The organism is Burkholderia sp. Bp8986, assembly GCF_003854225.1.
Taxonomy (GTDB): Bacteria; Pseudomonadota; Gammaproteobacteria; order Burkholderiales; family Burkholderiaceae; genus Burkholderia.
Genome location: NZ_QTQM01000014.1, coordinates 113,264 through 155,492, shown reverse-complemented (window position 1 = coordinate 155,492; position 42,229 = coordinate 113,264). Strand labels below are relative to the sequence as shown.

The following is a 42,229-nucleotide window of genomic DNA, read 5'->3' as shown; positions in this document are numbered from 1 at the left end:
CAATCTCGAAGAAGTTCATCATCCGATCGACCATGCGCGACTTGGCAAAGGCCGGATCGAGTCGGGGTGGAACGGCAGCTTCGACGCGTATGCCGGCGAGTTCGCGCCAATCTTTCTGGCTATCGGATTTCACGGTGTAGAAGTATTTCACGTTGCTGAAGTAACGAGCGCGTAGAAGCAGGATGAATTTGTCGATGTACTTGGCATAGAAGCCGTCGAACGTTTCCTCGCCTTCGTTGCCATATGCGATCCCCGCTACCGATTGCAGGGTGGTAAAGGACTTCGGATCGGTGCGGACCATGTCATCGTTTTTGTTCGGTGTCGCAAGCCCTTGCGTCCACAACGATTGCCATTCGGTCGGGTAATCCATACGTTGCAATGGATTCAACCAGACCAGGCCGACAACCTGAGCGACGAATGGCTTCGCCGATTCTGCGGATCCGACTGCTGTACCTTCCTTCGGATCCCCGATAGGTGCGCCTTGTGCTGGACGCAGCATGGCCGTAGTGAACGCAAAAACCATAGCCGCAGTCAGTGCGGGCACGACAAAAAAGCGTTTCATCCAATCTCCGATTTCCAAATGCGCAGGGTCAGGTTGTTCTACGTGCGCCATCAGCCAGGCCATGAGAGCAGTGGTGATCAGCCAGACACAAATAGCGACAGCGATACGTCGCGGCCATGTAGCGATCAGCATCTTCATACGGCCCCCCCAACCTTTAAGTAAAACTGACCTTCACGCTCATTCGAGATTGCGGCCGGCATCTCGCCTTCGCTTTTCTCTGCGTGTACCCATTCCTGGAGAGGCGTTCTAGCGAAAGAGCCAGACGCAAAATAGTCGGCATACTTCTTGTTCGGGGTGTCTTTGGGTATCCCATCGCCCATCCGCCAATCAGCCTCAATGCGCAGCGATTTGAGTTGTTTTTCCGTCAAGTAGCACAGGCCCACGGCCACGTCATACGCAAGCGCCTTTTCGGCATGCTCGGGGTTGGTCATCGTCGTTGAGTGATTCGTCGGGCTGTTGGTCGCGCCGCGATCGAGCCAATCGACAATCTGTTTGTCGCGCCATTCCTTGTAGCCTTCGGGCATCGCGCTTTTGCCGTCCTCGCCGATCACGTGGCCGTCGCCATCGAGCCATTCCCTGTTCAGCGTTCGTCGCGCTTCCATCCGCATCAACGCGCGGTCCTCATAACGCTGCCCGGCCTCCGTGCCTGCCGTACCCTGCGCGACGTTATCCGTGTTCTTCGGCTGGTACTGGTCGTACGGATCATCGGCCCGCTTGTCTGCGTCGCTCTTGTTCGCGTCGCGCCAAGCAGCCGGCGGATCGTTGCCTTCGTTGAAGTCGCTTGTCGCATCGCCGTCCTTCGTCTCGACGGGTTTACCGAATCGCATCGCCTTCGGCGGGAACGGCTCGTCGAGTTCCGGCGCATCCGCCACCACCGTCCAACCCTTCGGCGGGTCAGCGTTCACGCGGAGCATGTTCAACGCCGAACTGATGCCAGTCACGACGAACATGAGCGGCGCGGTCGCCAGCGTCGCGGCTATCCCCAGAACGCTTTCGTTTCCTTTGAGCGCACCGATCAGATTGAATTTGGCCGGCGGTGACGGCGGATACCAGAATCCCGGCTTCGTTCCCTTCTTGTCATATCGCCAATCGTCTTCCCAGTACCGGTAGGGTTTGAACGCCGACCGGAAAGCCGGATGCGAATACACGCTGAGTCAGGATGCCAGCGGCACCGATATCGTCGAGTTCGTGCTTGCTCATGCCGCGCCAGCCGATGCCTTGAACCGTCACCGCCGAAATCACCTGATCGTGCGGACAGCAATACGCGGTGACGCGGCCGTATGTCGATTGATTCAGGCCATGCCGATCGCGGTCCTGTTGCGCCGCATAAGATCGATTACTCGTCGGCGATACACGTTCGTTCGCCATGTCTTCATCGATCTTGTCTGCGGGCTGTTCACAGGCTTTGCGAGCACCGATGATCGATAGAAACTTGCCGAACGTTTTCGTGCGTGCCGCATAGGTCTGTCGTCCGCGCTGGCCGCTGGAGTTTTTCGTCGCGCGCTGCGACCATGTATCCATGAATGTGTCGGACTTGTTCGGACCGTCGGCATTGGCGAGACTGTACGGCGCGTTCGCCAGCACGTAGGCGTCCGCCACGCAGTGGCCCGTGCGCCCCCACGGATCTTCGACATCGGGAAACGCGTCGCCGAAGAACGCTGCCGTGAGACCGACGATGTTGCCCTGGCTGTGACACACGACGGTAATCGGCACGTCGGCCTGCATGCGGCGGATCGACTCGATCAGTCTGGCCAGTCGCAGCGCCGCGAGCACGCCATACGCACGCGGCGGCGCGCGATACAGCGGGCGGTTGGTCGGATTGATGCCTTGCACGGTCATCCAGCCCATCGTTCGATCGTCCAGACCGCCGTGCCAAAGATCGGGCAGACTTGAACAGCCGTTCGTGAACGGGCCGCCGCCCCAATAGTCCTTCTCGTTCAAAAAGATCTTGTCGCCGTACTCTTTCAATTCCGCTGCGGTCGCGCGATAGCCCCAGCGGAAATGAATGACGGGTGAGAACGACGGATCGGGCTTGATGTAGTTGCCGGACCAGAGCTTCGGGTTCAGAAACCCATCCGGCGTCACGCTCTCGGTGTACTTCGCGGGCGTCAACTGTCCGGCATCGATGCCGTGATACATCATCTGATCGTCCAGACGTCCGAGCCTGCGATTCAGGCCTTTGCACAGCCCTTCCTCCGACGCCTCGAACCATTCGCCCTCCGAGTTCACCCCATGAACGAAGATCACGATACCGGGCAAGGGCATCTGCTTGAGACAGATGAGCGGCGTGTTCTTCGCAAACATCGTCACGCCTTCGACGCGGCCGACGACGATCGGCGGCGGTGCCGGCCGAGATGCGGGCGCGTCCGGCGCAGCCGCGTGCGAGACGGGTTCGTCATTGCGCGTCTTCGCTTTCGATCGAGGATCGAAAATTGAATCGGTCATCCAGACTCCTCAACATGCGTGATGCGTTCCACCGCCATCGGACCGACACGGAATGAAAAGATAAGTGTCCGAAGCAAGAGGGAAACGTGATCAGGCGGCGAGCATACTGAATCGGCGCGCATGAAAGACGCGGCCGCCCGAAAACTCCGCACGGAGCCCGTGATAACGGACACGGATTGTCAGAATGTGTTTCAGGCCCGAATCGGTCGCATGGCTTCGCTGCTGACGTAGAGCGTGGCCTTGCAATTCGCTGTCGTCCGACAGGCGACCATCCGGCGAATCGGCCTCATGACGCAATTGCGCGCGAGATCGTGTCCGTACTTGGAAGCGCTCGAATCGCTATCGTCCGTATGTACGTGGCGATGCTGGCGAATTTGTATCGCACTGTATCTATCGAGGCTCCGGAAACATCGGATTGCACTGAAGGCGAGTTTTGGAAACATCCCGGATACGTGAGCGGGTTCTACTGTCGACATGCAGAAAACGTTCGGTGCCAAGCGTTCGCACCGGATGCCGAGTGATCGATACCCCACCTTCTTTCCAGGAGAAATCTCATGAAAGCCGCTCGAATCCTCGCAGTTGCCGTACTCGCTTCGATCCCCGTCTTGTCGTTCGCCGATGCCGGCCACGGCCTCACGCGCGCCGATGTGCGCGCCGACCTCGTCCGGCTCGAGCAGGCCGGCTACAACCCGGCCGGCAGCGACGCGCGTTACCCGGACGATATCGCCGCCGCACAGAACGTCATCGCAGCGCAGCAGGTCGCGCGCTCCGATCAGAACGGCCCATCGAAGTCGCAGGACGACAACGTGGCTGCCGCGTCGGCGCCGGCCTCCCGCTACGCCGCGGCCGACCAGCGCGCCGCACGGAACGCGCGCACGGACGCGGACGATCTGTACGCGCACTCGTGATCCGCGGCCGCGCCCGGGAGACGAGCGGCGCGGCCGCATCGGAAACACTTCAGATGCACAACACGATGAAAAGGAGCATGACGATGGTCTGTTTGACGAAACGGGTTCTGGTGTCCGCGGCGGTGCTCGGCGGGCTGTTCGGTGCGGTCTCGGCGCAGGCAGCGCCCAAGGAAGACCTGAAGGGCACGAACGTCGTGCTGGTGCACGGCGCGTTCGCCGACGGGTCGAGCTGGAACCGCGTGATTCCGCTGCTCGAAGCGCGCGGCCTGCATGTCGTATCGGTGCAGAACCCGCTGAGCTCGCTCGCCGCCGACGCCGCCGCGACGAAGCGCGCGATCGACGAGCAGAAGGGGCCCGTCGTGCTGGTCGGCCATTCGTGGGCCGGTGTCGTGATCAGCGATGCGGGCAACGACGACAAGGTGAAGTCGCTCGTCTACGTCGCCGCGTTCGCGCCGGACAACGGCCAGTCGATCGCCGACGTCACGCAGGGGCTGCCGGCACCGTCGTGGGCCGGCGAGTTGCGCAACGATGCGGGCGGTTTCGCGACGCTGTCGGACAAGGCGATCGCACAGGATTTCGCGCCGGACCTGCCGCCCGCGCAGCAACGCGTCGTCGCGGCGACGCAGGGGCCGTGGTACGGTGGCTGCATTTCGGAGAAGGTCGCGCAGGCCGCGTGGCATGCGAAGCCGTCGTCGTTCGTCGTCGCGACGCAGGACCGGATGATCGATCCGAAGCTGCAGGAGGCGATGGCGAAGCGGATCGGCGCGACGGTCACGCGTGTGAACGGCAGCCACGTCGCGATGCTGAGCCAGCCGAAAGCCGTGGCCGCCGCGATCATCGCGGCCGCGGAACGTGCGAAGCAGGATGCGCAGTGAGTGAACCCGGCGATCAACGCGGTGGTCGAGCATCGCCCCGACGACGTGCGCCGGCAGGCCGACGAGGTGGATCGCGCGATTGCCCGCGGCGACGATCCGGGCCGCTGATGCGGTGACGGGCGTGGTGCGTCGGCGATGCACCGCGCCGGCCGCCTGCCGTTCGCCGATTCATCGAAGCATGCGCCGTTCGACCCGGCGCACGATTCCATTGCGGATTCCATCACGACGTGCGGCGCGCGTCGCATGCGGCATCGTTCCCGGCTTCGCCGCCGCCGATCCTTTCAAAAAACCTTCGATGCGCGACATCGAACGGCCATCGCTCCCCGTCCTCCGCACGAATCCGCCCCAATTGCGCGCGTCTGCTATTGCATTTCACGCGCTGCTGATTAGGAAATGAATTTTTATTGGTTCTGCTTCCCCGAGCGCGCTCGCATAGTGGGGCTGACGGCTATAGACAGCACGCAAGCTGCACCGGCCGCATTCCCGGCATGTTTGATCATACGAATCTGCGAGAACAAGGAAGCGTGATGACGTTTGCATTGGAAGAACGAACCGCCGCCCAGCAGGCGCTCGAAGACGCCCGCGCGGCGGCCGCAGCGGCGGGCACGCCGTACGCGGGCGGCGTGGCGCCGGAAGCCGCGTGGGCGCTCTTTTCCGCCGGCGACGCGTTGCTGGTCGACGTGCGCACCGCGGAAGAACGGAAATTCGTCGGCCACGTGCCGGAGTCGCTGCACGTGCCGTGGGCGACCGGCACGAGCCTGACGCGCAACCCGCGCTTCGTGCGCGAACTGGAAGCGAAGACCGGCAAGGACGCGGTCGTGCTGTTGCTCTGCCGCAGCGGCAACCGCTCCGCGCAGGCAGCCGAGGCCGCGGCCAAAGGCGGCTTCACGCAGGTATTCAACGTGCTCGAAGGGTTCGAGGGCGACCTCGATGAACAGCAGCATCGCGGCGGCAGCAACGGCTGGCGCCATCGCGGCCTGCCGTGGGCGCAGGACTGAGTCACGGCCGTTACGGGGAGAAGTCAGCATGGCCGCATTCGATATCGACGACATCGTTCAGTCGCTCCAGACCGTGCGCCGCGCGTGGCGCGAGAAGCAGCGGCGCTCGCTCGAACCGGGCGGGCGCGACCTGCCGGCGCGCGAGGCGCTCGCACAGATCATCGGCGCGCTCAAGGGCGTGCTGTTCCCGATGCGGCTCGGGCCGCCCGACCTGCGGCAGGAGAGCGAGAACTTCTATGTGGCCCACGCGCTCGACGCGGCGCTGAACGCGCTGCTTGCGCAGGTGACGCTCGAGCTGCGCTACGCGGCGCGGCAACGCAACGCCGACGCGCAGATCGACGAAGCGGCCGCCACCGCCGTGCAGGCCTTCGCGGCACGCCTGCCCGACATCCGCCGGCTGCTCGACAGCGACGTGCTGGCCGCGTTCCACGGCGATCCGGCGGCGGGCAGCGTCGACGAAGTGCTGCTGTGCTATCCCGGCATTCTCGCGATGATCCACCACCGGCTCGCGCACGAGCTGTACCGGCTCGGGCTGCCGCTGCTCGCGCGGATCATCGCCGAGCAGGCGCATGCGGAAACCGGCATCGACATTCACCCGGGCGCGCGGATCGGCGGCGGCTTCTTCATCGACCACGGCACGGGTGTCGTGATCGGCGAGACCGCGATCATCGGCGAGCGCGTGCGCGTGTACCAGGCCGTCACGCTCGGCGCGAAGCGCTTCCCGCGCGATGCGGCCGGTCATCTGGAGAAGGGGCTCGCGCGCCACCCGATCGTCGAGGACGACGTGGTGATCTATGCGGGCGCAACGATCCTCGGGCGCGTGACGATCGGCCGCGGCGCGGTGATCGGCGGCAACGTGTGGCTCACGCAGGACGTGCCGGCGGGCGCGAACATCACGCAGGCCGTGCTGCGCAGCGAGGCGAATGCCGCGCCGCGCGCGCGGAGCGAGCCGGCCGAGCCGGTGCCCGACGCACAGGTGACGACATGAGCGACCTGATCCAGCACTTCGGCGCCAACGTGCGCAGGCTGCGCGAGGCGCGCACGTGGTCGCAGGAGCAGCTCGCCGAACACGCGGGGCTGAACCGTTCGTACGTCGGCGAGATCGAGCGCGGCGAGGCGATTGCCTCGATCGTCACCGCCGACAAGATCGCGCGCGCGTTCGACGTGTCGATCTCGACGCTGTTGCCCGGCGTGTCCGTCGCCTGACGCATTCCGCTTCCTTTCCCGTTCGGTGGTGCCGCGTGACGGCTATAGCATGTTGAGCCGGCAGGTGCGTGCTTCCGATAATCACCCAGCGTCATAAGCAATCCCGTTTTTCATCTTAAGAACCCGGAGCCACACATGTCGACCGTTGCAAGCGGCACGGCCGCGCTGAGCGATCACGCCGCCCGCCAACTAGCGAACGCTACCAAGACCGTCCCGCAGCTTTCCACGATTACGCCGCGCTGGCTGACCCATCTGCTGCAGTGGGTGCCGGTCGAGGCCGGCATCTACCGCCTGAACCAGGTGAAGAACCCGGAAGCCGTGCGCGCCGCGTGCACGCAGCTCGAGGACGAAAGCGTGCTGCCGCAGACCTTCGTGCCGTACGAGGAACAGCCGCGCGAGTATTTCCTGAACGCGGTGAGCACGGTGCTCGACGTGCATACGCGGATCTCCGATCTCTACAGCAGTCCCCATGACCAGATCAAGGAACAGCTGCGCCTGACGATCGAGACGATCAAGGAGCTGCAGGAAAGCCAGCTGATCAACAACCCGGACTACGGGCTGCTCGCGAACGTGACCGACGAACAGCGGATTTTCCCGCTGACGGGCGCGCCGACGCCGGACGACCTCGACGAACTGCTGACCAAGGTATGGAAGGAACCGGCGTTCTTCCTCACGCACCCGCTCGCGATTGCCGCGTTCGGCCGCGAATGCACGCGGCGCGGCGTGCCGCCGCCGACGGTCAGCCTGTTCGGCTCGCAGTTCCTCACGTGGCGCGGCATTCCGCTGATCCCGTCGGACAAGGTGCCGGTCGCGGACGGCAAGACCAAGATCCTGCTGCTGCGCGTCGGCGACAAGCGCCAGGGCGTGGTCGGCCTCTATCAGCCGGGCGTCGCGGGCGAGCAGGGGCCGGGCCTGTCGGTGCGCTTCATGGGGATCAACAACCAGGCGATCGCGTCGTACCTGATCTCGCTGTACTGCTCGCTCGCGGTCCATTCGCCGGATGCGCTGGCTGTCCTCGATGACGTCGAAATCGCCAAGTACCATGACTATCCCGACACCTACCGTTAATCCCGGCTCGGCCGGCAGCGACGCGCTCGCGTTGCCGCACGCGCCGCTGCCGGCCGGCCTGCCCGATCCGGCGGCGCTCGCGCGGCTCGCGTCCGAGTTCTTCGCGACGCCGCCCGGGCAGGCCACCGCGCCCGGGCTGTCGGCGGGCAGCGGGGCGGTCGGCGGCGTGCCGTCGGCGCTGCCGGCTGCCGCGCCGATCCTCGCGTCGGTGAGCAATCCGGCGCCGGGCGGCTCGCCGCTCGCGGGGCCGGGCGGCACGGGCACCGGCGTGCCGGGCCTCGCGCTGCCGCAAGGCAAGGCGCCCGGCACGAACCTCGCGCCGTCCGCGCCGACGCACGTGCTGTCGCTCGGCAATCGCGTGCCCGCGCTCGCGCCGCACGCGGCCGCGCAAAACGGGCTGCCCGACAACGCGGTGTCGATCGCGCCCGCGTTCGAGCCGCGCGTCGGCGGCGCGGCGCTCGGCGTGCCGCAGGCGCAGGCGGCGGTGTCGGAGGGCGCGGTGCAGGCCGCGCCGGCCGCGTCGCCGTTTTACTTCACCGACGGCTCGCGGCAGGGCTGGCAGGCGACGCCGCAGGACATCGTCGTGCCGTCGAACGGCCTCGCGTCGCCGGAAGCGTTCGGGCTGCCGGGGGACGATGCGCTGCGCGAACTGCTCGCCGTGCAGCGCGACGTGCCGGTGTCGCGCGCATCGGGCGGCGAGGTGCCGCGTTACTTCATCGACGATACGCGTGCGGCCGAGCCGCAAGGCCAGTTGTATCGCGGCGCACACCCGCCGTTCGACGTGAACGCGATCCGCCGCGACTTCCCGATCCTGCAGGAGCGCGTGAACGGCAAGCAGCTCGTCTGGTTCGACAACGCGGCGACGACGCACAAGCCGCAGGCCGTGATCGACCGACTCGCGTATTTCTATGCGCACGAGAACTCGAACATTCACCGCGCGGCACATGCATTGGCCGGCCGTGCGACGGATGCGTACGAGCATGCCCGGGAAACGGTGCAGCGCTTCATCGGAGCGTCGTCGCCGGACGAGATCGTGTTCGTGCGCGGCACCACCGAGGCGATCAACCTGATCGCGAAGTCGTGGGGCGTGCAGAACGTCGGCGAAGGCGACGAGATCATCGTGTCGAACCTCGAGCATCACGCGAACATCGTGCCGTGGCAGCAGCTTGCCGCGCTCAAGGGCGCGAAGCTGCGCGTGATTCCGGTCGACGATTCGGGGCAGGTGCTGCTCGACGAATACCGGAAGCTGCTCAACGACCGCACGAAGATCGTGTCCGTCACGCAGGTGTCGAATGCGCTCGGTACGGTCGTGCCGGTGAAGGAGATCGTCGATCTCGCGCATCGCGCGGGCGCGAAGGCGCTGGTCGACGGCGCGCAGTCGATCTCGCACATGCGCGTCGACGTGCAGGCGCTCGATGCGGACTTCTTCGTGTTCTCCGGGCACAAGATCTACGGGCCGACCGGCATCGGCGTCGTGTACGGCAAGCGCGCGATCCTCGACGACATGCCGCCCTGGCAGGGCGGCGGCAACATGATCGCGGACGTGACGTTCGAGCGCACGGTGTTCCAGCCGCCGCCGAACCGCTTCGAGGCCGGCACCGGCAACATCGCGGATGCGGTGGGGCTCGGCGCGGCGCTCGACTACGTGAGCCGCGTCGGCATCGAGAACATCGCGCGTTACGAGCACGACCTGCTCGCGTATGCGACGAGCGTGCTCGCGCCGGTGCCGGGCGTGCGGCTCGTCGGCACCGCGCGCGACAAGGCGAGCGTGCTGTCGTTCGTGCTGAAGGGCTATGAGACCGAGGAAGTCGGGCAGGCGCTGAACGAAGAGGGCATCGCGGTGCGCTCGGGGCATCACTGCGCGCAGCCGATCCTGCGGCGCTTCGGGCTCGAGGCGACGGTGCGGCCGTCGCTGGCGTTCTACAACACGTGCGATGAGGTCGATGCGCTCGTGAGCGTCGTGAGAAGGCTGGCGGCACGGCGCTGAGGCGCGCGGCATGCGGAAAGGCCGCTTGCGACTCCCGGCAACGGGGCGTCGCAAGCGGCCTTTTTTTCGTGGCGATGCCGGAGCGCGACGGCGCTCAGCGCCCGGCCAGCATGCGCCCGCCGAGCCCCATCAGCAGCAGCCCGGCCGTCGTGTCGAGCACGGCCTTGCGCCGGATCAGCAGCCGGCGCACCGACGGATGCGATGCGAGCAGCGCCATCGCGCAGTACCACGCGCCCGAAATCCCGATCGACAGCACGACGACCGTGAGATCGAGCCACACCGGCGTATGCGCCGGCACCATCAACGCGAAGATGCTGCCGTAGAACGCGACGGATTTCGGGTTCGTCATGCTGACCACGTAGCCCTTCTTCGCGGCCTGCCAGCCGGAGGACGCGGGCGGCGCGGACACGGCGAGCGGCTTGCGTGCGCTCAGCACCATCTTCAGGCCGAGCCAGATCAGGTACGTGGCGCCTGCCAGTCGCAGCGCGGTGTGCACCCAGGCGACGTGGGTCACGAGCAGGCCGAGGCCGGCAATCGCGATCGCGGCCCAGGTGCCCGATGCGGCGGCGAGGCCGAGCCCGGTCATCACGCCGGCGCGGCGCTGCGCGAGCGCGGTGGACGTGACGATCACGAAGTTCGGGCCGGGGCTGGCCACGCTGAGCAGCAGGACGCCGGCGAGCGGCAGCAGGGTGTTGATGGTGGTCGACATGGCGCGGGCGGCGAAGCGGCGGAAGGAGCGTTCATCTTACCCCGGCGTGCCGTCGATGGCGCCGCGCGGTCGTTTCGGCACCGGCCGGCGGGCGTGCGCCGCACGCCGCCGCCATTGTTGAGCGCGTTGGAAAGGTGCAATCCGGAATCGGCAATAGGTGTCGCGAATATGACCGATTATTCTCCCGAGCGCAGTACCGTCCGCCAGCCGCAAATGCTGTCGGACTGCTTACAAAATCAATCGCTCAGGGAGGCCTTTCATGAACCGCATCGTCGTATCCGGTGGTGTCGGCGCGGTGTTCGCCGTAGCAGCGGCATCACCCGCCTTTGCGCAGAGTTCCGTCACGTTGTATGGCCTCGTCGATACGGCGATCCGCTATCAGACGAACGCCGGCCCCGACGGCCGGGACCTGGTCGGCATGACGGTCGGCCCGGAAACGCACAGCCGCTGGGGCTTGCGTGGCAGCGAGGATCTCGGCGGCGGCCTCGCGGCGATCTTCCGTCTCGAGAACGGCTTCGAGCTCGGCGACGGCAGGCTGCACGTCGCGAACACGCTGTTCAGCCGGCAGGCGTACGTCGGCCTGGCGAGCGACCGGTATGGCTCGCTGACCTTCGGCAACCAGTACGCCCCGCTGTACGACACGATGGGCGACGTGTTCGACCCGATGACCGTCGGCGACTACTGGCAGGACAGCTGGGCGTACAACGGCATCGGCAACTACCTGACGGTGGCGAACTCGGTGAAGTACAAGTTCTCGACCAACGGCTTCAGCGTCGATGCGATCTACGGGTTCGGCAATCATGCCGGTGCAATGGGTCTCGACAGCACGTACGGTGTCGAGCTGACCTACGCGCAAGGGCCCGCGTCGATCAACGCCGGCTTCCAGCAGACCTCGGTATCGTCCGTGAACGGCAGCGCGGTCAACGGCGCGAAGGTGAACTTCCTGCACGTGAGCGGTGCGTACCAGGTCACGCCGTCCGTGCGCCTGCTGGCCGGCTGGCTGCACGGGCAGGACAAGACGGGCACGACCGACTTCAACATGCAGCAGGCCGGCGCGCCCACGCTCGGTGGCGGCAGCCCGAATCGTATCGACGATACGTTCTACGTCGGCGCGAACTGGCAGGCTACCGCGCCGCTGCTGATCACGGTGGCCGGCTATTACGGCCACGCGCGCAATGCGGAGCGGCTCGACGGCACGCTCGGCTCCGGGATCAACTACTCGGCGACCGTGCTGGCCGAATATGCGCTGTCGAAGCACACCGAGGTATACGGCACGGTCGATTTCGCGCGCGGCAACGGCGCGTTCGCGGCCGACTATCCGGGCGCCACCAACCGGCTCACCGGCAAGGTCGACCAGATCGGCAGGACCAACAACGTCGGGGCCGCGATCGGCCTGCGCCAGATGTTCTGACGACGGCGCGCGCGGCGTTCGCGAATGAAAAAACGCGTGGCGACCGGTGCCGCCACGCGTCGTGGATCGAAGCGCGGTTGCTCGGTTCGGGCAGCCGCGCATGGCGGTCAGAAATCGAACCCGGGCCCGCCCGCACCCGGTCCGCCCGGCACCGCGGCCGGCGCTGCATCCTTCGGCGCTTCGAACACGGTCGCGTCGGTCGTCAGCAGCAGCCCCGCGACCGATGCCGCGTTCTGCAGCGCCGTGCGCGTGACCTTGGTCGGATCGAGCACGCCCGACTCGACGAGGTCGCCGTATTCGCCCGTCTGCGCGTTGTAGCCGAAGTTGCCCGTGCCTTCCGCGACCTTCGCGACGACCACGCTCGCTTCCTCGCCAGCGTTCGTGACGATCTGGCGCAGCGGTTCCTCGAGCGCGCGCAGCACGATCTTGACGCCCGCGTCCTGGTCGGCGTTCGCGCCCTTGAGTGCGCGGATCGCCTGCCGCACGCGGATCAGCGCGACGCCGCCGCCCGGCACGATGCCTTCCTCGACGGCCGCGCGCGTCGCGTGCAGCGCGTCGTCGACGCGGTCCTTCTTCTCCTTCACTTCGATCTCGGTCGCGCCGCCGACCTTGATCACCGCGACGCCGCCCGCGAGCTTGGCCACGCGTTCCTGCAGCTTTTCACGATCGTAGTCGGAGGTCGCTTCCTCGATCTGCACGCGGATCTGCTTCACGCGGGCCTCGATGTTCTTCGCGTCGCCCGCGCCGTCGATCACGGTCGTGTTTTCCTTGCCGACCTCGATGCGCTTGGCCTGGCCGAGTTCGGCGAGCGTCGCCTTCTCGAGCGTGAGGCCCGTTTCCTCGGCGACGACCTGGCCGCCGGTCAGGATCGCGATGTCTTCCAGCAGCGCCTTGCGGCGATCGCCGAAGCCCGGCGCCTTGACCGCGACCGTCTTCAGGATGCCGCGGATGTTGTTCACGACCAGCGTCGCGAGCGCTTCGCCTTCGACGTCTTCCGCGATGATCAGCAGCGGCCGGCCCGACTTCGCGACCTGCTCCAGCACCGGCAGCAGGTCGCGGATGTTCGAGATCTTCTTGTCGTGCAGCAGGATGTACGGGTTCTCGATCTCGGCGATCTGCTTGTCGGCGTTGTTGATGAAGTACGGCGACAGGTAGCCGCGGTCGAACTGCAGCCCTTCGACGACGTCGAGCTCGTCGGCGAGCGACTTGCCGTCCTCGACGGTGATCACGCCTTCCTTGCCGACGCGATCGATCGCCTCGGCGATGCGCTGGCCGATCGATTCCTCGCCGTTCGCGGAGATCGTCGCGACCTGCGCGATTTCCTTGCTGGTGGTGGTCGGCTTGCTGATCTTCTTCAGCTCGTCGACGGCCGCTGCCACCGCCTTGTCGATGCCGCGCTTCAGGTCGAGCGGGTTGAGCCCGGCCGCGACGTATTTCTGGCCTTCACGCACGATCGCCTGCGCGAGCACGGTGGCCGTCGTCGTGCCGTCGCCGGCGGCGTCGCTGGTGCGCGACGCGACTTCCTTCACGAGTTGCGCGCCGATGTTCTGCAGCTTGTCCGCGAGTTCGATTTCCTTCGCGACCGACACGCCGTCCTTGGTGACGACGGGCGCGCCGAAGCTGCGTTCGAGCACGACGTTGCGGCCCTTCGGCCCGAGCGTGACCTTCACCGCGTTCGCGAGAATGTTGACGCCTTCGGTCAGCTTCGCACGTGCGACGTCGCTGAAAATGATTTCCTTCGCTGCCATGATTGCACTCCGTTATTGATTGACGACCGCGACGATGTCTTCCTCGCGCAGCACGAGGAATTCATTGCCGTCCACCTTGACCGCCTGGCCCGCGTACTTGCCGAACAGCACGCGTTCGCCGACCTGCAGGTCGGGCACGATGCGCTGGCCGTCCGCGTCCTTGCGGCCGGGGCCGACGGCGATCACTTCGCCCTGGTCGGGCTTTTCCGCGGCGCTGTCGGGGATCACGATGCCCGAGGCGGTGGTGGTTTCCTGGTCGAGTCGTTTCACGATGACCCGGTCGTGCAAGGGGCGTAGGCTCATCTGTCCGTCCTGTTCTGTTGTGTCGAAATTGGCTGGCACTCTTTAGCAGAGAGTGCTGACGAGTATAAAAACGCGCGACGGCGCGATCCAATAACGGATTCCGAAATGCATTTGCGTGCAGGCGCTATGGACGCGCTTGCCGCGACGATGCAGCCCATGCGTCGATTCCGGGAAAGCATTCGCGCCGTCATGCAAAGCACGCGCTGCCGGCTATTGCGCGTCGGCCTGCTGCGCGGCCGGCGTGCAAACCGGGCGGATCGTCGCGCCGGCGAGCACGCGCTTCACGAACGGAATCGAGTCGGCAAGCGATGCGTTGACGGTGCCGTTGTGTTCGCGGCCCGCATACAGGTGCGCCTCGACCGTCGTGCCCGCCGCGCACGCATCCTTCGCAAGTGCGAGCTCGAGCGGTGCGAGCCCGTCGTCCGCGCCCGCGCCGATGAAGACGGGCGTGGCGATCTTCAGCGTCGGATATTTCAGGTATTCGTCCCACCACGCCTTCAGACGCGCATCGCCGCCCGGCTTCACGGCGTTCGCGTGGGTGAGGTGCGCGAGCGCCGCATCGTCCTCGAGCGACGCGAGGCAACCGATGCGCGCCTGTTCGAGGATCGGCAGCGCGGTGTCGGTCAGCACTTCGTCCGCGCGCAGCGACGGGTCGATCTGCTGCGCGGACAGCACCGAGTAGAACTGGTACGCGAGCGTAGGATCGACGCGCTCGGGATCGCGCCGGTATGCGGTTTCGAACTTCGGGAGCGACGCGAGCGTGGCGCGCGACGCGTTGTAGATCGTCCCGGTCGCGACGGTCGCGCGGATCGCGAGCTCCGGTGCATAGACGGGTGCGTAGCCGGCCGCGGCGAATACGGCCGAGCCGCCCTGCGACTGGCCGACGAGCACGACTTCGTTCGCGAGGCCCGGCACGCCGCCCAGCACTGCGCGCACGCTGTCGAGCAGCGTGTAGCTGTTCGAGCGGTTGTTGAGCTGCGGATTCGGGCCGGGTGTGCCGAGCCCCTGATAGTCGGTCGCGACGACCGCGAAGCCTTGTTGAAGCCATGCGTTCAGGTAGCGCACGTCGCGATACGAGCGGCCGAACCACGACGGCGCGCAGATGTCGGCCATCCCGAATGTGCCGTGTGCCCACGCGACGATCGGCCAGCCGCCGGCCGGCGGCGTACCGCGCGGCACGAACAGCGCGCCCGATACGGCGATCGGCGCGCGGCCGCCGACGCCGTCGGTCGACGCATACAGGATGCGCAGTTGCCGTCCGGCGCTCGCGAGCCCGAGCGTCGCGGGCAGCGCTTCGGTGCGCAGCAGCACGCCGGGCGTCGCCGGAACGTCGCGGTCCCACGTGTAGAACGCGGATACGCGACCGTCGCCCTGCAACGGATCGGGCGCGGGAACGCGGCCGGGCGAAGCCGCATGCGAAACGAGGGACGGCACGGCGAGCGCCGAAACCAGCAGCGTGCGCGCAGCGAAGCCGCGCAGGGGGAGGAGCGTCATGGTCGGATGGAAGTCGGTGAGATCGGATCGGACGCGCCGGGCAGTGCCCGGCGCGGGCCGACCACGACGCAAGTTTTGAACCAGCGCGGGCGCAGCGCGGGAGCGGCATGCGCGGCGTGCGGCGCGACGGGGAAACGCCCGCGCGCGGCGTGCGGCGCGCGCAGGCGCCGGCTGCGTCTCGCGCAGCAATCCGGGCTCGCCGGTTGTTGCTCCCGCAACAGATGCCGACACACGGATCGCGCCGCGCGGTTCGTCCACGGCGCGCACACGGCACGCCCGCGCGGTGGCGCACGCATGCGACGCTCGCGTGCCCGGCTGGCACGATTGCTGCTGATCCGGTTGCCGTGCGTCGCGGCGTTGCGACGCGAGCCCATCCGTCCACCCGATCAAGGAAACCGTACTCATGTCCGTCACCCAAGCCATCGACAGCGGCGAACTCGTGGCATTCGTCGAGCGCGCCGTGCGCGAATTCGCGCAGGCCGCGCGCGTGCTGAAGGAAACGCGCACGCTGTCCGCCACCAACACGTTCCAGGCGTTCCAACGCGTGCCGGGCACGGAACTCGTCGTCGCGCTGTCGGCGCCGAGCCCGTGGGCTGCGTCTCAGGAGATCCAGCCGGTCGTCGTGACGCTCGACGGCGACGTGCTGCACGGCGATGCGCGCGCGGGCGCCAACGGGCCGCGTTATGCGGGCGTATTCCGCGAGGTACCGGAAGTCGACGTCGTGATTCACGTGCACGGCCCGTACCTCGGCGCGTGGGCGAGCGCGCATCGTCCGCTGCCGATCCGCTATGCGCCGGCCGCGCGCTACACGAGGGCCCGCGAGATTCCGGTCTACGTCGATCGCCGTCCCGGCGAACCGCGCTTCATCGTCGACACGATCCGGCGCGACCCCGAAGTCCCGGCGATCATCGAGGCGAACGGCGGCGCGACGTTCTGGGGCAAGTCGATTCTCGACGTGTCGAAGTACATCCTGATCCTCGAGGAAGCCGCGTATTTCCAGGCGCTCGCGGAACCGCTCGGCGGCTCGCTCGAATTCGGCCCGGGCGCGCTCGAGCAGCAATGGAAGATGACCGGCCTCGCGTGACGCCGCACCGCGGGCGGCGCAATCCGGCCGCCGTCATACCGATAGCTCGATGAATTGGTTCCTGGCCGGCGCGCGCCTTGCTATCGTCGAACCTCTCCCGTTCAACACGCCGGTCGTGCCATGGCCATCTTCAGCTTGCCGGACCCGACTTCGCATGCGATCACGATCCGTGCGAAGGCACTGACGTTCGACGATCCCAAATCGCGGGTGCTGCTCGAACGCATCCAACTCGTCGCGCCGAGCGATGCGACGGTGCTCGTCACCGGCGAGAGCGGCACCGGCAAGGAGCTGATCGCGCGCCTCGTGCATTCGCTGAGCGAGCGCCGCGACGGCCCGTTCGTCGCGGTCAACTGCGGTGCGTTCTCCGAGACGCTAATCGAAAGCGAGCTGTTCGGCCACGAACGCGGCGCGTTTACCGGCGCGATCAACAGCCAGCCCGGCTGGTTCGAATCGGCGAATCGCGGCACGCTCTTTCTCGATGAAGTGGGCGACCTGCCGCTGTCCGCGCAGGTCAAGCTGCTGCGCGTGCTGCAGGAGCGCGAGGTGACGCCGGTCGGCTCGCGCAAGACCGTGAAGATCGACGTGCGGCTCGTCGCGGCCACCAACGTGAATCTCGAAGCCGCGGTGCGCGCCGGCAATTTCCGCGAGGACCTGTACTACCGGCTCAACGTCGTGAAGCTGAGCTTGCTGCCGCTACGCGAGCGGCCCGGCGACATCGCGCCGCTGATCGAACACTTCATCGACACCTATGCGAAGCGGCTGCGCGTGGCCGCGCCGACGCTGACGGACGCCGCACGCGCACGGCTGCACACGCACGCGTGGCCCGGCAACATCCGCGAACTCGAGAACGTGATCCACCACGCGGTGCTGATCTGCGCGGGCGGCGCGATCGACGTCGGCGACCTGCAGTTCTCCGCGCTGTCGCTTGCGCCGGATACGGCCGACGCGCACGGCGCAACAGCCGCGCCGCCGCGCCGCGCACGCGATGTGGCGGAAGCGACCGAGGCGCTGCGCCACGCGGTGGTCGAATTGCTGGATCTCGGCACGCCGGCGCTGTGGCAGCACATCGAGGACACCGTCTACCGCAGCGTGTTCGACTACAGCGAGCACAACCAGCTGCGCATGTCACGCCTGCTCGACCAGTCGCGCAACATCGTGCGCGCACGGCTCGCGCAGCTCGGCATCCTGAAGCCGCGCGATGCGGGTGGAGCGGGCGACGCGGGCGACGCCGACGCGCGGCTGCGCCGTCAGGCGTGATCGCGCCAGCGCAGCGCGCGCTGTGCGACCCGCTCGCATACCGCGCTCATCCCGACGGCCAGCGCCGTCACGCCCAGCACGCACACCAGTAGCACGTCGGCGCGCGCACCGGCCTGCGCGTTCTGCATCAGGCTGCCGACGCCGGCCCCCGTGTTGAACAGCAGCTCGCTGCTGGTCGCGGTGATCCACGCGAACGGCACGGCCTGCAGCACGCCCGCGAACAGGTCGGGCAATGCGCCCGGAATCAGCACGTCGCGCCACAAGCCGATCCGGCTCAGGCGATACGACCGCGCGAGTTCGACGTAGCGCGGATCGACGCGGCGCAGCCCGTCGAAGCTGGCGGTGGTCATCGGGTAGAACGCGGCGAGCGCGATGATGAACACCTTCGCGAATTCGCCGGTGCCGGCCCACAGGCTCAGCAGCGGAATCAGTCCGAGCAGCGGCACGTAGCGCAGTGCCTGGAAGGCCGGCTCGGCGAGCTTGCGCGCGAGCGGCGAACGCGCCATCGACGCACCGAACACGAGCCCGAACGCGACGCCGACTCCGAGCCCGAGCGTCGTGCGGCGCAGGCTCGCGCCGAGATCGGTCGCGAGTTCACCGCTGCGTGCGAGTTCGAGCAGCGCGGCGCCGACCTGCTGCAACGGCACGAACGCGTATTGATGAGCCGCGTCGCCGGACGACGCGTATTGCCATGCGGCAACCAGCAGGGCCGGCACGACGAAGCCGCGCGCGCGGCGGCGCAGCGGGGCGAACGAGAAAGCGCGGGTAGCGAAGGTCATGCCGAAGCGTATCCAGTCAGGGTCAGCGTGTGGGCGTCTGCCAGCGCAATGCGTAGCGCTGCACGAGCGCGATCGATCGGTCGAGCGCGAAGCCGATCAGCCCGATCGCCGCGACGTCGACGAGCACCACGTCGAGCCGCAGCATCTGCCGGGCAAGTTCCATCATCTGGCCGATCCCGCTGTCGGCGCTGAGCAGTTCGACCGCAACGAGCGCGAGCCACGCGCGCGCCAGCGCGATTCGCACGCCGGTCAGCAGCGGCGGCAGCGCGGCCGGCAGCAGCACGTCGCGCAGCAGCGCGAAGCGGCCGAGCCCGTAGTGGCGCGCCATCTCGACGAGATCGCGCGGCGCGTCGTGCACGCCCGTGTATGCGGCCAGCGCAACCGGGAAGAACACGGCCTTGCCGACCACGACGAGCTTCAGCGGTTCTTCGACGCCGATCAGCAGGATCAGCAACGGAATCAGCGTGAGCGTCGGCACCTGCCGCAGCAGGTCGAACGTCGGCCGCAGATAGTCGGAGAACAGCCGGCTGCGCGCGAGCAGGATGCCGAACGCGGCGCCGCCCGTCGCGCCGATCGCGAAGCCGAGCGCGAGGCGATGCAGCGTGATCAGCAGGTTGTCGCGCAGCTCGCCTGTGTCGAGCAGCGTGCGCAGCGTCGCCGCGAGGCGCTCGGGCGGCACGACGAGCTGCGGCGGAAACCAGCGCTGCGCGCTCGCGAGCCACCACAGCGCGGCGAACGCGACGGGCGTGATCCACCACAGCGCATGTTCGCCGAGCCGCGCGATGCCGGGCAGGCGGATGGCGCGCAAGCCGTTCGGCGCGAGGGCGCGCATCGGCATCAGCGGCTCGCGACGCGCGCGGCGTCGGCGCGCCAGTAGCCGTCGAGGCCGAGCTGCTTGAGCGCGGTCGACACGAAGGTCGGCGCGAGCAGCGCGTTCACGTCGACCGGCACGGAAGTCAGGCCGGCCTGGCGGCTGTATGCGATCACGTCGCGATAGTGGCCGGTCAGCGCCGGCGTGAAGAGCGGCGTCCATTGATCCTTCCACGGCGTCGCTTCGTCCGCGTATTCGCGGCGGACGATGCTTTCCGGCTGGCCGGACGCGCTCAGGATCTTCACGTACGCGTCGCGGTTCTGCGGCTGCGAGATCCAGTGCGCGGCACGGACGTAGGCCGTCGCGACGAGCTGCGTGATGTCGGGGTAGCGCCGCACGAAATCGTCGGACGCCCACAGTTCCGCGCGCATCTTCCAGTCGTCGGGCGCGGTCTTGGTCGACCAGATGATCTTGCCGACCTGCTTGTCGACGAGCGAATACGCGTCGGACAGCGTGAACAAGCCGTCGACGCGGCCGGCCGCGACGGCCGCCGCGCCGGCCTGCGGATCGAGGTTGTAGATCTTGAAGTCGGACAGCTTCAGCCCGTTCTCGGCGAGCAGCTTGCCGAACGTGACTTCCCACGGCCGGCCGCGGTTGAGCGCGATGCGCTTGCCCTTGAGGTCGACAATCGATTTCGCGGTCGAGCCGGCCGGTACGACGAGATACGTGTTGCTGCCGACGCCGCCGGGCACGATCAGGCGCGTGTGCGTGCCCGATGCGTTGACGACGACCGACGGCAAATCGCCGTAGCCGGCGAAATCGATGCTGCCGTTCGTGAATGCCTCGTTGACGAGCATGCCGACCGCCGCGGTCGACACGGGCACCCATTGCAGCTTCACGTGCCGTGCCGCCAGCGCTTTTTCAAGCGACTTGTCGGCGTCGATCAGTGCGGAGGCGCCCGCGTATTGCGTCTTGCCGCCGCTCGAATACGCGACGACGGCGATGCGCACGACCTTGGGGGCGTCTTCCGCATGCGCGGCCGGTGCCGCGAGCGCCGCCGCGGCCAGCGGCAGCGCGGCGAGCAGCGCGCGTAGCGGGCGGCGCAGCGAAGCGAGGGAGAGCGTGTGTTTCATGATGGTCCCGGACAGTGAACGGTAAAGGGGCTCATGCGCGCTTCTGCAGCGACGGCCGCAGCACGTCGGCAAGCGGGCGCGGGTCGATCCAGTCGGCGACATCGAAGTCCGCTTCCAGAAAGCCGTGGGCATGCAGGAACGTCTTGAACTCGTCGAGCGCGGCGATCGATTCGTCGTCGAGATTGACGCCGAGATGGCGGTGCAGCTGGTTGCCGTACGCGGCGCGCACCCAGTCGATCGACGACGCGGTTTCGCCGGCCACGTAGTGCGCGGTTTCGTCGGGATGCGCGCTCGCCCACTCGCCGGCGGCGACCACGAGCTTCAGGAAGCCGGCGACGATGTCCGGATGGTTCGCGAGCACGTCCGCGTTGACGGTCAGCGGGCGCGGCGTGCCGTTGTTGTTGCGGATCGAGCGCTCCGGATGGAAGCCGATGTCGATCACGACGTGCGCGCCGATCAGTTGCGCGATCTCGAGGCCCGTCGAGCCTTTTACGTAGATCGCGTCGACTTCGCCGCGCAGCAGCGCGCCGGCTTCGGCCGCATAGAGCGCGCGGCTCGAGAAGCCTTGCGGCGACGCGAACAGGTTCGCCGCGCGCGCCGGCCCGACGGCCTGCAGCGTGCGTGCGCGCACGTCGACGAGTTCGACGTCGCGCGTGGTCAATCCGTCGAGGCTCAGCGCATTGACGAAGCCGCGCAGCGCCGACGCGCGAAAGATGTCGATGCGATCGTCGGGGCGGCTCGGAATCGCGATCCGGCGCCCGCGCAACGCCTTCACGGAGCGGATGCCCGACTCGGGGCGCGCGAGGATCAGCTGCGATTCGTCGACCCACGACAACCCGATCACGCGCGTATTCGCGTCGTTCGAGCGCGCCCACATCGCGGGGATGCTGCCGCCCTGGCGAAACGACTGCGCGAGCGTGTGGTCGCTGATCGACGACACGTCGTGCCGCGTGGCGCCGCGCGGCGAGCGGATCGCGACGCCGTCGGCCGACGTCTCGCCGTTGAGCCAGCCGAGATGCACGGCGATGCCGAGCGGCGTCGGTACCGGCGATCGGGCGTACCAGAACGTCTGCTGCTTGTCCGATGACGAATCGGGCCTGTCTGTCATGTGTGAGATTCCCCTGTCTGGGTAAGCGTGGTCGAGGCGCGGTGTCGCACGCGCGGGCCGTTCCACGTTGCAAGTTCCGGGCCAGTGAACGGAAACGGCCGTGCGGCAAGCGCAGCGGGCATCGCGCGCGATGCGTGGCGCGTCGGCCCGCGCATCGCCTGTTGCGTGAGCAACAGTCGCATCGAGCGCTGTTGCGCATGCAGCACCGGTGCGGCCGGTGCAGCAGCACCGCGCCGCCTCGTGTTCGCGATGCCGGGAACCTCGGGCGCGTTCCTGCCGTTTGCCGCCGACGCCCGGCCCGCAAGGCGTCGCGCGCGCTCGTCGGTCGCTTCGCAGGTCGGCGAGCGCGCGCGTTGGCACACCGCGTGCTTAACAGCGCTGCATACGCGCGGCACGCCGGTGCCGCACGCAATCCGAACGGGCCGACAAGGAGAATCCCGATGGCTGTTGAATTTCTGTGGCGCCTGCCGATGCACGGCGACGGCCGGCGCGCACACGACCTGCATACGCGCGGCGAGTGGAACCGCCAGCGCGCATCGCGCGTTGCGCCCAAAGTCGACGACGACGATTTCGGCTACATCGACTACCTGTCGCAAGTCGCGCGTGCGGCCGATATCGTCGGCTTTCACGGCGCGCTGATTCCGATCTTCCGCTTTACCGAGGAGCCGTGGGTCGTCGCGGCCGCGCTGGCGCGCGAGACGCGCCGGCTGCGACTGCTGATCGCGCTGCAGCCGCATTTCGTGCATCCCGTCTATGCGGCGCAGATGGCCGCGAGCCTGCAGCGGATCAGCCGCGGCCGCGTCGAGTGGAACGTCGTCACGGGCGGCGGCGGTCCCGACCAGCGCGCGTACGGGGACTTTATCGATCACGACAGCCGCTATGCGCGCACCGACGAATTTCTCGACGTCGTGAAGGGCGTCGCGGCCGGCGCGCCGTTCACGTTCGACGGCCGCTTCTATCGCGTCGAAGCCGGCGGGCTGCTGCCGCCGCTGAGCGGCCAGACACCGCCGCGGATCTATCTGGCCGGCGCGAGCGATGCCGCGCTCGCGGTCGCCGCGAAGCACGGCGACGTGCACCTGAGCTGGGGCGAGCCGCTCGCGAAGCAGAAGGAGGTGATCGATGCGGCGCGCCGCGCGCTCGACCGCCAGAACGCCGAGCGCGACCTGCGCTTCGGCATGCGCATCGACATCCTGGCGCGCGAGACCGAGGAGCAGGCGTGGGCCGAGCTGCGGCAGATGTTCGCGACCGTGAGTGCGTCGACGCACAACGGCTTCGGCGGGCGCGGCGAGTCGGAATCGGTCGGCGCGAAACGTCAGTTCGCGCTGCACCAGGGCAACACGCAGCACTTCGACGACCTGATCGTCGGCCCGAACCTGTGGGCCGGGATGTCGCAGATCCGCGGCGGCCCCGGTTGCGTGATCGTCGGCAGCCACGAGCAGGTAGCCGAGCGGCTGGCGGAATACGTCGACATCGGCGTCTCGACGTTCATCCTCGCGAGCAACCCGCATCTGGAAGAGGCGTACCGCGTGGGCGAGGAAGTGCTGCCGCTCGTCGACGGCGCGCTGAACGCACGCGGCACGCAGGCGGCGCTGCGCGTGGCCGGCGCCTGAGCGCGGCGGCAGGCGTGCACATTCAAACGACAAGGACACTCACCATGACGACACTCGCTGCGCAGGCCACGGCTTGCGACGCACTCTGGTACACGCGCTGCCCGGTGCCGACCGCGCTCGGCATCGCCGTGCATCGCGGCTGGTTCGACGAGGAGTTCGGGCCGGACGGCATCGCGCTGCACTCGCTGCAGGAGACGGCCGACGCCGACAAGCGCGAATCGCATTTCGATCACAGCCTGCCGCACTCGTTCCGGCAGGGCGGCAACATTCCCGCGCTGTGGGCGCGGGCTCGCGGCGCCGATACGCGCGTGATCGGCCTGTCGTGGACCAACGAATTCCAGGCGATCGTCACGCTGCCCGAGCGCGGCATCCGCACCGCGCGCGATCTGCGCGGCCGGCGGCTCGGGTTGCCGCGCCATCCGATCAGCATCGACTTCTGGCGCGCGGCCGCGTTGAAGGGGTTCCTGAGCGCGCTCGAACTGGAAGGGCTCGGCCACGGCGACGCCGAATGGGTCGACCTGCCCGACACGCACGAGCGCCGCACCGGGCCTGCGTCGTTCACGCGCGGCCCGCACGAGTACGGGCTCGAGATCGCGGCACTCGTGCGCGGCGAGGTCGACGCGGTGTTCGTGAAAGGTGTCGAAGGGCTCGAAACCGTGCACCTGATCGACGCGCAGGTCGTCATCGATCTCGGCGCGCACCCCGATCCGCTGGTGCGGATCGGCAACGGAACGCCGCGCACGCTGACCGTCGATCGCGCATTGATCGATGCGCGCCCCGATCTCGTGAGCCGCTTCCTGTCGGTCGTGGTCGGCGCGGGCGACTGGGCCGCGCGCCATCCGGCGGAGACGGTCGCCTATATCGGCCGCGAAACGCGCGCGTCCGACGAGTGGGTGCGCTACGCGTACGGCGCGGACGTGCACCGGCATCTGGAAACGGGGCTCGCGCCGACGTCGATCGACGGACTGGTCGCGTTCAAGGATTTCCTCGTCGAATGGGGCTTTCTCGAACGCGATTTCGATGCGCGCGCATGGATCGATCCGGCGCCGTTCACGCAGATCGACCGGCATCGCCATGCGTGGGTCGCGTAGCGCGCCGCGGCGCGTCATTGCAAGGAGCCGAACATGACAGGACTGCTGATCGAATGCGGCGTGCCGCCGGCGCGCCGGCACGCGGCGCGCACGGCCGCCGCGGTTGCGGTGCCTGCGATACGGCTGCCGCCGGCGGTGCCGCCTGCGCGCAAGGATGTGCGGCCCGCGCAGCCGGGCGGCTGGCGCGGTGCGGGCGCGATTGCGCTCGCCGTCGCGGCGCTGCACGCGGGCATCGCGCTATTGGCGGCGCGTGCGCCCGCCGAGCCGCGCGTGCAACCGCCGAGGCCGCTGCCGATGACGGTCGAGTTGACGCGGCCGCCCGAACCGTTGCCACAGGCCGCACATCCGCCGCCGCCGGTCGTGCCGCCGAAGCCGTTGAAGCAGGCGCCGACCCCGCCGAAGCCGCGCGCGACCGTTGCGCATCAGGCGGCTGCTCCGGCGCTCGTGCCACAGGTGGCGCGCGAAGCATCGACTGCTGCACCGGCACAGGTCGCCGCAGCGCCTGCCATCCCGAACCCGGCGCCCGTCTCCGCCGCGCCGGCCGCACCCGTGCGCGAATCCGCGCCGATCGGCGACGCGGCATACCTGCGCAACCCGGCACCCGACTATCCGGCGTTCGCGCAGGACCAGGGCTGGGAAGGGCGCGTCGTGCTGCGCGTGCACGTGCTCGCGAACGGCACGCCCGATTCCGTCGAGGTCCGCACGAGCAGCGGCCGCCGCGTGCTCGACAACGCGGCGGTGGCCGCCGTGAAGCGCTGGACGTTCGTGCCCGCGAAGCGCGGCGACGAAGCGGTCGACGGCTGGGTCAACGTGCCGATCGATTTCAAGCTGGGCTGACCCGCCGGGCGGCTCGCCACATTTTTCTAGGAACTCACATCATGACCGGTATCCCGACCACCTTCATCGTCCAGGGCGCGCTCTGGCTGCTCGTCGTCTTCTCCGTCGTCACGTGGACGCTGATCGTCGTCAAGGCGATCCAGAGCCTGCGGTCGAGCGCGCGCAACCGGCGTTACGTCAGTGCATTCTGGGCGGCGAACAGCTTCCACGACGCGGCCGCGCTCGACGGGGCGAACAGCCCGGTCGGCGAACTCGCCGCGACGGGCTTCGACGCGCTGCGGCGTGCCGACGAGAGCAGCGCGCACGATCTGGAACACAGCTGGAGCCGCCACGACCTGCTCGAACGCCATCTGCGCCAGCAGATCCACAATGCGCGCCGACGCGAGGAAGCGGGGCTCGCGGTGCTCGCGTCGATCGGCAGCACCGCGCCGTTCGTCGGCCTGTTCGGCACCGTGTTCGGCATCATCCATGCGCTGACCGCGATCACGCACAGCGCGTCGGCGAGCATCGACGTCGTTGCCGGGCCGATCGGCGAGGCGCTCGTCGCGACCGGGATCGGCATCGCGGTCGCCGTGCCGGCCGTGCTCGCGTACAACTTCTTCGTGCGTCGCGTGAAGGCCGCGTCGGCCGACCTCGATGCGTTCGCGACCGACTTCGTCACGCTCGCGCAGAAGGCCGGCTTCCGCGTGCCGGCCGCCGCGCCTGCCGCCGCGCCGGCACGCCGTTCCGACGACACCCGCCAGGAGGCGTTCGCATAATGGCCTTCTCGTCCTCTTCCGACAACGACGACGTGCTCAGCGAAATCAACATCACGCCGCTCGTCGACGTGATGCTCGTGCTGCTCGTCGCCTTCATCGTCACCGCGCCGCTGCTCAACAACGCGGTGCACGTGAATCTCCCGAATACCGTCGCTACCGCGCCGGCCGACCGCAAGCCGAACGTCACCGTGAGCGTCGACGCCAAGGGCATCGTGTATCTCGACAAGCGCGCGGTCGCGCTCGACACGGTGCCGGCCGAGCTGGCCGCGCTGAAGGCCGGCCGCCCCGACGTCGCGCTCGACCTGCAGGCCGACGAGCACGTGCCGTACGGCACCGTCGCGAAGCTGATGGCCGCGATCGAGCACGCGGGCATCACGCGGCTGTCGGTGCTCACCGCGCCGCGCGGCTGACGCGCCTTTCAAGACTTCCTTTGCGAACGCATCCATGAGCACCACGGCTTCACACAACGTCCAGTCGATCTGGTACACGCGCTGTCCGGTACCGACGCCGCTCGGCATTGCCGCGCATCTCGGCTGGCTCGACAGCGAATTCGCCGGCGACGGCATCACCGTACGCGCATTGCAGGAAAGCCAGCACGCGGCGCTGCATCACGCGCACGTCGATCATTCGCTCGACAACGCGTTCCGGCAGGGCGGCAGCATTCCCGCGCTGTGGGCTCGCGCGTCCGGCGCCGACACGCGTGTGGTCGCGCTGACCTGGGTCGACGAGGCCCAGGCGATCGTCGCGCTGCCGGAAGCCGGCCTGACGCGGCCGAAAGACCTGCGCGGGCGCCGCATCGGCCTGCCGCGCCGCGACGGCGAGCGCATCGACATCTTCCGCGCGGCGGCGCTGCGCGGCTTCGTCAGTGCGCTGTCGCTCGACGGGCTCGGCCCCGGCGACGTCGAATGGATCGACGTACCGGCGTCGAACCTGCGCGCGCCGGTGTCGACCCCCGCGACCCGCGACGCGGCATTCAGCCATCCGGCGAGCCTGTCGAGCCGGCGGCTCTATGCAGCCGAAGCGGCCGCGCTGGTGCGCGGCGAGGTCGATGCGATCTACGTGAAAGGCTCGCTCGGGCTCGAAACCGCGCACCTGATCGGCGCGCAGGCGGTCGTCGACATCGGCTTTCATCCCGATCCGCAGATCCGCATCAACAACGGCTCGCCGCGGCCGCTGACCGTCAACGCAGCGACGCTCGAGCGCCATCCCGACATCGTCAGCCGCTTCCTCGCGCGCGTGACCGATGTCGAGGGCTGGGCGCGCGAGCACGAAGAGGAAGTGCTCGGCTATCTCGGCCGCGAGACGGGGTCGGGCCACGACTGGCTGCGGCTGGCTTATGGCGCGGACGTCCACCGGCGGCTGCGCACGGATCTCGACGAAGCATCGATCGCCGCGCTCGACGATTTCAAGCGTTTCCTGGTCGACTGGCGGTTCCTGCCCGCCGACTTCGACGTGCACGCGTGGATCGACCGGCGTGCGCTCGACGGCATCGCGGCATCGTTTCGCGACCCCGCGCGGTGAGCGTGCCGGCACGCGTCGCCGGCGCATGGCGGCGCGAGCGCTTCACCGGCGGCTTCATGCTGCTCGCGCTCGCGAGCGGCACGACGATCAGCATGGCGCAGCTCGCGACGACGTTGTATGCGCTGGCACTCGGCGTCGACAGCGCGCGGCTCGGCGTCATCGCCGCGATGGAGCCCCTCGGCATTGCACTGATGACCCTGCCTGCCGGGTTGCTCGTCGCGCGCTACGGCGCGCGGCGCGTGTACTTCGCCGCGAGCATGGGGCCGATGCTGCTCAATCTCGTCGTGCCGTTGACCGGCGCGTGGCCGCTGATCGCGCTCACGCAGGGGCTGATCGGGCTGTGCATCCCGTTCCGGATCGTGTCGATCAACGGCGTATTCCTTGCGCGTCTCGCGCAGATCGGCCTCGCGCGCGCGGGCTGGTATCGCGCGGCCATGTCGGTCGGAACCGGCATGGCGGGGCCGTGGCTCGCGAGCTGGCTGATCGGCGCGCACGGCGCGGTCGCGACGTTCTGCGCGGCGTCGGCGAGCTTCGCGGGCATGGCGTTGTTCAGCCGGATGCTGCTTGGCGACGCCGAGCAGCCGCCGCGCCGCGCACGGCATGAAACGGGCACGCTGCGCGCGCTGCTCGCGCTCGCGTGGAGCCACGACGTGCGCGAACAGCTCGTGCTGGAGGCCGTGAACAGCGCGACACGCTCGCTCGTCGGCACGTATACGGTGGTGCTCGCGATTCAGTCGCTCGGACTGTCGCAGACGCGCGCCGTCGCGCTGCTCACCTTGCAGGGTGCCGTTGCGGTGATCGCGTTGTTCGGGCTCGGCAATGTCGCCCAGCGGATGGCCGGGCGCCGTTGCCATGCGCTCGGTCTCGCAGGCGGCATCGCCGGGCTGCTCGCGCTCGGCCTCGCGCGCGACGCGTGGATCGTCGGCGCAGGGCTCGCCGCGCTGTGCGCCGGGTCATCGCTGCTGCATCTCGTCAACATGCAGCATCTGGGCCGCCACCCGGCCGACAAGAGCCAGGTGTCGAGCCTGTACAACCTCGCGTCGATGGCCGGCGCGTTCTGCGGCCCGCTGGCCGGCAGTGCGCTCGTGCCGGTCGTCGGGTTGCAGGCCGTGTTTCTGTGCTGGCTGCCGGTGGTCGTGCTGGTGGCGTTCGCGCTGCGGTTCGCCGGGAGCCGTCGCGGTGCGGCGCAGCCGCTGCCTGCCAAGCTGTCCTGACGATCTTGGCTGCCGGTGTTGCGAGACCAGCAGTTTGCTTTCTTCCACAGATGCGTATGCAGCAACGCCGAAACCGTGCGCGTGCCGGCAGCCCCGTGCGACGGGCTTCTCGATGCTGGCATCCGAATTGCAATACAGAACCCGTGCGTCGCGCACGCACGTGCGTTCAACCGATCAAACAGGATGACTCATCGATGTTCAGGAAAAAACTAATCGTCACCGCGCTGGGGGGACTGCTGACGGGCGGCACCGTATCGTTGCCCGTATGGGCAGAGGATGGCGCGGCGACCGCGGGGGCGCCGGACGCGAAGCCGGCGCAACAGGCGTCGGACGACGCGACCGCGGCAGCGCCGAAGACCACCGGCGCGAATCGCGGGTCGACCGTACGCGAAGCGAATCTCGGCACGGTGACCGTGACCGCGCGCCGGCGCAAGGAGCGCATTCAGGACGTGCCGGTCGCGGTGAGTGCGCTGAGCGGCGACGCGATCAAGAACAACGAGTTGCGCGTGATCAACGACGTGACGAAGTACGTGCCGAACTTCAACGGACAATCGACCGAGGGCCGCGAACGGCCGCGCTGGTTCCTGCGCGGCGTCGGCAGCAACGATCCTTCGGACCTGTCGCTGAGCCCGATCGGCGTGTACTTCGACGACGTATACATCAACAGCGTGTTCGGGCAGGGCTTTCCGCTGTTCGACCTCGATCGCATCGAGGTGCTGCGCGGGCCGCAGGGCACGCTGTGGGGCAAGAATACCGTCGGCGGCGCGCTCAGCATCACGTCGCAGAAGCCGACCTTCGACGTGAGCGGCTACGGCAAGCTCGGCCTCGGCCAGTACAACAGCCGGCTCGCGGAAGCCGCGATCGGCGGTCCGATCGGCAAGAACGACGTGCTGGCCGCGCGCGTGTCGGTGTATCACGAGAATGCCGACAGTTTTTACACGAACACCGTGCAGCAAGGGCGCTTCGGCGGCTTCCACGACAACGCGGTGCGCTTCCAGGTGCTGGCCGTGCCGACGTCCGACACCGATTTCCTGTTCAACATCCACGGCCGCAACTACACGGGCGGCGGCGATGCATGGCACGCGGAGGGCGCGGGTCGCGGCGGCGCGAACCAGTTCGGCTTCGTCGGGTCGACCGATCCGTACACGGTGTCGCTCAATGCGCCGTCGAGCGATCACATCTCGACTTGGGGTACGTCGCTCACCGCGCACTGGCGCATCAACCCGGCGGTGTCGCTGACGTCGATCACGGCGTTCGAAGGGCTGCACCGCTGGTATCAGGACGACGAGGACTATTCGCCGTTCGATGCGGCACGCTCGCATGACCGCCTGTCGAGCCGCCAGTTCTCGCAGGAGTTCCGGCTCGAATCGCCGCAGAGCGAGCGGCTGAGCTGGCTGGTCGGCACGCACCTGTTTACCGAGCAACTGGCCGAGCAGGGCGCCGGCGGCGGCCTGCCGGGCGCGCCGTCGCCCGCGTTCTACCACCAGACCGACCTCACGCAGCACACGCAGAGCGCGGCGATCTTCGGCAGCGTCAAGTACCGCTTCACCGACCGTTTCAACGTGACGGGCGGGCTGCGTTACACGATCGAGCGCAAGACCATCAATCTGACGGGGCTGCAGGGCACGGGTAACGTGACGTTCAGCGATCCGAACAGCTGGTGGTCGCCGTCGTCGGTGTCGTCGCCGCTCGCGGTCAGCGCGCAGCAGAACCAGACGAACACGTGGCGTGCGCCGACCTGGGATCTCACGCCGGAATATGCGCTCAGCAACAACGTGCGCGCGTATTTCCGCTATGCACGCGGTTTCCGCTCGGGCGGCTACAACGGCAACGCGTATACGCAGAGCACGGTGTCCACCGTGTCGCCGGAGTACCTGACCGACTACGAGATCGGCATCAAGAGCGAGTGGTTCGACAAGCGGCTGATCGTCAACGCGAGCGTGTTCCACTACGACTATCGCGACATCCAGGTATTCGCGCTCGCGCCGAACCCGTTCGGCGGGCCGCCGGTGTCGACGTTGTCGAATGCGGGGCAGGGGCGCGCGGACGGCTTCGAGCTCGAGCTGAAGGCGCAGCCCGTCAACAGCCTGTACCTGTTCGCGAACCTCGGGATGCTGAACACGCGCTTCACGGAGTTCCGCTACGTGCCGACGGCCGTCGGCAACTCGTTCGCGCGTTCGCCGCATACGACGCTGAATGCGGGCTTCGACTATCGCGTGCCGGTGTCGTTCGGCACGTTGACGGCCGGGGGCGACGTGAACTACCGCAGCCGCGAATACTTCAGCGCGACGCGGCAGACGATGCCGCAGCTCTGGCAAGGCGGCTATACGGTGCTGAACGCGCATGTGTCGTACACGACGCCGAACCAGAAATACATCGTGACGGGCTACGTGACGAACCTGACGAACAAGGTTTACAAGAAGCTCGAGCTGCTGCCGTCGTATGGCGCGTATCCGGTGCTGTACGGCGATCCGCGCACGGTCGGGATCACGCTGACCGCGAAGATCTGACGCGCGGCGCATGCCGCGTCCGTTCGACGAACGGCGCGACGGTAACGTCGATCAGGTATCGGAACGTCGAAGTGAACGGCAAAGTTCGGTTCATGCCTGCGTCGTTCGTCGGCGCGCGATACGTGTACACGACGGTGCGCGACAACGCGACGACGCGACGACGCGACGACCGGCGTCGCGAAGCCGGCGATCCGGGGGCGTACGGGGATCCGGCACGGGTTCCGGGTGTGCGGGAAAGAAGGCGGCAGCGGCCGCCTTCATCCACTACGAAGCGACGCGAATCACGACCTTGCCGAAATGCTGGCCCGACTGCAGGTACGCATACGCTTGCGGCGCCTCGTCGAAGCCGAACACGCGATCGACCACCGGCCTGATCCGCTTCGCATCGACGAGCCGCACGACGTCGTCGAGCATCGCGCGGCTGCCGACCATGATCCCGTGCAGTTTCCGAATGCCGCCGATCAGCGACAGCAGCCCGAGTTCGGGGCCGCCGAACCCGCTGACGCCGCCGATCACCGACACGATGCCGCCCAGCCTCGTCGCGGCGACCGAGCGCGGCAGCGTGTCGTGTCCGCCGACTTCCAGAACGAGATCCGCGCCCGCACCGCCGGTGAGCCGCAGCACTTCGTGCTGCCACTCGGGCGTCGCGCGATAGTTGATCGTCGCGTCCGCACCGAGTGCGCGGGCGCGTTCGAGTTTCGCGTCGCTCGACGACGTGACGATCGTGCGCACGCCCGCCGCGTGCGCGAGCTGCAGTGCGACGATCGAGACGCCGCCCGTGCCGAGCAGCACGACGGTCGAGCCCGGCCCCGCGCCGCCGTCGGCGAACAGCGCGTTCCATGCGGTGATGCCCGCGCACGACAGCGTCGCCGCTTCGTCGTAGTCGAGATGCGCGGGAATCGCGACCAGCGCCGCTTCGTCGGACACGAAGTGCTCGGCGAGCACGCCGTCGAATTGCGCGCCGGGCGAACCGGAGACTTTCTGCGGCGTGGGCGGCCCGTCGATCCAGCGCGGGAAGTACGTGTTGATCACACGATCGCCCGGCTTGAAGCGCGTGACGTCGCGGCCGGTTTCGACGACCTCGCCGGCGCCGTCGGCGACAGGAATCAGCGCGTCCTTGCCGATGCCTAGATAGTCGCCGCGCGCGAACATCAGGTCGCGGTAGTTCAGTCCTGCCGAGTGGATTTTCACGACGACGTCGGTCGGCCCGACGGGGCGACGCGTCGCGTCGATGCGCCGGAGCGCGGCGATGCCGTCCCCCGGTCTGATTTGCCATGCGTGCATGTCGACTCCTTTTTCGAGATAGACCGGACTATCATAGTGTTGCGTAGCGGGACGCATTGGCGATTATTCGGCCAATGATTGTCGCCGACTCGGATACAAACCTGTCCTCCATCGGAGTGGAACTGCATGGACGAGCGGCTGAGAGGCATCGCCGAATTTGTCGACGTCGTGGAGTCGGGCAGCTTCGCCGCGGCGGCGCTGCGCCTCGGCATGACGCGCTCGGCCGTGGCGAAGATCGTCGCGCGTCTCGAACAACGGCTCGGCGCGCGGCTCTTGCAGCGCACGACGCGCCAGCTCGGCTTGACCGACGAAGGGCTCGTCTATTACGAGCAGTGCCGGCGGTTGCTGGCGGAACTCGGCGAGACGGAGGCCGCGCTCGACTCGGGCCGGCGCGAGCCGGCCGGGCGCGTGCGGATCAGCGTGCCCGTGCTGTTCGGCCGGCAATGCGTGGCGCCCGTCGTGCGGCGCATCATCGAGCGTTATCCGCGGCTTGAAATCGACGTGTCGTTCAGCGATCGCCTGGCCGACCTGGTCAACGATGGCTTCGACATCGCGGTGCGCATCGGCGAGCTTGCGGATACGAGCACGCTCGTCGGGCGGCGGCTTGGCGTACAGAGGATGGGCATTTGCGCATCGCCGGCGTATCTCGAACGTCACGGCCGGCCGACGGGATCCGACGAGCTCGCGTCGCACGTCGGCATCGCGTATTCGCGCGGCGGGCAGCCGACGCCGTGGCGGATCATCGGCCCGGACGGCGCGGTGCACGACCATCGCCCGGCCGGCCGCCTGCGGTTCGACGACCTGCTGGCGATCGCGGACGCGGCCGCAGCCGGCGCGGGCCTCGCGTGGCTGCCGTGCTGGCTGATGGCGCCGTACGTGCGCGACGGCCGTCTCGCGCTCGTGATGGACAGCGACAGCGTGTCGGGCGCCGAAGTGTTCGCGGTGCGGCCGGCGTCGCGCAACGTGCCGTCGAAGGTGCGCGTCGTCATCGATGCGCTCGTCGACGAGATTCCGCGCATGCTGGCGTCGGACGACGCCGACGGCGAGCGCGTGCCGCGGCGCAGCGTTCACGCTACGTAGCGACGACGCAGGATCGGGCGACGCGGAAGACGCGGACGACGGCGACCACACGCGTTTTCTGCGCCTGACGGACAATCGGTGCGGGTCGTGCATGCGCCGCGCGCGAGCGCGCTCGTCGGTTGCACGCGCACGTGGGCGCTGGAACTCGCCGGACACGGCGTGACGATCAACGCGCTCGCGGTGGACGGCGGCGGTACCCTCGGCGGACGCAACTGACGCAACGCGTGCATGACGGCGCGAGTCGTCGATCAACGGACGGCGTGCATATTCCTGCTTCCCGTTAGCATGTGACGAATCCGACTTTGGGCGCCGCGCGGGCGCCGCTAAGATCGCCGATCCGTAATCGAGCGTTCGACAAAATGAAAAAGTCCGCGTCGCCGTTGCATGCCTTCCGTTTCCGTGTCGTCTGCGCCGCGATTGCCGGCGCGTTGTCGCTCGCATCGTGCGGGGGCGTCGACAGCGATGCGCCGTCGCAGTCGGCCGCGACACCGCCGCAGGCCGCGAAGCGCCCGAACATCCTGTACATCATGGCCGACGATCTCGGCTACTCCGACATCCATGCATTCGGCGGCGAGATCAACACGCCGAACCTCGACGCGCTCGTCGCGTCGGGCCGCATCCTGTCGAACCACCACACGGGCACCGTCTGCGCGATCACGCGCGCGATGCTGATTTCCGGCACCGACCACCACCTCGTCGGCGAAGGCACGATGGGCGTGCCGACCGACGAGCGGCGCGGGCTGCCCGGCTACGAGGGCTACCTGAACGATCGCGCGCTGTCGTTCGCACAACTACTGAAGGACGCCGGCTATCACACGTACATCGCGGGCAAGTGGCACATCGGCTCGGGGATCGTCGGCAGTGCGACGGGCAGCGGACAGACGCCCGACCAGTGGGGTTTCGAGCGCAGCTACGTGCTGCTCGGCGGCGCGGCGACGAACCATTTCGCGCACGAGCCGGCCGGCTCGTCGAACTACACGGAAGACGGCAGCTACGTGCAGCCGGGCCAGCCCGGACAGCCGGGCGGCGCGGGCGGCAATCCGGCCGTGTTCTACTCGACCGACTTCTATACGCAGAAGCTGATCTCGTACATCGATGCGAACAAGCAGGACGGCAAGCCGTTCTTCGCGTACGCGGCCTACACGTCGCCGCACTGGCCGCTGCAGGTGCCGGACCCGTGGCTGCACAAGTACGCGGGCGTATACGACGCCGGCTACGATGCGATCCGCAACGCGCGGATCGCGCGGCAGAAGGCGCTCGGCCTGATCCCCGCCGACTTCAAGCCGTTCGACGGCCTGCCCGAAACGACGGCCGCGTCGCCGGCGACGGCGAACAACGGCACCGCGAACGCGAAGTACATCAGCGCCGTGCATTCGGCTGCCGACGGCTACAGCGACTACGGCACCGGCAAGGTCGACAAGCTGTGGGCGAGCCTGAGCCCGGCCGAGCGCCGCGCGCAGGCGCGCTACATGGAGATCTATGCGGGGATGGTCGAGAATCTCGACTACAACATCGGCCTCCTGATCCAGCACCTGAAGGACATCGGCGAATACGACAACACGTTCATCATGTTCCAGTCGGACAACGGCGCGGAAGGCTGGCCGATCGACTCCGGCGCGGACCCGACGGCGACCGACACCGCGAACGGGCAGGAGCCGGTCTATTCGACGCTCGGCACCGACAACGGCAAGCAGAACGCGCAACGGCTGCAGTACGGGCTGCGCTGGGCCGAAGTGAGCGCGACGCCGTTCCGGCTCACGAAGGGTTATTCGGCCGAAGGCGGCGTGTCGACGCCGACGATCGTGCGGCTGCCGGGGCAGACACGCCAGTTGCCGACGCTGCGCGCGTTCACGCACGTGACCGACAACACGGCGACCTTCCTCGCGGTCGCGGGCGTCACGCCGCCGTCGCAACCGGCGCCGCCGCTCGTGAACACGCTGACGGGCGTCGACCAGAACAAGGGCAAGGTCGTCTACAACAACCGCTACGTCTATCCGCCGACGGGCCAGTCGCTGCTGCCGGTGCTCACCGGCTCGGCGACGGGCGAGGTGCATACCACGCCGTTCGGCGACGAAGCGTACGGCCGCGCATACCTGCGCAGCGCCGACGGCCGCTGGAAGGCGTTGTGGACCGAGCCGCCGCTCGGGCCGCTCGATGGCCACTGGCAGCTGTACGACCTTGCAGCGGATCGCGGCGAGACGACCGACGTGTCGGCGCAGAACCCGTCGGTGATCAGCACGCTCGTCGATCAGTGGAAGACGTACATGAGCAACGTCGGCGGGGTGGAACCGCTGCGTCCGCGCGGCTACTACTGAGGACGGCGCGATGCGGTTCCGCTTCCGGACACTCGGCGCGGCGCTCGCGGCCACGCTGTTCGCGGCTGCGTTCGCCGTCGGCTACGCGAGCCCGTCGGCGTCGCCCGCCGGCGCCTTCGACGACGCGAATCGCGGCCGCTCGCTCGTGCCGCTCGGCTCGGAGCGGCAGTGCGAGCGCTACTCGGGCCTGCCCGCGAAGTGGCGCGACGACCCGAAGGCCGGGATGGTGCACCTGAGCGGCGGCGCGTTCGTGTTCGGCAGCACACGCGGCTATGCGGACGAGCGTCCGGCGGGCGACGGCAAGACGCGCGTCGGCGGCTTCTGGATCGACCAGACCGACGTGACGATCGCGCAGTTCGCCGCGTTCGTGCAGGCGACCGGCTACGTGACCGAGGCCGAGCAGCAGGGCGGCGCGGCCGTGTTTCACGTGCCGACGCGCGACGAGCTGAACGCGCGCGACCTCGCATGGTGGACCTGGGTGAAGGGCGCATCGTGGCGGCAGCCGCGCGGCCCCGGCAGCAGCGTCGACGGGCTCGGCAACCTGCCCGTCACGCTCGTCACGCAGCGCGACGCGCTCGCGTATGCGCGCTGGCTCGGCCGCGATCTGCCGACCGAAGCCGAATGGGAATACGCGGGCAAGGCCGGTCGCGACGACGCGTCGCTCGATGCGGCGCCGCGCGACGCGCAGGGCAAGCCGGCCGCGAACTACTGGCAGGGCGCGTTCCCGGTGCTCGATACCGCCGAGGACGGCCACGCGGGCCTCGCACCGGTCGGCTGTTATGCGGCGAACGGTTTCCATCTGTACGACATGATCGGCAACGCATGGGAATGGACGAAGGACACGTACACGGGCCCGCATCAGTCGCACATGAACGGCGACACGGCGGCCGTCGCACCGCCGACGCGCCGGCACGACACGCCGATGGTGATCAAGGGCGGCTCGTTCCTGTGCTCGCGCGATTACTGCGTGCGCTATCGCGCGTCGTCGCGCGAACAGCAGGAAGCGGATCTCGGTGCATCGCATATCGGGTTCCGCACGATTCTGAGGGATGCGTCATGAAGCGGGTGATGCATTGCGTTGCCGCGTCGCTGATCGTTGCATGCGGTGTCGCCCATTCGGGCTGGATCGTTGCGGCCGAAACCGTCACGTCGACGATCCGCGTCGGCGTGACGCGCGGCGTGCATGCGGACATCCTGGACGAGGTGAAGCGTGTCGCCGCCACGCGCGGGCTGAATGTCGACGTCGTCGAATTCGACGACGCGTCGCGCATCGATACCGCGCTCGCCGACGGCAGGATCGACGCGGCGAGCTTCGAGGACGCGCAGCGCCTTGCCGCGACGCGCACGGCGAAAGGTCATGCACTGAACGCCGTCGCGCCGACCGTCACGCTGCCGATGGCGCTCTATTCGCGCAAGATCAGGAGTCTGAACGAACTGCAGCCCGGCGCGACGGTCGCGATCCCGGCCGATCCGCGCGGGATGGCTCGCGCGCTCGTGCTGCTGCAGAACGACACGCTGGTGACGCTGCGCGACCAGGCCGGCCTGCATGCGACGCTGCGCGACGTGACGGGCAACCGGCTCGCGCTGAAGCTCGTCGCGCTGCGCCGCGACCGGCTGCATGCGGCGCTCGACTCGGCCGCGTTCGTCGCGATCGACTACGAGGACGCCGCGCGCGCGGGGCTGCAGCCGGCGCGCGACAGCATCAATCTCGAGGATGCGCGCTCGCCGTATGCGAACGTGCTGACCGTGCGCGACGCCGACCGCACGAAGCCGTGGGTCGCGCAGCTCGTCGCCGCGTATCACTCGCACGACGTCGCGCATTTCATCCTGACGCGCTATCAGGACTCGGTGCGGCGGCCGTGGTAGACGACTACCGCCTCGCGTGCAATGCGTGCGGCCGCTGCTGCAACAGCGCGCCGACGCTGTCGTTGCGCGAACTGTTCCGGCATCGGCACCGCTTCGTCGGCGCGCTGACGATCCATCGTGTGCCGAAGCGGCGCATCGGTGAACGAGCGCGCGCGGGCGGACGCGAGCATGCGCTCGACGCGGACGACATTGCCGCCTGCGATGCGCTCGCGAACGCGTTGTTCCACCGCGCACGCGGCGCGAACGACGAATGGATTGCGCTGACGCTTCAGGGCTACGACTATCCGTCGCTCGGGCGCTGTCCTGCATTGGCCGACGACGGCCGCTGCAGCGTGCATGCGGACAAGCCTTCGATCTGCGGCGCCGTGCCGCTCGATCCGATGCTCCCGGACCGCCTGCAATCCCGCGTGCTCGCCGGGCGGCGCGACGAGACGGCGTGGCTCGGTGCGAATTGCATCGTCGGCGCGGACGGCGGCACGGCTTCCGTCGATATGGCGTCGGCGCTGCCGCTCGTGACGGCAGGGCAGGTCGCGGACCGCGCGGCGCTCGACACGTTTCGCGATGCGCTCGCGTTCGAGCGTGCGGTATGGCGTGACGCGGTGTTCGCATCGCTGATCGACGGCGGACCGCAGGTGCGCGTGGCGTTGGCGCGGCTTGCGCCCGGCGGTTACCTGACGATGTCGATCGTGCCGGTGCTGCTGGCGGTCGCATCGGTGTCCGCACATTGCCGCGCGTTGTGCATCGATTTCATCGACGCGCAGCGCGCGTTGATCGACGCACGTATCGAGGCGGCGCTCGCACGCCGTCGTCTTGACGACCGGCCGGCGACGGCCGAATTGCGCGGCTTTGCGCAGGCACTCGAACGTGCGGGGCGCGCACTCGCCGCCATGCCGGCCGCCACGGCGGGCACGCGCACCGACGCCCCGCGCATCGATGCGTGGCTCGACGATCGGCACGCTTCCATCGCGCTCACCGCGTGACACCGGCGGCACGCCGCGCGTGCCTTACACTTGGCGCTCTTTCAACCGTCTCCGATGGGGCGCGCATGTACGCATCGACCTTCATTTTCCGCGCAGGGCAATACGACGACGAATTCCACCGCCTCGACCGGCAGATCGCCGACATGGCGCGCGCGACGCCCGGCTACCTCGGCGAGGAGACGTGGGAGAACGCCGAGGCGGGGCTGATCCAGAACGTCTACTACTGGGAATCGGAGGCGGCGCTGCGGCAGTTGATGCAGCATCCCGCGCATCTGGAAGCGAAGGCGAAGCAGGCGCGCTGGCTGGACGGCTATCGCGTGGTGATCTCGCAGGTGCTGCGCGAGTACGGCGACGGCAAGCTCGCGCAGCCGCATGCGCGGCAGCCGGCGTAAGCCGATCGCCGAACGGGCGATTCAGGCGCCGTGCGTGATCCGCCCGGCATCGCCACACGACATCAAAGCGCCTCGACCAGCAGCCGGTTGCTCTTCTCGCAATACTCGTGACACGCGGCGCGTGCCGCGATCGACGCGCCATGCACGAACTTCGGCGCGTCCGCCCGCCGTGACATCGACACGACGATCGACGGCGGCGACGGCTGCAGCGGCAGCTCGACGACCTCGCCGCTCGCGATCAGCGCATCCACGAACAGCACCGGAATCGCGGCGACGCCGAAGCCGTCGCGCACGAGCTGCACGATCACCGAGATCGACGGCGAGCCGGTGATGCGCGTCTCCGACAGCGGCACGCCATGCGCGTGCGCGAGCGTGCGCACGATGTCCTCGAGCGCGCGGTGCGGCGCGGTACCGCGCCCGTAGGTCAGGATCGGCTGGCGCAGCACCTGCCGCGCGAGGCCGGTGCGCGCAGTCGGCAGCAGCCCCGCGCGCGCGATCCAGCGCACCGGATAGTTCGCGAGCGCGTCACAGACGACCGACGCCTCGTCGCTTCCCTCCACGCGAATGATCAGGTCCAGTTCGCCGGCCATCAGCCGGCGCTGCAGCACGACGCTGACGTCGACGGTCAGGTCGATCTCCAGTTGCGGATAGTCGGCGGCGAGGCGGCGCAGGTAATGCGGCAGCCAGCTGTGCACGACCGTCTCGATCACGCCGAGCCGCAACTTGCCGCGCAGCGCGCTTTCGCCGGCCGCGGCGGCCTGCAGCTCGTGCGTCGCCTCGACGACGGCCTTCGCATAGCCGAGCAGGTACTCGCCGTTCGGCGTGAGCCGGAATTCGCGGCTGTCGCGATCGACGAGCACGGTCTGCAATTCGTCCTCGAGCGCCTTCAGGCGCTGCGAGATCGCGGCCGGCGTCGCATGCAGCGCGGCGGCCGTCGTGCGGAAGTTGCGCAGCTTCGCGAGCGTGACGAAGGTTTCGAGGAAACGCGTGTTCATGGCGGTCGGCAAGGCGTTGGGCGCGCAGCTTGCCCCGCTGAAAAAATGAACGGGACTGGGGAAAACCCGGCTTCGTGTAAAGAAATTCTATACACGCGGCGCAAAAAAACTCGTTGGCGACAAGATTTTTTCTTTTCTATTCTTCGCCGTATCCGCTGACGCAACCGTCATTCCGACGACATATCGATCTGCCCGCGACCATCATGACGCCTACCGAATTCCGCCAGTCCGTGCGCAACGGCACGTTCCGCAGCCCGACGGCCGGCCAGTGCGGCCCGTTCGCGCAAGCGAATCTCGCGATCCTGCCGAACGCGTACGCGCACGATTTCCTGCGCTTCTGCCAGGCGAACCCGAAAGCGTGCCCGCTGCTGGGCGTGGGCGAACCCGGCGCGTTCCGGCTCGACGTGCTCGGCGAGGATCTCGACATCCGCACCGACGTGCCGAGCTACAACGTCTACCGCGACGGGCGCCTGACCGAGCGGGTCGAATCGCTCGAAGCGCTGTGGCGCGACGATTTCGTCGTGTTCGCGATCGGCTGCTCGTTCTCGTTCGAGGACATGCTGGCGCGCGAAGGGATCGGGCTGCGCCACATCGAGGAGGGTCGCAACGTGCCGATGTACCGTACGACGATTCCGAACCGGCGCGCGGGAATCTTCGGCGGCCAGCTGGTCGTGTCGATGCGGCCGCTGCGCGGCGCCGACGCGATCCGCGCGGTGCAGATCACGAGCCGGTTCCCGGGCGTGCACGGCGCGCCGGTCCATATCGGCCATCCGCAGGAGCTGGGCATCGCCGATCTCGGCGCGCCCGATTTCGGCGACGCGGTGACGGTGCGCGACGGCGAACTGCCGGTGTTCTGGGCGTGCGGCGTGACGCCGCAAACCGCGCTGATGGACGCGAAGCTGCCGCTCGCGATCGCGCATACGCCCGGATACATGCTGATGACCGACATCACGAACGCGTCGCTGGCCGTGTTCTGACCGACCGACGCCGGCGGCCCGCATGGGCGCCGGTCCGGCCCCGACGCGGCGGCATGCCGCGACCACAGACGATCCGCCCGCCCGGAGGGCGGCGCGCACCCGCAGCGCGACGCGCGCAAGCAACGCGCGACGCAAGAAGCGCACGACACCACACGCAAGGTTTCGACCGCATATTTCGACAGGAGCTTCACCATGGAAAGCAAGACCCTCGCGGCGCCCGCCGCCGACCCCGCGGGCCCCGCACGCAACGGCCTGTTCGGATGGTATGCGGACGCGCAGCCGCGCGAACGCCGCGCGTTCTGGAGCTGCAAGGTCGGCTACATGCTCGACGGGATGGATACGCAGATGCTGTCGTTCGTGATCCCGACGCTCGTCGCGACCTGGGGCATCTCGCTCGCGGACGCCGGCTTCATCGGCACGATGACGCTGCTCGCGTCGGCGCTCGGCGGCTGGATCGCGGGCATCCTGTCCGACCGGATCGGCCGCGTGCGCACGCTGCAGCTGACGGTGCTGTGGTTCGCCGTGTTCACCGCGCTGTGCGGGCTCGCGCAGAACTATCACCAGCTGCTCGCGGCGCGCGCGCTGATGGGCTTCGGCTTCGGCGGCGAATGGACGGCCGGCGCGGTGCTGATCGGCGAAGTGATCCGCGCCCGCGATCGCGGCAAGGCGGTCGGCCTCGTGCAGTCGGGCTGGGCGATCGGCTGGGGGCTGTCGGCGCTGCTGTATGCGCTGCTGTTCTCGGTGCTGCCGGCCGAACAGGCCTGGCGCGCGCTGTTCCTCGTCGGCCTCGCGCCGGCGCTGCTGGTGGTCGTGATCCGCCGCTACGTGAAGGAGCCGGACGTCTACGAGAAGGAGAAGGCCACGCAGGCGAAGGTAGCCGACGCGCCGCGCCTCACCGAAATCTTCGCGCCGA

The 42,229-nt window shown here is 68.3% G+C and carries 37 protein-coding genes and 3 pseudogenes (1 of these 40 only partly in view); 27 read left to right on the top strand and 13 right to left on the bottom strand.

Annotated features, from left to right (window positions below; all coding sequences use genetic code 11):
- Nucleotides 1-700: pseudogene (locus DID99_RS15660) on the bottom strand (virulence factor); the annotation flags it as partial.
- Nucleotides 697-3,007: pseudogene (locus tag DID99_RS15655) on the bottom strand (hypothetical protein). The pseudogenes DID99_RS15660 and DID99_RS15655, both read right to left, overlap by 4 nt.
- A gap of 554 nt (nt 3,008-3,561) precedes the next feature.
- Here DID99_RS15655 and DID99_RS15650 point away from each other — a divergent pair.
- Together DID99_RS15650 and DID99_RS15645 are read left to right on the top strand one after the other, a co-directional pair.
- A complete protein-coding gene (locus DID99_RS15650; RefSeq protein ID WP_124487737.1) occupies nt 3,562-3,915 on the top strand; it encodes a DUF4148 domain-containing protein in 354 nt (117 codons plus the stop codon).
- A gap of 83 nt (nt 3,916-3,998) precedes the next feature.
- Complete coding sequence (locus DID99_RS15645) at nt 3,999-4,790, top strand: alpha/beta fold hydrolase (protein WP_124667100.1); 792 nt, start codon at nt 3,999-4,001, stop codon at nt 4,788-4,790.
- A 168-nt stretch (nt 4,791-4,958) separates the two neighbouring features.
- On the opposite strand, the gene DID99_RS37285 is transcribed toward DID99_RS15645, so the two are convergent.
- The gene (locus DID99_RS37285; protein WP_185733777.1) at nt 4,959-5,096 is read right to left on the bottom strand and encodes a hypothetical protein; all 138 of its coding nucleotides are present in this window, start codon (nt 5,094-5,096) and stop codon (nt 4,959-4,961) included.
- 221 nt (nt 5,097-5,317) lie between these two features.
- Here DID99_RS37285 and DID99_RS15640 point away from each other — a divergent pair, with 221 nt between their 5' ends.
- From DID99_RS15640 to DID99_RS15620, 5 genes are all read left to right on the top strand, one after another.
- Entirely contained in the window at nt 5,318-5,788 is a 471-nt protein-coding gene (locus DID99_RS15640; protein WP_044849009.1) for a rhodanese-like domain-containing protein, read from the top strand.
- Nucleotides 5,789-5,816: 28 nt separating this feature from the next.
- Complete coding sequence (epsC, locus tag DID99_RS15635; RefSeq protein WP_044849008.1) at nt 5,817-6,776, top strand: serine O-acetyltransferase EpsC; 960 nt, start codon at nt 5,817-5,819, stop codon at nt 6,774-6,776.
- Entirely contained in the window at nt 6,773-6,994 is a 222-nt protein-coding gene (locus DID99_RS15630) for a helix-turn-helix domain-containing protein (protein WP_121858191.1), read from the top strand. Before epsC ends, DID99_RS15630 begins: the two co-directional genes overlap by 4 nt.
- A 135-nt stretch (nt 6,995-7,129) precedes the next feature.
- Entirely contained in the window at nt 7,130-8,062 is a 933-nt protein-coding gene (locus DID99_RS15625; RefSeq protein ID WP_034205507.1) for a family 2A encapsulin nanocompartment shell protein, read from the top strand.
- Nucleotides 8,037-10,049 carry a family 2A encapsulin nanocompartment cargo protein cysteine desulfurase gene (locus DID99_RS15620; RefSeq protein WP_124667099.1) on the top strand — a complete coding sequence of 671 codons (2,013 nt, stop codon included), beginning with the start codon at nt 8,037-8,039 and terminating at the stop codon, nt 10,047-10,049. Before DID99_RS15625 ends, DID99_RS15620 begins: the two co-directional genes overlap by 26 nt.
- 94 nt (nt 10,050-10,143) lie before the next feature.
- Here the strand turns inward: DID99_RS15620 and DID99_RS15615 are convergent, their stop codons facing one another.
- Entirely contained in the window at nt 10,144-10,758 is a 615-nt protein-coding gene (locus DID99_RS15615; RefSeq protein ID WP_044847315.1) for a LysE family translocator, read from the bottom strand.
- 259 nt (nt 10,759-11,017) lie between these two features.
- Here DID99_RS15615 and DID99_RS15610 point away from each other — a divergent pair, with 259 nt between their 5' ends.
- On the top strand, nt 11,018-12,169 hold the full coding sequence (locus DID99_RS15610) for a porin (RefSeq protein ID WP_044847314.1): 1,152 nt from the start codon (nt 11,018-11,020) through the stop codon (nt 12,167-12,169).
- Nucleotides 12,170-12,276: 107 nt separating this feature from the next.
- On the opposite strand, the gene groL is transcribed toward DID99_RS15610, so the two are convergent.
- The 3 genes from groL to DID99_RS15595 form a co-directional block, all read right to left on the bottom strand.
- A complete protein-coding gene (gene groL, locus DID99_RS15605; protein ID WP_044847313.1) occupies nt 12,277-13,917 on the bottom strand; it encodes a chaperonin GroEL in 1,641 nt (546 codons plus the stop codon).
- 12 nt (nt 13,918-13,929) lie between these two features.
- Nucleotides 13,930-14,220, bottom strand: coding sequence for a co-chaperone GroES (locus DID99_RS15600; protein WP_011356207.1), 291 nt, complete (start codon nt 14,218-14,220; stop codon nt 13,930-13,932).
- 210 nt (nt 14,221-14,430) lie between these two features.
- Nucleotides 14,431-15,714, bottom strand: a complete 1,284-nt coding sequence (locus DID99_RS15595; protein ID WP_044847312.1) for an alpha/beta fold hydrolase — start codon at nt 15,712-15,714, stop codon at nt 14,431-14,433.
- A gap of 403 nt (nt 15,715-16,117) precedes the next feature.
- Here DID99_RS15595 and DID99_RS15590 point away from each other — a divergent pair, with 403 nt between their 5' ends.
- Together DID99_RS15590 and DID99_RS15585 are read left to right on the top strand one after the other, a co-directional pair.
- A complete protein-coding gene (locus tag DID99_RS15590; protein WP_124667098.1) occupies nt 16,118-16,798 on the top strand; it encodes a class II aldolase/adducin family protein in 681 nt (226 codons plus the stop codon).
- Nucleotides 16,799-16,918: 120 nt separating this feature from the next.
- A complete protein-coding gene (locus DID99_RS15585; RefSeq protein WP_124667097.1) occupies nt 16,919-18,055 on the top strand; it encodes a sigma-54-dependent Fis family transcriptional regulator in 1,137 nt (378 codons plus the stop codon).
- On the opposite strand, the gene DID99_RS15580 is transcribed toward DID99_RS15585, so the two are convergent.
- Genes DID99_RS15580 through DID99_RS15565 form a run of 4 tightly spaced genes read right to left on the bottom strand, consistent with a single transcriptional unit; the run spans nt 18,046 to nt 21,886 of the window.
- On the bottom strand, nt 18,046-18,834 hold the full coding sequence (locus DID99_RS15580) for an ABC transporter permease (RefSeq protein ID WP_124520405.1): 789 nt from the start codon (nt 18,832-18,834) through the stop codon (nt 18,046-18,048). The genes DID99_RS15585 and DID99_RS15580 overlap by 10 nt on opposite strands.
- A 22-nt stretch (nt 18,835-18,856) precedes the next feature.
- Complete coding sequence (locus tag DID99_RS15575) at nt 18,857-19,672, bottom strand: ABC transporter permease (RefSeq protein WP_124571106.1); 816 nt, start codon at nt 19,670-19,672, stop codon at nt 18,857-18,859.
- Nucleotides 19,672-20,778, bottom strand: a complete 1,107-nt coding sequence (locus DID99_RS15570) for a PhnD/SsuA/transferrin family substrate-binding protein (protein ID WP_124667096.1) — start codon at nt 20,776-20,778, stop codon at nt 19,672-19,674. The genes DID99_RS15575 and DID99_RS15570 overlap by 1 nt, the downstream gene beginning before the upstream one ends.
- Nucleotides 20,779-20,809: 31 nt before the next feature.
- A complete protein-coding gene (locus DID99_RS15565; RefSeq protein ID WP_044847306.1) occupies nt 20,810-21,886 on the bottom strand; it encodes an ABC transporter substrate-binding protein in 1,077 nt (358 codons plus the stop codon).
- A 440-nt stretch (nt 21,887-22,326) separates the two neighbouring features.
- On the opposite strand from DID99_RS15565, the gene DID99_RS15560 reads away from it, so the two are divergent.
- From DID99_RS15560 to DID99_RS15520, 8 genes are all read left to right on the top strand, one after another.
- Nucleotides 22,327-23,496 carry an LLM class flavin-dependent oxidoreductase gene (locus tag DID99_RS15560; RefSeq protein ID WP_124667095.1) on the top strand — a complete coding sequence of 390 codons (1,170 nt, stop codon included), beginning with the start codon at nt 22,327-22,329 and terminating at the stop codon, nt 23,494-23,496.
- Nucleotides 23,497-23,540: 44 nt separating this feature from the next.
- Nucleotides 23,541-24,587, top strand: coding sequence for an ABC transporter substrate-binding protein (locus tag DID99_RS15555; protein ID WP_044847304.1), 1,047 nt, complete (start codon nt 23,541-23,543; stop codon nt 24,585-24,587).
- 33 nt (nt 24,588-24,620) lie between these two features.
- Nucleotides 24,621-25,424, top strand: a complete 804-nt coding sequence (locus DID99_RS15550) for an energy transducer TonB (protein WP_124667094.1) — start codon at nt 24,621-24,623, stop codon at nt 25,422-25,424.
- Between the two features lie 41 nt (nt 25,425-25,465).
- A complete protein-coding gene (locus DID99_RS15545; protein WP_044847302.1) occupies nt 25,466-26,182 on the top strand; it encodes a MotA/TolQ/ExbB proton channel family protein in 717 nt (238 codons plus the stop codon).
- Nucleotides 26,182-26,592 carry a biopolymer transporter ExbD gene (locus tag DID99_RS15540; RefSeq protein WP_124521955.1) on the top strand — a complete coding sequence of 137 codons (411 nt, stop codon included), beginning with the start codon at nt 26,182-26,184 and terminating at the stop codon, nt 26,590-26,592. The genes DID99_RS15545 and DID99_RS15540 overlap by 1 nt, the downstream gene beginning before the upstream one ends.
- A 34-nt stretch (nt 26,593-26,626) precedes the next feature.
- Nucleotides 26,627-27,703, top strand: a complete 1,077-nt coding sequence (locus DID99_RS15535; RefSeq protein WP_124667093.1) for an ABC transporter substrate-binding protein — start codon at nt 26,627-26,629, stop codon at nt 27,701-27,703.
- Between the two features lie 2 nt (nt 27,704-27,705).
- Nucleotides 27,706-28,917 (top strand): MFS transporter, encoded by a 1,212-nt coding sequence (locus DID99_RS15530; protein WP_260444582.1) that lies wholly within the window; start codon nt 27,706-27,708, stop codon nt 28,915-28,917.
- Nucleotides 28,918-29,111: 194 nt separating this feature from the next.
- The gene (locus DID99_RS15520) at nt 29,112-31,427 is read left to right on the top strand and encodes a TonB-dependent receptor (RefSeq protein ID WP_124667090.1); all 2,316 of its coding nucleotides are present in this window, start codon (nt 29,112-29,114) and stop codon (nt 31,425-31,427) included.
- A gap of 264 nt (nt 31,428-31,691) precedes the next feature.
- Here DID99_RS15520 and DID99_RS15515 read toward each other — a convergent pair whose 3' ends face one another.
- Nucleotides 31,692-32,711, bottom strand: a complete 1,020-nt coding sequence (locus DID99_RS15515; protein ID WP_124667089.1) for an NAD(P)-dependent alcohol dehydrogenase — start codon at nt 32,709-32,711, stop codon at nt 31,692-31,694.
- Nucleotides 32,712-32,837: 126 nt separating this feature from the next.
- Here DID99_RS15515 and DID99_RS15510 point away from each other — a divergent pair, with 126 nt between their 5' ends.
- The 7 genes and pseudogenes from DID99_RS15510 (at nt 32,838) to DID99_RS15480 (ending at nt 39,344) form a co-directional block, all read left to right on the top strand.
- Complete coding sequence (locus tag DID99_RS15510; protein WP_124667088.1) at nt 32,838-33,791, top strand: LysR family transcriptional regulator; 954 nt, start codon at nt 32,838-32,840, stop codon at nt 33,789-33,791.
- A gap of 105 nt (nt 33,792-33,896) precedes the next feature.
- Nucleotides 33,897-33,971, top strand: a pseudogene (locus DID99_RS15505) (short-chain dehydrogenase); the annotation flags it as partial.
- A gap of 179 nt (nt 33,972-34,150) precedes the next feature.
- Complete coding sequence (locus DID99_RS15500) at nt 34,151-36,106, top strand: arylsulfatase (protein WP_124667087.1); 1,956 nt, start codon at nt 34,151-34,153, stop codon at nt 36,104-36,106.
- A gap of 10 nt (nt 36,107-36,116) precedes the next feature.
- Nucleotides 36,117-37,166 (top strand): formylglycine-generating enzyme family protein, encoded by a 1,050-nt coding sequence (locus DID99_RS15495; RefSeq protein ID WP_124667086.1) that lies wholly within the window; start codon nt 36,117-36,119, stop codon nt 37,164-37,166.
- Nucleotides 37,163-37,972, top strand: coding sequence for a MetQ/NlpA family lipoprotein (locus DID99_RS15490; RefSeq protein WP_124667085.1), 810 nt, complete (start codon nt 37,163-37,165; stop codon nt 37,970-37,972). Before DID99_RS15495 ends, DID99_RS15490 begins: the two co-directional genes overlap by 4 nt.
- Nucleotides 37,966-38,952 (top strand): YkgJ family cysteine cluster protein, encoded by a 987-nt coding sequence (locus tag DID99_RS15485; protein WP_124667084.1) that lies wholly within the window; start codon nt 37,966-37,968, stop codon nt 38,950-38,952. The genes DID99_RS15490 and DID99_RS15485 overlap by 7 nt, the downstream gene beginning before the upstream one ends.
- 65 nt (nt 38,953-39,017) lie before the next feature.
- Complete coding sequence (locus DID99_RS15480; RefSeq protein WP_044847291.1) at nt 39,018-39,344, top strand: antibiotic biosynthesis monooxygenase; 327 nt, start codon at nt 39,018-39,020, stop codon at nt 39,342-39,344.
- A gap of 62 nt (nt 39,345-39,406) precedes the next feature.
- Here the strand turns inward: DID99_RS15480 and DID99_RS15475 are convergent, their stop codons facing one another.
- Nucleotides 39,407-40,339: a LysR family transcriptional regulator gene (locus DID99_RS15475; RefSeq protein WP_044847290.1), complete on the bottom strand. Its 933-nt coding sequence runs from the start codon at nt 40,337-40,339 to the stop codon at nt 39,407-39,409.
- Nucleotides 40,340-40,542: 203 nt separating this feature from the next.
- Here DID99_RS15475 and DID99_RS15470 point away from each other — a divergent pair, with 203 nt between their 5' ends.
- Both DID99_RS15470 and DID99_RS15465 read left to right on the top strand, forming a co-directional pair.
- Nucleotides 40,543-41,316: a putative hydro-lyase gene (locus DID99_RS15470; RefSeq protein WP_124487714.1), complete on the top strand. Its 774-nt coding sequence runs from the start codon at nt 40,543-40,545 to the stop codon at nt 41,314-41,316.
- A 192-nt stretch (nt 41,317-41,508) separates the two neighbouring features.
- Nucleotides 41,509-42,229, top strand: the 5' portion of a protein-coding gene (locus DID99_RS15465; protein WP_124667083.1) for an MFS transporter. The gene runs 584 nt beyond the window's last position; the window shows 721 of its 1,305 coding nt (coding positions 1-721); it begins with the start codon at nt 41,509-41,511; its stop codon lies off the right edge, out of view.

Bases quoted from the DNA above. Each gene is read 5' to 3' on its own strand.
- DID99_RS15610 (WP_044847314.1), top strand. From the start codon at position 11,018: ATGAACCGCATCGTCGTATCCGGTGGTGTCGGCGCGGTGTTCGCCGTA.
- DID99_RS15580 (WP_124520405.1), bottom strand. From the start codon at position 18,834: ATGACCTTCGCTACCCGCGCTTTCTCGTTCGCCCCGCTGCGCCGCCGC.
- DID99_RS15560 (WP_124667095.1), top strand. From the start codon at position 22,327: ATGGCTGTTGAATTTCTGTGGCGCCTGCCGATGCACGGCGACGGCCGG.
- DID99_RS15500 (WP_124667087.1), top strand. From the start codon at position 34,151: ATGAAAAAGTCCGCGTCGCCGTTGCATGCCTTCCGTTTCCGTGTCGTC.
- DID99_RS15540 (WP_124521955.1), top strand. From the start codon at position 26,182: ATGGCCTTCTCGTCCTCTTCCGACAACGACGACGTGCTCAGCGAAATC.
- DID99_RS15480 (WP_044847291.1), top strand. From the start codon at position 39,018: ATGTACGCATCGACCTTCATTTTCCGCGCAGGGCAATACGACGACGAA.
- DID99_RS15470 (WP_124487714.1), top strand. From the start codon at position 40,543: ATGACGCCTACCGAATTCCGCCAGTCCGTGCGCAACGGCACGTTCCGC.
- DID99_RS15575 (WP_124571106.1), bottom strand. From the start codon at position 19,672: ATGCCGATGCGCGCCCTCGCGCCGAACGGCTTGCGCGCCATCCGCCTG.
- DID99_RS15650 (WP_124487737.1), top strand. From the start codon at position 3,562: ATGAAAGCCGCTCGAATCCTCGCAGTTGCCGTACTCGCTTCGATCCCC.
- epsC (WP_044849008.1), top strand. From the start codon at position 5,817: ATGGCCGCATTCGATATCGACGACATCGTTCAGTCGCTCCAGACCGTG.
- DID99_RS15645 (WP_124667100.1), top strand. From the start codon at position 3,999: ATGGTCTGTTTGACGAAACGGGTTCTGGTGTCCGCGGCGGTGCTCGGC.
- DID99_RS15510 (WP_124667088.1), top strand. From the start codon at position 32,838: ATGGACGAGCGGCTGAGAGGCATCGCCGAATTTGTCGACGTCGTGGAG.
- groL (WP_044847313.1), bottom strand. From the start codon at position 13,917: ATGGCAGCGAAGGAAATCATTTTCAGCGACGTCGCACGTGCGAAGCTG.
- DID99_RS15590 (WP_124667098.1), top strand. From the start codon at position 16,118: ATGTCCGTCACCCAAGCCATCGACAGCGGCGAACTCGTGGCATTCGTC.
- DID99_RS15585 (WP_124667097.1), top strand. From the start codon at position 16,919: ATGGCCATCTTCAGCTTGCCGGACCCGACTTCGCATGCGATCACGATC.
- DID99_RS15490 (WP_124667085.1), top strand. From the start codon at position 37,163: ATGAAGCGGGTGATGCATTGCGTTGCCGCGTCGCTGATCGTTGCATGC.
- DID99_RS15640 (WP_044849009.1), top strand. From the start codon at position 5,318: ATGACGTTTGCATTGGAAGAACGAACCGCCGCCCAGCAGGCGCTCGAA.
- DID99_RS15535 (WP_124667093.1), top strand. From the start codon at position 26,627: ATGAGCACCACGGCTTCACACAACGTCCAGTCGATCTGGTACACGCGC.
- DID99_RS15550 (WP_124667094.1), top strand. From the start codon at position 24,621: ATGACAGGACTGCTGATCGAATGCGGCGTGCCGCCGGCGCGCCGGCAC.
- DID99_RS37285 (WP_185733777.1), bottom strand. From the start codon at position 5,096: ATGTCGCGCATCGAAGGTTTTTTGAAAGGATCGGCGGCGGCGAAGCCG.
- DID99_RS15520 (WP_124667090.1), top strand. From the start codon at position 29,112: ATGTTCAGGAAAAAACTAATCGTCACCGCGCTGGGGGGACTGCTGACG.
- DID99_RS15475 (WP_044847290.1), bottom strand. From the start codon at position 40,339: ATGAACACGCGTTTCCTCGAAACCTTCGTCACGCTCGCGAAGCTGCGC.
- DID99_RS15545 (WP_044847302.1), top strand. From the start codon at position 25,466: ATGACCGGTATCCCGACCACCTTCATCGTCCAGGGCGCGCTCTGGCTG.
- DID99_RS15570 (WP_124667096.1), bottom strand. From the start codon at position 20,778: ATGAAACACACGCTCTCCCTCGCTTCGCTGCGCCGCCCGCTACGCGCG.
- DID99_RS15495 (WP_124667086.1), top strand. From the start codon at position 36,117: ATGCGGTTCCGCTTCCGGACACTCGGCGCGGCGCTCGCGGCCACGCTG.
- DID99_RS15630 (WP_121858191.1), top strand. From the start codon at position 6,773: ATGAGCGACCTGATCCAGCACTTCGGCGCCAACGTGCGCAGGCTGCGC.
- DID99_RS15595 (WP_044847312.1), bottom strand. From the start codon at position 15,714: ATGACGCTCCTCCCCCTGCGCGGCTTCGCTGCGCGCACGCTGCTGGTT.
- DID99_RS15515 (WP_124667089.1), bottom strand. From the start codon at position 32,711: ATGCACGCATGGCAAATCAGACCGGGGGACGGCATCGCCGCGCTCCGG.
- DID99_RS15600 (WP_011356207.1), bottom strand. From the start codon at position 14,220: ATGAGCCTACGCCCCTTGCACGACCGGGTCATCGTGAAACGACTCGAC.
- DID99_RS15615 (WP_044847315.1), bottom strand. From the start codon at position 10,758: ATGTCGACCACCATCAACACCCTGCTGCCGCTCGCCGGCGTCCTGCTG.
- DID99_RS15625 (WP_034205507.1), top strand. From the start codon at position 7,130: ATGTCGACCGTTGCAAGCGGCACGGCCGCGCTGAGCGATCACGCCGCC.
- DID99_RS15555 (WP_044847304.1), top strand. From the start codon at position 23,541: ATGACGACACTCGCTGCGCAGGCCACGGCTTGCGACGCACTCTGGTAC.
- DID99_RS15620 (WP_124667099.1), top strand. From the start codon at position 8,037: ATGACTATCCCGACACCTACCGTTAATCCCGGCTCGGCCGGCAGCGAC.
- DID99_RS15565 (WP_044847306.1), bottom strand. From the start codon at position 21,886: ATGACAGACAGGCCCGATTCGTCATCGGACAAGCAGCAGACGTTCTGG.